The 55669-nt window shown below is 68.3% G+C and carries 58 protein-coding genes, 2 tRNA genes and 3 pseudogenes (2 of these 63 cut by a window edge); 45 read left to right on the top strand and 18 right to left on the bottom strand.

Translation table 11 applies throughout. The features are described 5' to 3' along the window. The 4 genes in view from ABZX02_RS36310 to ABZX02_RS36295 are tightly spaced (at most 17 nt apart) and all read left to right on the top strand, a layout consistent with a single transcriptional unit that may run on beyond the window. Positions 1 to 403: the end of a DEAD/DEAH box helicase gene (locus tag ABZX02_RS36310; RefSeq protein WP_355305298.1), read on the top strand. Its footprint begins 4253 nt before the window's first position; 403 of the gene's 4656 nt are visible here — the last part of the coding sequence; its start codon lies off the left edge, out of view; its stop codon occupies positions 401 to 403. Between the two features lie 17 nt (positions 404 to 420). Beyond that, entirely contained in the window at positions 421 to 2244 is a 1824-nt protein-coding gene (locus tag ABZX02_RS36305) for a UvrD-helicase domain-containing protein (protein ID WP_355305296.1), read from the top strand. Further along, a complete protein-coding gene (locus ABZX02_RS36300) occupies positions 2241 to 5411 on the top strand; it encodes a helicase-related protein (protein ID WP_355305294.1) in 3171 nt (1056 codons plus the stop codon). Before ABZX02_RS36305 ends, ABZX02_RS36300 begins: the two co-directional genes overlap by 4 nt. After that, positions 5408 to 7270: a DUF1998 domain-containing protein gene (locus ABZX02_RS36295; RefSeq protein WP_355305292.1), complete on the top strand. Its 1863-nt coding sequence runs from the start codon at positions 5408 to 5410 to the stop codon at positions 7268 to 7270. Before ABZX02_RS36300 ends, ABZX02_RS36295 begins: the two co-directional genes overlap by 4 nt. Before the next feature lie 80 nt (positions 7271 to 7350). Here the strand turns inward: ABZX02_RS36295 and ABZX02_RS36290 are convergent, their stop codons facing one another. Together ABZX02_RS36290 and ABZX02_RS36285 are read right to left on the bottom strand one after the other, a co-directional pair. Beyond that, complete coding sequence (locus tag ABZX02_RS36290; protein WP_355305290.1) at positions 7351 to 7716, bottom strand: hypothetical protein; 366 nt, start codon at positions 7714 to 7716, stop codon at positions 7351 to 7353. Beyond that, positions 7713 to 10196, bottom strand: a complete 2484-nt coding sequence (locus tag ABZX02_RS36285; RefSeq protein WP_355305288.1) for a hypothetical protein — start codon at positions 10194 to 10196, stop codon at positions 7713 to 7715. The genes ABZX02_RS36290 and ABZX02_RS36285 overlap by 4 nt, the downstream gene beginning before the upstream one ends. Positions 10197 to 10411: 215 nt before the next feature. On the opposite strand from ABZX02_RS36285, the gene ABZX02_RS36280 reads away from it, so the two are divergent. From ABZX02_RS36280 to ABZX02_RS36250, 7 genes are all read left to right on the top strand, one after another. Further along, on the top strand, positions 10412 to 12661 hold the full coding sequence (locus ABZX02_RS36280) for a 3'-5' exonuclease (RefSeq protein WP_355305287.1): 2250 nt from the start codon (positions 10412 to 10414) through the stop codon (positions 12659 to 12661). Positions 12662 to 12989: 328 nt separating this feature from the next. After that, positions 12990 to 14012: a heat-inducible transcriptional repressor HrcA gene (gene hrcA, locus ABZX02_RS36275; protein WP_355305285.1), complete on the top strand. Its 1023-nt coding sequence runs from the start codon at positions 12990 to 12992 to the stop codon at positions 14010 to 14012. A gap of 43 nt (positions 14013 to 14055) precedes the next feature. After that, positions 14056 to 15204, top strand: coding sequence for a molecular chaperone DnaJ (gene dnaJ, locus ABZX02_RS36270; protein ID WP_355305386.1), 1149 nt, complete (start codon positions 14056 to 14058; stop codon positions 15202 to 15204). Beyond that, the gene (locus ABZX02_RS36265) at positions 15201 to 15932 is read left to right on the top strand and encodes a 16S rRNA (uracil(1498)-N(3))-methyltransferase (protein ID WP_355305283.1); all 732 of its coding nucleotides are present in this window, start codon (positions 15201 to 15203) and stop codon (positions 15930 to 15932) included. The genes dnaJ and ABZX02_RS36265 overlap by 4 nt, the downstream gene beginning before the upstream one ends. 275 nt (positions 15933 to 16207) lie before the next feature. Continuing rightward, a complete protein-coding gene (locus tag ABZX02_RS36260; RefSeq protein WP_355305281.1) occupies positions 16208 to 16864 on the top strand; it encodes an alpha/beta hydrolase in 657 nt (218 codons plus the stop codon). Between the two features lie 9 nt (positions 16865 to 16873). Next, complete coding sequence (locus tag ABZX02_RS36255; RefSeq protein ID WP_355305279.1) at positions 16874 to 17464, top strand: TetR family transcriptional regulator C-terminal domain-containing protein; 591 nt, start codon at positions 16874 to 16876, stop codon at positions 17462 to 17464. An 8-nt stretch (positions 17465 to 17472) separates the two neighbouring features. Beyond that, positions 17473 to 17790 carry a histidine triad nucleotide-binding protein gene (locus tag ABZX02_RS36250; protein WP_355305278.1) on the top strand — a complete coding sequence of 106 codons (318 nt, stop codon included), beginning with the start codon at positions 17473 to 17475 and terminating at the stop codon, positions 17788 to 17790. On the opposite strand, the gene ABZX02_RS36245 is transcribed toward ABZX02_RS36250, so the two are convergent. Next, positions 17787 to 18536, bottom strand: coding sequence for a hypothetical protein (locus tag ABZX02_RS36245; protein WP_355305276.1), 750 nt, complete (start codon positions 18534 to 18536; stop codon positions 17787 to 17789). The genes ABZX02_RS36250 and ABZX02_RS36245 overlap by 4 nt on opposite strands. Before the next feature lie 145 nt (positions 18537 to 18681). Here ABZX02_RS36245 and ABZX02_RS36240 point away from each other — a divergent pair. The 14 genes and pseudogenes from ABZX02_RS36240 to ABZX02_RS36175 all read left to right on the top strand — a co-directional run. Continuing rightward, positions 18682 to 19374, top strand: a pseudogene (locus ABZX02_RS36240) (PhoH family protein); the annotation flags it as partial. Next, positions 19363 to 20190 (top strand): annotated as a pseudogene (locus tag ABZX02_RS36235) (LAGLIDADG family homing endonuclease); the annotation flags it as partial. The pseudogenes ABZX02_RS36240 and ABZX02_RS36235, both read left to right, overlap by 12 nt. A gap of 18 nt (positions 20191 to 20208) precedes the next feature. Further along, the gene (locus ABZX02_RS36230) at positions 20209 to 20811 is read left to right on the top strand and encodes a PhoH family protein (protein WP_355305384.1); all 603 of its coding nucleotides are present in this window, start codon (positions 20209 to 20211) and stop codon (positions 20809 to 20811) included. Between the two features lie 5 nt (positions 20812 to 20816). Continuing rightward, entirely contained in the window at positions 20817 to 21362 is a 546-nt protein-coding gene (gene ybeY / locus ABZX02_RS36225) for an rRNA maturation RNase YbeY (protein ID WP_355305274.1), read from the top strand. Positions 21363 to 21385: 23 nt separating this feature from the next. Continuing rightward, positions 21386 to 22675 carry a hemolysin family protein gene (locus ABZX02_RS36220; protein ID WP_355305272.1) on the top strand — a complete coding sequence of 430 codons (1290 nt, stop codon included), beginning with the start codon at positions 21386 to 21388 and terminating at the stop codon, positions 22673 to 22675. Then, positions 22668 to 23003, top strand: a complete 336-nt coding sequence (locus ABZX02_RS36215; RefSeq protein ID WP_355305270.1) for a cytidine deaminase — start codon at positions 22668 to 22670, stop codon at positions 23001 to 23003. The genes ABZX02_RS36220 and ABZX02_RS36215 overlap by 8 nt, the downstream gene beginning before the upstream one ends. 42 nt (positions 23004 to 23045) lie before the next feature. After that, on the top strand, positions 23046 to 23942 hold the full coding sequence (locus ABZX02_RS36210) for a carbohydrate-binding protein (protein WP_355305268.1): 897 nt from the start codon (positions 23046 to 23048) through the stop codon (positions 23940 to 23942). A gap of 77 nt (positions 23943 to 24019) precedes the next feature. Beyond that, the gene (gene era, locus ABZX02_RS36205) at positions 24020 to 24916 is read left to right on the top strand and encodes a GTPase Era (protein ID WP_089922324.1); all 897 of its coding nucleotides are present in this window, start codon (positions 24020 to 24022) and stop codon (positions 24914 to 24916) included. A gap of 14 nt (positions 24917 to 24930) precedes the next feature. Then, entirely contained in the window at positions 24931 to 25683 is a 753-nt protein-coding gene (recO, locus tag ABZX02_RS36200) for a DNA repair protein RecO (protein ID WP_355305266.1), read from the top strand. A gap of 48 nt (positions 25684 to 25731) precedes the next feature. Continuing rightward, entirely contained in the window at positions 25732 to 26556 is an 825-nt protein-coding gene (locus ABZX02_RS36195; protein ID WP_355305264.1) for an isoprenyl transferase, read from the top strand. After that, on the top strand, positions 26553 to 26951 hold the full coding sequence (locus ABZX02_RS36190; protein WP_355305262.1) for a YbjN domain-containing protein: 399 nt from the start codon (positions 26553 to 26555) through the stop codon (positions 26949 to 26951). Before ABZX02_RS36195 ends, ABZX02_RS36190 begins: the two co-directional genes overlap by 4 nt. 23 nt (positions 26952 to 26974) lie before the next feature. Next, a complete protein-coding gene (locus ABZX02_RS36185) occupies positions 26975 to 27403 on the top strand; it encodes a hypothetical protein (RefSeq protein WP_355305260.1) in 429 nt (142 codons plus the stop codon). Next, positions 27400 to 28410, top strand: coding sequence for a permease (locus ABZX02_RS36180; protein ID WP_355305258.1), 1011 nt, complete (start codon positions 27400 to 27402; stop codon positions 28408 to 28410). The genes ABZX02_RS36185 and ABZX02_RS36180 overlap by 4 nt, the downstream gene beginning before the upstream one ends. Further along, complete coding sequence (locus tag ABZX02_RS36175) at positions 28407 to 29111, top strand: TIGR03943 family protein (RefSeq protein WP_355305256.1); 705 nt, start codon at positions 28407 to 28409, stop codon at positions 29109 to 29111. Before ABZX02_RS36180 ends, ABZX02_RS36175 begins: the two co-directional genes overlap by 4 nt. Before the next feature lie 25 nt (positions 29112 to 29136). Here ABZX02_RS36175 and ABZX02_RS36170 read toward each other — a convergent pair whose 3' ends face one another. The 3 genes from ABZX02_RS36170 to ABZX02_RS36160 are packed head-to-tail and all read right to left on the bottom strand — an operon-like array spanning position 29137 to position 30172. Next, on the bottom strand, positions 29137 to 29535 hold the full coding sequence (locus ABZX02_RS36170) for a Fur family transcriptional regulator (protein ID WP_191304953.1): 399 nt from the start codon (positions 29533 to 29535) through the stop codon (positions 29137 to 29139). After that, positions 29532 to 29882 (bottom strand): metalloregulator ArsR/SmtB family transcription factor, encoded by a 351-nt coding sequence (locus tag ABZX02_RS36165; RefSeq protein WP_089950753.1) that lies wholly within the window; start codon positions 29880 to 29882, stop codon positions 29532 to 29534. The genes ABZX02_RS36170 and ABZX02_RS36165 overlap by 4 nt, the downstream gene beginning before the upstream one ends. Positions 29883 to 29893: 11 nt before the next feature. After that, positions 29894 to 30172, bottom strand: a complete 279-nt coding sequence (locus ABZX02_RS36160) for a hypothetical protein (RefSeq protein ID WP_355305253.1) — start codon at positions 30170 to 30172, stop codon at positions 29894 to 29896. A gap of 77 nt (positions 30173 to 30249) precedes the next feature. Here ABZX02_RS36160 and ABZX02_RS36155 point away from each other — a divergent pair, with 77 nt between their 5' ends. Continuing rightward, a complete protein-coding gene (locus ABZX02_RS36155) occupies positions 30250 to 31470 on the top strand; it encodes an RNA-guided endonuclease TnpB family protein (RefSeq protein ID WP_355305251.1) in 1221 nt (406 codons plus the stop codon). A 75-nt stretch (positions 31471 to 31545) separates the two neighbouring features. Then, complete coding sequence (locus tag ABZX02_RS36150) at positions 31546 to 31923, top strand: antibiotic biosynthesis monooxygenase family protein (RefSeq protein ID WP_355305250.1); 378 nt, start codon at positions 31546 to 31548, stop codon at positions 31921 to 31923. On the opposite strand, the gene ABZX02_RS36145 is transcribed toward ABZX02_RS36150, so the two are convergent. Then, a complete protein-coding gene (locus ABZX02_RS36145) occupies positions 31904 to 32581 on the bottom strand; it encodes a tetratricopeptide repeat protein (RefSeq protein ID WP_355305248.1) in 678 nt (225 codons plus the stop codon). The two genes, ABZX02_RS36150 and ABZX02_RS36145, sit on opposite strands and share 20 nt — an antisense overlap. Positions 32582 to 32674: 93 nt before the next feature. Between ABZX02_RS36145 and ABZX02_RS36140 the strand changes: the two genes are divergently transcribed. Further along, a complete protein-coding gene (locus tag ABZX02_RS36140) occupies positions 32675 to 34060 on the top strand; it encodes a glycine--tRNA ligase (RefSeq protein ID WP_355305382.1) in 1386 nt (461 codons plus the stop codon). A gap of 90 nt (positions 34061 to 34150) precedes the next feature. Further along, positions 34151 to 34612, top strand: coding sequence for a hypothetical protein (locus ABZX02_RS36135; RefSeq protein ID WP_355305246.1), 462 nt, complete (start codon positions 34151 to 34153; stop codon positions 34610 to 34612). 9 nt (positions 34613 to 34621) lie between these two features. Here the strand turns inward: ABZX02_RS36135 and ABZX02_RS36130 are convergent, their stop codons facing one another. Together ABZX02_RS36130 and ABZX02_RS36125 are read right to left on the bottom strand one after the other, a co-directional pair. After that, positions 34622 to 35491, bottom strand: coding sequence for a serine hydrolase (locus ABZX02_RS36130; protein WP_355305244.1), 870 nt, complete (start codon positions 35489 to 35491; stop codon positions 34622 to 34624). Between the two features lie 16 nt (positions 35492 to 35507). Further along, a complete protein-coding gene (locus ABZX02_RS36125) occupies positions 35508 to 36239 on the bottom strand; it encodes a peptidase E (protein WP_355305243.1) in 732 nt (243 codons plus the stop codon). 141 nt (positions 36240 to 36380) lie between these two features. Between ABZX02_RS36125 and ABZX02_RS36120 the strand changes: the two genes are divergently transcribed. The 4 genes from ABZX02_RS36120 to ABZX02_RS36105 all read left to right on the top strand — a co-directional run bounded on the left by ABZX02_RS36120 (position 36381) and on the right by ABZX02_RS36105 (position 39967). Then, positions 36381 to 36965: a YdcF family protein gene (locus ABZX02_RS36120; RefSeq protein ID WP_355305380.1), complete on the top strand. Its 585-nt coding sequence runs from the start codon at positions 36381 to 36383 to the stop codon at positions 36963 to 36965. Further along, positions 36965 to 38203, top strand: a complete 1239-nt coding sequence (locus ABZX02_RS36115) for a deoxyguanosinetriphosphate triphosphohydrolase (RefSeq protein WP_355305241.1) — start codon at positions 36965 to 36967, stop codon at positions 38201 to 38203. Before ABZX02_RS36120 ends, ABZX02_RS36115 begins: the two co-directional genes overlap by 1 nt. Positions 38204 to 38238: 35 nt before the next feature. Next, the gene (locus ABZX02_RS36110) at positions 38239 to 39246 is read left to right on the top strand and encodes a serpin family protein (RefSeq protein ID WP_355305239.1); all 1008 of its coding nucleotides are present in this window, start codon (positions 38239 to 38241) and stop codon (positions 39244 to 39246) included. Positions 39247 to 39448: 202 nt separating this feature from the next. Continuing rightward, complete coding sequence (locus tag ABZX02_RS36105) at positions 39449 to 39967, top strand: Scr1 family TA system antitoxin-like transcriptional regulator (RefSeq protein ID WP_355305237.1); 519 nt, start codon at positions 39449 to 39451, stop codon at positions 39965 to 39967. On the opposite strand, the gene ABZX02_RS36100 is transcribed toward ABZX02_RS36105, so the two are convergent. Beyond that, a complete protein-coding gene (locus ABZX02_RS36100) occupies positions 39964 to 40140 on the bottom strand; it encodes a hypothetical protein (RefSeq protein WP_157512840.1) in 177 nt (58 codons plus the stop codon). The genes ABZX02_RS36105 and ABZX02_RS36100 overlap by 4 nt on opposite strands. A gap of 85 nt (positions 40141 to 40225) precedes the next feature. On the opposite strand from ABZX02_RS36100, the gene ABZX02_RS36095 reads away from it, so the two are divergent. From ABZX02_RS36095 to ABZX02_RS36085, 3 genes are read left to right on the top strand one after another with little or no spacing between them, the layout of a single operon-like run. After that, positions 40226 to 40783, top strand: coding sequence for a carboxymuconolactone decarboxylase family protein (locus ABZX02_RS36095; RefSeq protein WP_355305235.1), 558 nt, complete (start codon positions 40226 to 40228; stop codon positions 40781 to 40783). A 48-nt stretch (positions 40784 to 40831) separates the two neighbouring features. After that, positions 40832 to 41950 carry a class I SAM-dependent methyltransferase gene (locus tag ABZX02_RS36090; protein ID WP_355305233.1) on the top strand — a complete coding sequence of 373 codons (1119 nt, stop codon included), beginning with the start codon at positions 40832 to 40834 and terminating at the stop codon, positions 41948 to 41950. Between the two features lies 1 nt (position 41951). After that, the gene (locus ABZX02_RS36085; RefSeq protein WP_355305231.1) at positions 41952 to 42764 is read left to right on the top strand and encodes a class I SAM-dependent methyltransferase; all 813 of its coding nucleotides are present in this window, start codon (positions 41952 to 41954) and stop codon (positions 42762 to 42764) included. A gap of 1 nt (position 42765) precedes the next feature. Here ABZX02_RS36085 and ABZX02_RS36080 read toward each other — a convergent pair whose 3' ends face one another. Together ABZX02_RS36080 and ABZX02_RS36075 are read right to left on the bottom strand one after the other, a co-directional pair. Further along, the gene (locus tag ABZX02_RS36080) at positions 42766 to 43392 is read right to left on the bottom strand and encodes a dioxygenase (RefSeq protein ID WP_355305229.1); all 627 of its coding nucleotides are present in this window, start codon (positions 43390 to 43392) and stop codon (positions 42766 to 42768) included. A gap of 112 nt (positions 43393 to 43504) precedes the next feature. Beyond that, a complete protein-coding gene (locus ABZX02_RS36075; RefSeq protein WP_355305227.1) occupies positions 43505 to 44365 on the bottom strand; it encodes a sigma-70 family RNA polymerase sigma factor in 861 nt (286 codons plus the stop codon). Positions 44366 to 44400: 35 nt separating this feature from the next. Between ABZX02_RS36075 and dnaG the strand changes: the two genes are divergently transcribed. From dnaG to ABZX02_RS36060, 3 genes are all read left to right on the top strand, one after another. Next, positions 44401 to 46290, top strand: coding sequence for a DNA primase (dnaG, locus tag ABZX02_RS36070; protein WP_355305225.1), 1890 nt, complete (start codon positions 44401 to 44403; stop codon positions 46288 to 46290). After that, the gene (locus ABZX02_RS36065) at positions 46290 to 46790 is read left to right on the top strand and encodes a hypothetical protein (protein WP_355305224.1); all 501 of its coding nucleotides are present in this window, start codon (positions 46290 to 46292) and stop codon (positions 46788 to 46790) included. Before dnaG ends, ABZX02_RS36065 begins: the two co-directional genes overlap by 1 nt. A gap of 242 nt (positions 46791 to 47032) precedes the next feature. Beyond that, positions 47033 to 47773, top strand: a complete 741-nt coding sequence (locus ABZX02_RS36060) for a trans-aconitate 2-methyltransferase (protein WP_355305222.1) — start codon at positions 47033 to 47035, stop codon at positions 47771 to 47773. A 6-nt stretch (positions 47774 to 47779) separates the two neighbouring features. Here the strand turns inward: ABZX02_RS36060 and ABZX02_RS36055 are convergent, their stop codons facing one another. Then, positions 47780 to 48061, bottom strand: a complete 282-nt coding sequence (locus tag ABZX02_RS36055) for a hypothetical protein (protein WP_355305221.1) — start codon at positions 48059 to 48061, stop codon at positions 47780 to 47782. Positions 48062 to 48204: 143 nt separating this feature from the next. Here ABZX02_RS36055 and ABZX02_RS36050 point away from each other — a divergent pair. Next, positions 48205 to 48277 (top strand) — tRNA-Asn (locus ABZX02_RS36050). A 121-nt stretch (positions 48278 to 48398) separates the two neighbouring features. Continuing rightward, positions 48399 to 49256 (top strand): oxygenase MpaB family protein, encoded by an 858-nt coding sequence (locus ABZX02_RS36045; RefSeq protein WP_355305219.1) that lies wholly within the window; start codon positions 48399 to 48401, stop codon positions 49254 to 49256. On the opposite strand, the gene ABZX02_RS36040 is transcribed toward ABZX02_RS36045, so the two are convergent. Continuing rightward, positions 49211 to 49672 (bottom strand): GNAT family N-acetyltransferase, encoded by a 462-nt coding sequence (locus ABZX02_RS36040; protein WP_355305217.1) that lies wholly within the window; start codon positions 49670 to 49672, stop codon positions 49211 to 49213. The two genes, ABZX02_RS36045 and ABZX02_RS36040, sit on opposite strands and share 46 nt — an antisense overlap. Positions 49673 to 49780: 108 nt before the next feature. On the opposite strand from ABZX02_RS36040, the gene ABZX02_RS36035 reads away from it, so the two are divergent. After that, a tRNA-Ile gene (locus ABZX02_RS36035) sits at positions 49781 to 49855 on the top strand. Between the two features lie 993 nt (positions 49856 to 50848). Here the strand turns inward: ABZX02_RS36035 and ABZX02_RS36030 are convergent. Together ABZX02_RS36030 and ABZX02_RS36025 are read right to left on the bottom strand one after the other, a co-directional pair. Continuing rightward, a complete protein-coding gene (locus ABZX02_RS36030) occupies positions 50849 to 51463 on the bottom strand; it encodes a hypothetical protein (protein WP_355305215.1) in 615 nt (204 codons plus the stop codon). A 636-nt stretch (positions 51464 to 52099) separates the two neighbouring features. Beyond that, on the bottom strand, positions 52100 to 52654 hold the full coding sequence (locus ABZX02_RS36025) for a helix-turn-helix domain-containing protein (protein ID WP_355305213.1): 555 nt from the start codon (positions 52652 to 52654) through the stop codon (positions 52100 to 52102). Between the two features lie 110 nt (positions 52655 to 52764). On the opposite strand from ABZX02_RS36025, the gene ABZX02_RS36020 reads away from it, so the two are divergent. Continuing rightward, positions 52765 to 53448 carry an SDR family NAD(P)-dependent oxidoreductase gene (locus ABZX02_RS36020; RefSeq protein ID WP_355305211.1) on the top strand — a complete coding sequence of 228 codons (684 nt, stop codon included), beginning with the start codon at positions 52765 to 52767 and terminating at the stop codon, positions 53446 to 53448. Here the strand turns inward: ABZX02_RS36020 and ABZX02_RS36015 are convergent. Then, the gene (locus ABZX02_RS36015; protein WP_355305378.1) at positions 53445 to 53921 is read right to left on the bottom strand and encodes an AraC family transcriptional regulator; all 477 of its coding nucleotides are present in this window, start codon (positions 53919 to 53921) and stop codon (positions 53445 to 53447) included. The two genes, ABZX02_RS36020 and ABZX02_RS36015, sit on opposite strands and share 4 nt — an antisense overlap. Before the next feature lie 30 nt (positions 53922 to 53951). Then, positions 53952 to 54176: pseudogene (locus ABZX02_RS36010) on the bottom strand (AraC family ligand binding domain-containing protein); the annotation flags it as partial. Positions 54177 to 54229: 53 nt separating this feature from the next. Here ABZX02_RS36010 and ABZX02_RS36005 point away from each other — a divergent pair. Continuing rightward, positions 54230 to 55324 carry an MFS transporter gene (locus ABZX02_RS36005; RefSeq protein WP_355305210.1) on the top strand — a complete coding sequence of 365 codons (1095 nt, stop codon included), beginning with the start codon at positions 54230 to 54232 and terminating at the stop codon, positions 55322 to 55324. Between the two features lie 70 nt (positions 55325 to 55394). Then, positions 55395 to 55669, top strand: the 5' portion of a protein-coding gene (locus tag ABZX02_RS36000; protein ID WP_355305208.1) for an exodeoxyribonuclease III. Its footprint extends 595 nt past the window's final position; the window shows 275 of its 870 coding nt (coding positions 1-275); the start codon lies at positions 55395 to 55397; its stop codon lies beyond the right edge, outside the window.

The raw sequence follows: 55669 nt of genomic DNA, 5'->3' as shown, positions 1-55669 counted from the left end.
CAAGAGCTGGCCCGTGCTGCTGTTCGCCACCTCCGTGAACCACGCGAAGCTCATGGCCGCCATGCTCAACAGCCGCGGGATCAGCGCTCGCGCCATCGACTCCGCCACTCCTCCCGCGGAACGCAGGAAGATCATCCACGACTACCGCCAGAAGAAGATTCAGGTGATCACCAACTATGGCGTGCTCGCCCAGGGCTTTGACGCACCTGCGACCAGGGTTGTAGTGGTCGCACGACCGACCTACAGTCCGAACGTCTACACGCAGATGATTGGTCGGGGTCTTCGCGGCCCGAAGAACGGTGGCGAGGAAACCTGTCTGATCCTCGACGTCAAGGACAACATCACCAACTACGAAAAGGCGATCACCTTTACCGGCTTCGATCACCTGTGGGACGCGCAGTGAGTGTTCATGTGGACTCGTTGACGCAAGAACAGCAGGCGGTCGTCGACCAGCCTCTGGACGCGTGCGTCCTCGTCACCGCAGGGCCCGGGGCTGGCAAGACGCACACGCTGGTCAAGCGATTGGACGCATTGGTCTCCAGAGGTTTGGCGTCGGGTGAGATCCTCGTGCTCAGCTTCTCGCGCGCTGCCGTCCGTGAACTTCGTAGTCGTCTCGCCCGATACGGCGAAGCCGCACGGCACGTGCGCGCGCAGACCTTCGATTCCTGGGCACTCGAGTTGTTGACGGAGGTCGACGCGGACCGAGACTGGCGGTCTTTCTCGTTCGAATCGCGAATCGAGAAAGCGTCGGAGGCGATCGAGTCCGGTCGAGCGGACGTCCTTCTCGACGATCTTCTGCACGTGGTGGTGGACGAGGTTCAAGACCTGGTGGGCGCACGTCGACGGATGGTCGAGGCGTTGCTCGAGAGGTTCGCCGTGGGCTTCACCGTCGTCGGCGATCCAGCCCAGTCGATCTACGGGTTTCAGATCGAGGACCCCGAGGAACGGGACTTCGAGACCAACAGGTTCTTCTTCAGGCTGCGGGAAATCTTCGGCGACCGACTGGTCGAATTGTCTCTGGAGAAGAACTTTCGAGTGCGCAATGAGGCCGCGGCGCCCGCCTCGGACTTCTCGGGCGAGCTGCGGCGTGCGCAGGCCGCACCCGGAGTGTTCGGCCGCCTGCGTGGGAGACTCCGGGGGATGGACGAGTTCGGGCGGCTCGACGACGAGTTCGCGAAGGCTGCCCTCGACCACGACGACGTGACCACCGCGATCCTGTGCCGCAGCAATGGTCAGGCCATGCTCGCGTCCGAGGACCTGCACAGGGCAGGGGTTCGGCATCGACTGCAGCGTTCGGCGCAGGACAAGGTTGTGCCGTCCTGGGTTGGCGACATGTACCGCGCCAACGAGAGCACGTTCGTCACCAGACAGATGTTCCAGGAGATCATGGAACGCCGGCCGTCAGACCCCGGTGATGACGTAGACCTGTTGTGGGGTTGGTTGATCAGATCGACGTCGAAAGGCCGGAACACCTCTGTTGTCGATCTGCGCGTTCTCCGCGCGATCGTGGAATCCGGACGGCTGCCTGATGAACTGGTGGACAAGCAGGAGTCGTCGGTCGTCGTGTCGTCCTACCACCGTGCGAAAGGGCTCGAATTCGACCGGGTCATGGTCGCGGATCCCGGCGGTGACAATCGTGACGCAGATTCGGCGGAGGAGGCTCGAGCGCTCTACGTGGCGATGACGCGCGCACGCGACGAGGTCACCTGGATCGAGACGCCTGGCGACTATCGGGTGCGTGTGAACAAGGCCATCGACCGCTGGGCACGGTACGCGTGGAACGGGCGGACCACGCTGGGAATCGAGCTCCGCGGCGGTGACGTCTCCACGGACCTTCCTCCGGGAGGTGAGGACTTCGATTCCCATTGCCTGCCGCTGCAACGGCACCTGGCGACGGAGATCGACTGCGGAGACGAGGTCGTGCTCGAAAGGCTGTACGACGTTTCGCTGGTGAGCGGACAGAGCCCGCCCTACCTGGTGATGCATCGGGACCGACCGATCGCGACGGTGTCCCGCAGATTCCGTCGGGTTCTCTCCACCTTGCAGAGATCCACAGGTCGCCGCGGGGATCCTTGGTGGCCCTTGCGCATCACCGGAGTGAGGATCGACGCGGTGGAGACGACCGTGGGAAGCGAGGCGGCGGGCGTGGAGGCCGGCCTTGGACCTCATGGGGTCTGGTTGGTGCCACGCCTCTCCGGTCTCGGCAAGTTCTACTACGGCAAGCACAACGAAGGGCCGGCATGACCGCGATGTACGCCGACCATTACGAGTTTCGCGCGGAACTGCTGAGCAGGCTTCGAAGTGATCTGCTCGGTCCTGCCGGTCCCGATGACGAACTGCTCGTGGACGCACCGATCACGACGTACGTGATGGGCATCCTGTTCCCACCGAGCGAGGAGAAGCAGAACTTGGTGGCGGATGACGACAGCACGCCCGTCGACGTGAAGGACAAAACGGAAGACGCGCTCGACACCGGCGTGGCGATGGCGAACGTCCAGATGCCCACCTCGATGGGCATGACGTTCGCTGTCGTTGACGATCCGTCGAGCCTTGTCAGCATCTCGGTGGACGCGGCAGTCTACGAACCGGTCGATCTGGACGGCAACAGGATCGAGCCGAAGCGCGCCGATCGTCGGAGCACCGAGGATGATGGTGTGCGGTGGCGCCGTCGCCGACTGCCTACGAGCCGAATCGAGTTCGCCGCCGACGGCGAGGCACCCGAGCGGATCACCCTTGCCGAAGGCCTCGAACTGAGGCTTCGTGTGCGCCCGCCGATGGACGGCAAGGTGTCGATCACCGCCACGCTCGTGAACGTGACGAAGTTCGACCCGTCGAAGCTGCGTGATCCCCACTGCTTCTTCCAGCCGGTGATCAAGGTCAACGGTGCACTGATAGAGCGCCCAGGCCCCGGAGGTGGTGACGAAAGGGAGGTCGTGAGCAACCGCCTCCTGTACCGATATGCCCCGACGTTCGCAGTCGGGCACGGGTGTTCCGTCGAGTGGGATTGGACGCCGCCCTCACCAAGCGACCTGTTCGAGAACGTGGGGCGTGCCGAGGTACCCGAGGTGCGTACGACCTTTGTACCGTGGCACGAGGTGCTGCTGACCGATTCCAACCCCGACATCCCCAGCGATTCGCTGGGAATGATGCACCTGGCAACCGCCGAGGACGCCGAGGTGATTCGCGCCCTGACCGCGCTGGAGAAGGGCTACCGCGCCTGGATCGATGTGCAGCGCAAGGACAGCGAGAGGCTGGTCGAACGGGATTTCCGCGGACGAGCGGAGGAACACCTCGACCGGTGTGACGAGGCCGCGGAGCGGATCTCGAACGGCGTGAACCTGCTGCGCAAGCGGAAGGACGCGTTGCGCGCCTTCAAGCTGGCCAACGAGGCGATGGCACAGCAGCGCGGCCGATCATCGTGGATCAAGAAGGGGCGCAAGGGAAAGGTGGTGTTGGACGGAGAATGGCGGCCGTTCCAGATCGCGTTCCTGCTCCAGTGCCTCGACGGGATCTACGATCCGGAACATCAGGACCGGAAGACCGTGGACCTCTTGTGGTTCCCGACCGGTGGCGGCAAGACCGAGGCATATCTCGGACTCATCGCCTTCACCGTGTTCCTGCGCAGGATTCGCAACGGCCACAACGGTGGCGGAGTGACCGCGATCATGCGCTACACGCTTCGCCTTTTGACGTTGCAGCAGTTCGAACGTGCGGCGGCACTTATCTGTGCGATGGAGGTTCTGCGGCGCAAGCCGAATCGTGAGATTCCCGGCGAAGAGATCTCCCTCGGCATGTGGGTCGGCCAGGCAGCGACTCCCAACGACCTCGCCTCGGCGGAGGCCCAGTTGGGCAAGTTGCGCAAGGGTGACAAGGTCCAGGCCGAGAACCCGGTCCAGCTGCGCGGCTGTCCGTGGTGCGGTGTGGCCATGGATGCTTGGAACTACACGGTCGACCAAGAACAACGGACGATGACCGTCGCGTGCCGCTCGGATGAGTGTCCCTTCCACAGCGGACTGCCTGTCCACGTCATCGACGAGACCTTGTACGAGGCGCGGCCGACTCTGATCATTGCGACGTCGGACAAGTTCGCCCGCATGCCGTGGCGTGCGGACGTCGCCCGATTGTTCAACTGCGACACCGAGTTTCCTCCGGTCGAGCTGATTGTGCAGGACGAGCTGCATCTCATCTCTGGACCGCTGGGAAGTCTGGCCGGCCTGTACGAGACCGTTGTCGACGAAGTTGCCCAACGGCCGAAGGTCATCGCTTCGACGGCGACCATCCGTCGTGCGGCCGAGCAGGGACGTGCTCTCTTCGACCGAGAGGTGGCGCAGTTCCCGCCGCCCGGGCTGGACGCTCGTGACTCGTGGTTCGCCGTCCAGGCATCGCGTGACAAGAAGGCCAGCCGCCTGTACGTCGGAGTGATCACACCGAACACCAGCCAGGCATCGCTGTTGGTGAGGACGTACGCGGCGTTGTTGCACCACGCTGCGAATATCGACGGCAGCGATGCGGTGCGGGACGCCTACTGGACTCTTGTCGGGTACTTCAACAGCTTGCGCCTGCTGGCAGCGGCCGATCTGCAGGTCCGAGACGACGTGCGCGAGCGGTTGAAGCTGTTGGCGAAAGACGTTGAAAACGATGCACGAGAAGCAGAGCTGGTCTGCGAGCTCACCAGTCGGATCGAGTCCAGCGACATCCCGAAGTATCTGGAGGACCTCCTGCTGTCGCTGCCGGACAAGGCCACGTTGGACGTGGTCCTGGCGACCAACATGATCTCGGTCGGCGTCGACGTCGACCGGCTCGGACTCATGGCGATCATGGGGCAGCCGCAGACCACCGCGGAGTACATCCAGTCGAGCAGTCGTGTCGGCCGGTCTTACCCAGGACTGGTCGTCACGATGTTCAACGCGGCGAGGTCCCGTGACCGCTCGCACTACGAGAACTTCCAGTCGTATCACTCCGCTTTGTACCGACAGGTCGAGTCCTCGAGCGTGACACCGTTCTCGTCCAGGGCCCGGGATCGCGCCCTGCACGCCGTGCTGGTCGCGCTCGTCCGTCTGATGATCCCGGACCTGCGAGAGAACGAAGCCGCAGCTCGCGTGGACGAGTTCCTGCCACAGATCGAGGAGTTGAAGTCCCTCGTCCTGTCCCGAGTGAGTCGAGTCGCACCCGAGGAGCGGCAGGGAACGAGCGATCAGCTCGACGACATCTTGGAGTGGTGGTGCAGGCTCGCGGAGCAGAATCCTGAGCTGGTTTATGAGGCTAGGCGGCCGGACGGCTATCGCCGCAAGCGAGAGCCGGATGCCGCCCTGTTGCGCAATTTCACCGATGACGACCTCACCGACGCCTTCGACACGCTGTGGAGTCTGCGCGATGTCGACGCCACGTCCAATCTGTATCTGGAGCGATGACGATGCCGTTGCGCAAGCCTGGACAGAACCGCTCCGCGAACGCCTCGGGGCGAATGGCTCCGTTGAGCAGCAAGCCGATCGGAGGTGTGAGGAGCGGTCAGATCGTCACGACCTTCGGGGTCGGGTCGTTGGTGGCAGTCGGCGACCAGTCGTTCGTGGTCAGCGGTATCGACTCCTGGCGCGTCGACGGGGATGCCCCGCTGCTCGAACCCAGGCTTCAACGAAGGCTCGGCGTACGGGAGTTCTACGTGCCTCCGGCAAACGACCTCACAGCAGGTGACGGGGTGCGCGTCCGGAGGTTCCCGGAGATGTACTCGTGTCCGGACTGCACGGATCTGAAGACGTACAAGCACTTTGGCGCAAAGCCATCGGACAATCGATGTTCCGTGTGCCAGAAGGCACTCGTGCCCTCCAGGTTCGTGATGGCCTGTGAGAAAGGCCACCTCGACGACTTCCCATACTGGCAATGGGTTCACAAGAAGAACAGTCCGTCGCAGGACAGGCACACGCTGAAGATGCACAACGACGGCCGCACCGCGTCGCTCGGATCGGTCGTGATCGAGTGCAGCTGCGGGCTCAGCGCGTCTATGGAGGGCGCTTTCGGCAAGCGAGCGCTGGCGTCTCTGAAACTGAAGTGCACCGGCCGTCGCCCGTGGTTGGGTGCGGGGACCGAAGAACCGAACTGCGACGCCATTCCGCGAACTCTGCAACGCGGTGCGTCCGCAGCCTGGTTCGCCGTCAACCGTTCGGCTTTGTCGATCCCGCCGTGGTCGGAGAACCTGACCAAGCACGTCGTGAGGCACCGTCGAACGTTGCAGGGCGCATTCGGCAAGGCAAATGCACTGGAGGTCGTTGATGACAGCGGGATCTTGGAGGGAACACCATTCTCCGCCCGCGACGCACTCGATGCCTACCGTCAATGGCAGGAAATGTCTGAGGGAGTCGACGCGGACACCGAGTCGGCAGTGGCGTTGGAGGCGCTCAACGGGTTCCGCCTGGAGGAGTACGAGCCCCTGTGCTTTGGTACGGGTGATGCTGACCAAGGCGAGGACTTCGAATGTGTTCGCCCCGCAGATCATGAAACGGTGTCGCCGCCTGCCGGGGTAGAGCGAAGCATGCTCGTCAAGCGGCTGCGCGAGGTCCGGGCACTTTACTCCTTCACCAGGGTCGAGGCTCCCGATGTGTTGCCCGATCGAAGGCGGTACGCGGCTCTGGCGAAGCAGCGGCTCGACTGGCTGCCGGCGATCGAGGTGAGTGGCGAAGGTGTTTTCCTCACCCTCGATCAGGGATTGTTGGCGAACTGGGAAGCGCAGGTCGAGCCTTCCGAGCGCGCGGAGACGATCCGCGATCGACACACGAAGCTTCTGCGGAAACTGGCCGCCCGTCGGGGAGACATCCAGTCGCCTGACGAACTGCGGTCACCGATTTCGGCGCGATACGTTCTGCTGCACACCTTCGCGCACGTGCTGATCAACGAGTGGAGCCTGGATTCCGGCTATTCGGCGGCCTCGCTCCGTGAACGGCTGTACGTCTCCGATGGCAAGACCGGAGTCTTGATCTACACGGCAACAAGCGATTCGGCGGGAAGTCTCGGCGGCGTGGTCGCGCAGGGGGAGCACCGGAAGTTGGCCGACTCCGTCGCGTCCGCGCTCGGCAGGATCGAGTGGTGTTCCCAGGACCCGCCGTGCATGGAGTCCGAGGCGACGGGAGTGGACAGCCTCAATCTCGCGGCCTGCTACGCGTGCGTGATGGTGCCGGAGAGCAGCTGCGAGACCAACAACACCTTCCTGGACAGAGCTTTGCTCATCGGGACGCAGGACAACCCCACGACCGGGTTCTTCAGATTCTGCCAAATGTGAGCGGCTTGTGCCGATCGTGTCAAGCCTTCCCCGGTAGCCGTTTCCCGCCAACGGCTCCGGGGCCAGGACTGAGACCCGTTCTATGGCGTGCCGACAAGACTCTCCAGGGCGGTGACACTTTTCGTCCAAGCGGACAGTTCGCTGTATGACGGAACGATCGCCGCGCGCCTGCTGTGGAGGTAGGCGCTGGTCAGTCCGTAGATTCGCTGGACCTGTCGGACGAGGGCCGCTGCCTCGTCGCGGTCCTCGGCCCGCACGTGGGTGACCAGCGCCCACAACCGAACATCGACCCGGCCGAAAGTCGACACGAACGTTGTCGAGGGCAGCGATTGTGCAAGTAGTTCGATTCTGATGCGCAGCAGCAGAAGTGCTGAGCGGGCTCGAAGGACCGGAGGAGAGCCGGAGCTCGCCATCTCATCCTCCCCGATCGCTGGTGTCCAGGTCATGAGTCTGCCGTGTGCAACAAGTTCGAACAGAAGCGTTCGGTTTGCGCGATGCGATCTGTGAGGTGTGCGTGTGCCGTGTCGAGGCTCGACCAGTCTCCGTGACTCGCGGCGTTCAGCTCCGTGAGGTATTCGCGATCGGAGAGCAGGGTGGCGATCAGAGCGCGAGCCGGATGGTCCTCGGGTACCAGACGCCTGGTGGTCTCCAGAGCCTTCCTGGTCAGCTTGGCCTTCTCCAGCTTCTCGACGGCAGCGGCGAGATCCGGCGACCCGCGGTTGATTTCGAGCGCGAACTCTCGGAGCACCGCATCCACCGCTTGTCTACAGAACGCGAGAATCAACATCGCTGCCGTTGTGGGTGACAGCGTCCCATGCGCTCCGGTGTTCCTGTCAGTGTTGTCCTGCAACAGCTTCCAGGCATCGGAGATCAAAGCCTCCCAAGGATGTGTCGCATCGATCTGGGTGATGTTGCCGTGCTCATCTCTGCCGAACTTGACGACGCAGATCCTGCTGACGTGTCTGCGCAACACCTCGACGAGCTGTTCGTCGTGCGTGAGCAGGACGAACTGTTTGCCTGCGGCCGCCTGGAGGGCGACCAGCTCCGCGAAAACGTCAGTGCGGAACTCGTCCAGCGCATGCACCGGGTCGTCCAGGACCTGGAACCGAAAGGGCCCCGAGGTGTCGGTGCCCAACAGTAGTGCGAGCACCAAGGCGTTGTACTGACCTGCGGACAACACGCCGAGTCCGCCCTCGCGGCCGTCCAACATCAGGCGAAGGGTGGCCGACTCGTTGAAGCCCCGATGGTTCGACTTGTCGATCTCCACGGCCAAGCCGCCGAAGTCGATGTCAGCCAGCAATGTGCGCAAGCGTCCGTCCATCTCGGCCTCGACGGTCGTCCTCCGAGCTTCGTGCGTTCGATCGAAGGCCTCCGCGAGGCGATCCAGGGCGCGACGGAACTCTTCGACGCGCACAGCGGACCGCCCGTATCTCGCCTGGGCGGCGACGAGAGCGCTGCAACGACGCCGTCGAACTGCGTGCCAGAGGTTTACCGTGTTGGTCTCGGACGCCAACACCGACACCACCGCGGCCAGGTCGCGTTCGAAGTCGGGGTCGTTCGCTATGACTTCGAGGGCTGCCCACGCTGAGTCCTGGTCGGAGCTCGGACGCCCTCCCGCGAGAGGCTCCACCAACGTGCGAAGTCGTGCCGCGGGTAGGGAGATCTCGGCGACGAGTTCACCGGAGCGCAACAGGGGCAGAACGCGATTGACGAGCACCTGGGAGAGATCAGTGAGGTCGGCCAAGGCCAGGTTGAACTCCTCACGAACCACCCGCAGCTCCTGAAGGGTGCGATCGGCACGGCTGCGCCAGTCGTCGCCGGATTTTCCGCACACCGGGCAACGGTCCGCGTGCCTGTCGCCGGCGCGGTCGACCAGTTCGGTCAGGGCCGCCAATCCGTCGCCCGCCCACAGCATCCGGTCTCCGCGGTCGCGGGCCGCTCTGTAGCGCTCGATGCTGTCCCGCGCGAAGCTTCTCGCCACGGTGACGTCGTGCTCTAGCAGGTAGTCGGCGTTCGAGGTCGGCAGATCGGTGCGGACATTCGCGAACGTGGTGGTGAACCAGTTCGAAACGTCGACGAACGGCGTGTCCGGGACGGCCAACGGTGTGAGCCTTCGAACTTCCGGATGCTTTTCCGCCATGTCCTCGTCGAGTTCGGTCAACGCCGTCACCACGTCATGTCGGGCTTGTTCCCAGCACCTCAGTGCATCGATCGAGTCCTCATGTCCTTCGGTCAGCAGGGTCCGCAGCTTCCACCACCCGTCACCGAGACTCAACGTGTTGTGCACGAACTCCGTCAGACCGCCGACTCGGAGGTTGTGCGCCATGTAGTCGTAGCTCACGATCGGATGGTGTGCGGCGACTGTTTCAGCCCATCGCTCACCTGGCAGTTCAGTGATGCCATGGGGGTCGCCGACCTGTTGCCAGACCACTTCGGACTGTTCGACGCCTTCGGTCGATCGCCAGGTCGCGGTCAGTCGGTCGTCATGATCGTTGTCCAGCACGACCGACACCACGGATCGACGTGAGTCGGCATGCACGGCTGACGGCATTCGATTGTCGTTCGGTGAAAAGGCCGATGCGCGTGCGGTGCTGCCACGCAGGGCGACATCGAGTGCGTCGGAGATGGTTGACTTTCCGACGCCGTTGGATGCGTGCACCACAACGACGTCAACGGACCGAGGCACTTCCAACACCAGCGGGGTGGGCTGCGCGCCTGCCAGGCCCGAGTTGTTCGCGGCGCCGCGGAACCCGCTGACGGACACGGAACGCAGCCGCCACGGACCCGCTGCGAGTGCATCGGTCAGCTCGTCCCTTGAGGTGTCCAGGGCAAGTCTGCTCTGCTCGAGTGCGTCGTGAATCAAGGCGTCGGGTTCGTCCTGGGGACCGTTCGGCAGCAGAATCGCGCGAAGGTCGGCGACGGTCATCGACTGGCGGGCTGCGTTACGCCGGACGGGCGGTGACTCGAACAACGTGCTCCCTTTGCATGCCCGCAGTGGCTACCTTTTGCGGTAAAGCAGTACAGCACTCATACGCGGTGCAGCCAGCGAACGGCGGAATCCCTCGCCGGATGGAATCAAGGGTCGGGTGTTCGCCTGAGGTCCCACGCACTCGGTGATGCCGAGTGTCCAAAGTCCGGCGAGTGAGCGATGATCATCAGGACGTGTTCGGCTGCCTTCGAGGGCGCCGAAAGTTCGCAGTCGGAGTCGATGTCTTCGAAGACGTCGACTGGGTACAGGGGGATGAGCGCCCGATGGCGACCGTGGTACTTGCCAAGGAGTTCCAGAAGAATCTGGACTTGGACGGCTCGCTCAAGCCGCGAGCGTGGGACCTGTTGCGGAAGCTGAGCTCTGACGAGGATCTCACCGGACTTCGGCTCAAGATGCCGAAGGGAGCGAAGGACTCGCGAGTTCGCGTTGCACGGGTGACGGACAACTACCGTGCCGTGCTGTTCGCGGCGGGTTCCGAACACGATCAGTACTTCGTGCTGGTCGCGATCCACGAACACGATAAGGCGTACGAGTACGCCGAGCAGATCACAATGCGGCTCAATCCGACGAACGGTGTCTTCGAGGTCCTGCGTGACGCGTCGGCGGATGTGGCGGTGTCACACGTGTCGAAGCCGCAGGAGGACGACGACCGTCCGCGTCTCGTCCCGTACACCGTCGACGAACTCGTCGGCATCGGAATCCTGCGCGAGCTCGCTGAACAGGTCACCGACCTTCGGGAAGAAGATCAGCTCCAAGACCTCTGTCTGAACATCCCCGAGTGGCAGGGTGACGCCCTTCTCGATCTGGCCACCGGCTCCGCGTTGGACGACGTGCGGAGGCGATACGCCCAGCCGGACTCGATCGTTCCGACCGACGCGGACGATCCCGCGCAACTTCGTGATTCGTTGAGCCGTGCCGGGTCGCAGATGCAGTTCGTCGTGGTCGAGGGTGACGAGCATCTGCGCCGCATGTTGGATGGGGACTTCGCTGCCTGGCGAACTTTCCTGCACCCTGATCAAAGGGACCTGATCGAAAAGGACCGCAAGGGCGCCTTCAGGGTCGCCGGAGGCGCGGGAACGGGAAAAACGGTGGTGGCGATGCACCGTGCTGTCGCCTTGGCCGAACGCAGCCCCGCAGCGAGGGTCCTGGTCACGACCTATACGCGGAACCTGGCGGTGCAGTTGCGGTCGGACCTGGGCAGGTTGACCAATGCCGCAGTCTTGAGCCGGATCGAGGTCGTCGGAATCGATCGTCTGGCCCGCGACATCGTGGCGCGGGTGCAGGGAGCCGGGCCACGCGTGCTGGGTGAGCGAGATCAACTGCGCATGTGGGAACGCGCGCTCGGCAACGTGCCAGAACTGTCACCGGATGACAGGGCGGTCTTGACCCCCTACTTCATGTCGGTTGAGCACCAGCAGGTGATTCTCGGCATGAACTCGGCCGACCTCGATCGGTACCTCGTCGAGACACGTCGGCGACTGGTCAAGATCAGCAGGGTTCAGCGTGCCCGAGTGTGGCGCGTGGTCGAGGAGTTCACCCGCCTGCTGGCGGTCGAGAACGCCACAACGCACGCCATCGTCGCCGCCAAGGCGGCCGACATCGCGCACTCGTCGGAGTTGCCTGTCTCGAATCGATATGACCACGTCGTCGTGGACGAGGCGCAGGATCTGGCACCTGCCCACTGGCGCCTGTTGCGCGGGGTAGTCCCTGTCGGTCCGAACGACCTCTTCATCTGCGAGGACGCGCATCAGCGGATCTACGGTCGACAGGTGGTGCTCGGCAGGTTCGGGATCGAGACCCGAGGACGGTCGCAGAAACTGACCTTGAACTACCGCACCACCCGCCAACTGCTCGGCTATGCGACCAAGGTGTTGAGCGGTGTGGAGTTCGTGGATCTTGCCGACAAGGACGAGTCGACCACCGGGTATCGCTCGTTGCTCGCGGGGCCTGAGCCGGACACGTATCCGGCGCGATCCTGGCAGGACGAGAAGACGTTCGTCGTCGAGACCGTGCGGGAATGGTTGAGCGGAGCGAATCCGACCACGCCGGGTTCGATCGCCGTGCTCGCGTCTCAGAACAGCATCCGGGACGAGTTGGCCCACACTCTGCAGGACGATGGGATTCCGGCGGCGATCACCAGTGCGGACGGTCCTGTCGAAGGCGCCGGTGTCCAGGTCGCGACGATGCACCGGGCGAAGGGAACAGAGTTCGCGAGAGTGATCGTGGTGGGAGTCGATGACGATCGGTTCCCGTCGAAGTACCGGTTGGAGCACGCCGGCGACGACGAACGCGCAGTGATCGAAGTGAGCGACCGCTGCCTGCTCTACGTCGCCTGCACCAGAGCACGGGATCAGCTGGTGGTCACCTGGACGGGAGAGCCCTCGCGCTTCTTGCCGGTCTAGCGTGTCGGCTCGGCCCTGCTCCAGGACGATTCAGTACAGGACGCCGATCGTCCCAAGGTGGTCGGGTGGAGCGACCAGCTGTTCGCGTTCAAGTCGTTCACTGCCGCGTGAGCTGAGGGACGCGCACCATCGCGCCGTGAACAGCTACAACCCGGCATTCACGAACCTGAGCAGAGCGACCTCGAACGGATCGACCGGAGGGATCAGCCGGGCGGCGAGTAGGGCGTTGGCGATTCGCGCAGCTTGCCTCGGCTCAGGTTTCAGAGCGCCCACCGGGCACGAATCCGGCTGGGTAAACTCGGGGTAGCGGACACGGAGGTGAACAGCGGTGAACGCCGATGAGCGTCGGTTCGAGGTGCTGCGCGCCATCGTCGCCGACTACGTGTCCAACCAGGAGCCCGTCGGGTCGAAGGCCCTGGTCGAACGGCACAACCTGGGTGTGTCGAGCGCGACCGTGCGCAACGACATGGCCGCGCTGGAGGACGAGGGCTACATCGCCCAGCCGCACACCAGCGCCGGCCGCGTGCCGACGGACAAGGGCTACCGGCTGTTCGTCGACCGGCTGAGCGAGATCAAGCCGCTCTCGCAGGCCGAGAAGCGGGCCATCCGCAGCTTCCTCGACGGCGCGGTCGACCTCGACGACGTGATGCGCCGCAGCGTGCGGTTGCTCGCGCAGCTGACGCGGCAGGTGGCCGTGATCCAGGTGCCGACGCTGTCGCGCGCGGCCGTGCGGCACCTGGAGGTGCTGCCGATCACGCCGTCGCGGCTGATGCTGGTGCTGATCACCGACACGGGGCGCGTCGACCAGCGGATCGTCGAGCTCGGTGACGTGATCAGCGAGGAGCACACGGCCCAGCTGCGCGGTGTGCTGAACCAGGCGATGGCGGGGCACCGGCTCGCCGACGCCAGTGCCAAGGTCGCCGAACTGCCCGACGAGGTACCGTCGAACCTCCGCGACCCGATGCTGAGGGTCGCCACGGTGCTCATCGAGACGTTGGTGGAGCACCCGGAAGAACGGCTGGTGCTCGGCGGCACCGCGAACCTCACGCGCAGCATCACGGACTTCCCGGGGTCGCTGCGGCAGGTACTCGAGGCACTGGAGGAGCAGGTCGTCGTGCTCAAGCTGCTCGCCGCCTCGCGCGACCCCGGTCGCGTGCTGGTCCGCATCGGCGAGGAGAACGAGGCCGCTGAGATGCGCAGCACTTCCGTGGTGTCCATCGGGTACGGCAGCCGTGACAATCCGCTCGGGGGTCTGGGCGTCGTCGGACCGACGCGCATGGACTACCCCGGAACGATGGCGGCCGTGCGCGCGGTCGCCAACTACGTCGGTGAGATCCTGACCGGTCGTTGATCAGAAACTTCTTGCACTTGAGATGAACATGGAAGCGAACAAGGTGGCCAGGGATTACTACGGCATCCTCGGTGTCTCGCAGAACGCGACGCAGGATGAGATCAAGCGCGCCTACCGCAAGCTCGCCAGGCAGCTGCACCCGGACGTCAATCCCAACGAGGAGGCCCGCTTCAAGGAGGTGACGGCCGCCTACGAGGTGTTGTCGAACCCCGAGAAGCGCCGCGTCGTCGACCTGGGTGGCGACCCGCTCGACTCGGGCGGCGGTGGCCGCGGGGGCGGTGACCCGTTCGCGGGCTTCGGCGGCCTCGGCGACATCATGGACGCCTTCTTCGGCGCCTCGTCCGGTGGCCGGGGACCGCGCAGCCGCGTGCAGCCCGGTTCCGACGCGCTGATCCGCCTCGACATGACGCTGGAGGAGTGCGCCGCCGGCGCCACCCGCGAGCTCACCGTCGACACGGCGATCCTGTGCGACCGCTGCCACGGCGCGGGCACCCAGAACAACTCGAAGCCCGTGCAGTGCGACACCTGCCACGGCCGCGGCGAGGTCCAGTCCGTGCAGCGGTCGTTCCTCGGCCAGGTCGTGACGTCGCGCCCGTGCCCGGTGTGCCGCGGCTACGGCGAGGTCATCCCCGACCCGTGCCAGCAGTGCGCCGGTGACGGCCGCACGCGTTCTCGTCGCACGATCTCCGTGAACATCCCCGCCGGTGTCGCCGAGGGCATGCGCGTGCGTCTCGCGGGCCAGGGCGAGGTCGGCCCCGGCGGTGGCCCGGCCGGCGACCTCTACGTCGAGGTCGAGGAGCACCCGCACGAGATCTTCGAACGCGACGGCGCGGACCTGCACTGCATCGTGCAGATCCCGATGACGACGGCCGCGCTCGGCGCCACGTTGCCGCTCAAGACGCTGGACGGCGAGGAGGAGCTGCAGATCGACCCCGGCACGCAGCCCGGCACCCAGCTCGTCATGACGGGCCGCGGCATGCCGAAGCTCCGCTCCACCGGCCGGGTCGACGGCCGCGGCGACCTGCACGTGCACCTCGAGGTCGTCGTGCCGACGAAGCTCGACGCCGCCCAGTCGTCCCTGCTGCGCGACCTGGCCGAGATGCGCGGCGAGACCGAGCCCTCCCTGGCGCACAACGGCAAGGGTGGCGGCGGCCTGTTCTCCCGCCTGCGCGGCTCGCGCGCCCACCGGTGACGCTGCCGGTCTTCCTCGTCCCCGCGCTGCCGGCGGGCGAGGAGTTCGTGCTGGACGGACCGGAAGGCCGCCACGCCGCCACGGTGAAGCGGCTGCGCGTGGACGAGGAGCTCGTGCTGTCGGACGGGTCCGGCGCCCAGGTGCGCTGCGTCGTCGTGGCGGTGGAGAAGGACGCCCTGGCGGTGCGCGTCGTCGAACGCTGGGTCGAGCCCGCGCCGTCGCCGCGCGTCGTGCTCGCCCAGGCGTTGGTGAAGGGCGATCGCGGCGAGCTCGCCGTCGAGCTGGCCACCGAGGCCGGTGTGGACGGTGTGGTGCCGTGGCGCGCCAGCCGGTGCATCACCAAGTGGGAGGACGGGCCGCGCGGCGCGAAAGCGTTGGGGCGCTGGCGGTCCACGGTCCGCGAGGCGGCGAAGCAGGCCCGCCGCTCACGGGTGCCCGAGGTCGACGAACCCGTGAGCACGACTCAGCTTTCTCATCGCGTGTCGTCGTCCGCGTTGACGCTCGTGTTGCACGAGAGCGCCACCGAACGGCTCGCGGACGTCGAACTGCCCGATTCCGGGGACGTGCTGCTCGTCGTGGGTCCCGAAGGCGGAATCACGCCCGAGGAACTCGACACCTTGCGATCTTCGGGTGCGCGGGTGGTCCGATTGGGCCCAACTGTTCTGCGTGCATCCACCGCCGCCGCCGTTGCTCTCGGTGCCATCGGGGTGCGCACGAAGAGGTGGTGACCCCGATCACTACCAAGATGAACATCGGATGGATTGGCTTGACGGAAGTTGTAGCGAATCGCAGGCCGATGGGGTTACTCTTGTTTGCAGAGGGGCTGATTGGTCTATCCGGAAACGGAGTAGACGGTTAGGCCTTCTGACCAAAAGACTCGCCGGACACCTCCCCCCTCGGTCCGGCGTCGGCGCCTCGCGGCGAAGCGACCCCCAGGCTTCGGACCGCGAGGCGCCCCTTTTGTTTTCGGGGCTTCTTTCGCCGCTTCACGTAAGTTCTGCGTGTGCAGAGAATTGCTTACGGTGACCACCCCAGTCAGTTCGGCGAGCTTTATCTCCCTGGTGGCGACACTCAGGGTGCCGTTGTCGTCATTCACGGTGGTTTTTGGCATCAGCGCTACGGCCTGGAACTCGGGCGCCCTCTCGCGGACGTGCTCGTGGCCGACGGATTCGCCGTCTGGAACATCGAGTACCGCCGGGTGGGCGGGGACGGTGGATGGCCGGAAACGGGGCAGGACGTGCTCGCCGCGATCGACGCCGTCGACCTCGGTCCCGTCGTGACCCTCGGGCACAGCGCCGGAGGGCACCTCGCTGTGTGGGCGGCCAAGCACAGCGCGCGAGTGGTCGGAGCTGTGGCCCAGGCGGCTGTGCTCGACTTCACGAAGCACATCACGCCGCGGGCGCTGGAGCTGTGCACCGAGGAGCAGTTCGCCGAGGCCTCGCCGGCCGCGTTGATCCCGATCGGCAAGCCGGTCGTGTGCGTGCACGGCGACCGGGACGAGGACGTCCCGGTCGAGCAGTCCACCGGCTTCTGCGCCGCCGAACCGCAGGCCGAGCTCGTCGTCGTGGAGGGAGCCGGGCACATGGACATGATCACGCCCGGCACCGAGTCCTGGGAGCGGTGCCACACGGCCGTCCGCCGGCTTGCCCGCGACTGCTAGAAAGAGCCGGTGCCGAAGGTTGTCGACCACGAGCAACGCCGCCGCGAGCTAGCCGAGGCCGTCTGGCGCATCGTGCGGCGCGACGGGATAGACCACGCGTCGGTGCGCGCCGTCGCTGCGGAGTCTGGCTGGTCGAGCGGGTCGCTGCGGCACTACTTCCCGACGCAGGACGCGTTGCTGGGCTTCGCGATGGAGCTCGCGTACCGGCGGTTCCTCGCGCGGCTGGAGAAGATCGACCCGACCACCGGCAACCGCGAGCTGCTGCGGTCGTTCGTGCACGAGATGCTGGCACTCGACGACGACCGCAGGGTCGAGGCCGCGGTGCTGCTCGCGTTCCTGCCGCGCGCGATGGTCGAGCCGTCGCTGCACGAGCTGGAACGCTTCGGCACGCGCCAGCTGTGCGACGAGATGGCCCGCGTGCTCACCGCCGCGCAGGAGGCGGGGGAGCTGCGGGACGGCGTGGTGCCCGCGAAGGCCGCGTTGCGCCTGATCGTGCTGATCGACGGCCTCAACATCCACCACGGGCTCGGCCCCGACGAGCTCACCGCCGCCGACATGGTCGAGGCCGTCGACGAGCACCTGGACCGGATCTTCGCTTAGCTGGGGACATGTCCTGCCTGTTCTGCCGGATCGTCGCCGGTGAGGTTCCCGCGACGGTCGTGCACGAGACCGAGACGACGCTCGCGTTCCGCGACATCCAGCCCAAGGCGCCCGTGCACGTGCTGCTGATCCCGCGCGAGCACGTGCCGAACGCCGTCGACCTCACCGGTGCCCAGCTCGGCGACCTCTTCGCCGCGGCCAGGGAGGTCGCGGACGCGGAGGGCGTGGCCGAGTCCGGGTACCGGTTGCTGTTCAACACCGGCCCGGACAGCGGTCAGGAGGTCTTCCACGCCCACCTGCACCTGCTCGGAGGCAGGCGCCTCTAGCCCAGCGCGTGCGAGGCGGGGGCGAAGTACCGCGTGCGGTCACCGGGCACTCCGTCCGCGCCGTGCACCATGAGCTTGCACCCGCCGCTGCGCTTCTCGAAGCCCTGCGCCAGCAGGAACGCGGCGACCTCGGCGTTGTCCGTGTCCACCCGCACCTCGCCCCGGCCGGCGGCCATGTCCGCGAAGAGCGCGCACGCCTCGGCAGGCGACGGGGCGATCAGCGGTCCGATCGTCACGCCGGTCGGGTTCGGCCGGGTGGCGATCACGCCGGCGTCCGACACCAGCACCGAGTACGGCGACGCCGGGTCGAGCACCCGTTCCCAGAACACGGGTCGCGTGAACCCGCTCACCTGGCGGTCGAGCTCGGCGAGCGCCACCGCGTCGGCGGGCACGGCCTCCCTCGTGACGCCGGCCCCCGCGCCGCGGAACACGCCCACGTACGCGTCGGTCGACCCGAGCAGGTGAAAGCCGAGCCGCGCGTAGATCGGCTCGCCCATGTCCGTCGCGAACAGCACGGACGGACTCACGTCCAGGACGTGCGTCATCAGCCGCGTGCCGATGCCCCGCCGCCCCGCCCACGTCCCGACCAGCACCCCGCTGATCGCCTGCATCTCGGGATAAGGCGTCGTCAGCGCCGTGCCGAGCAACCCGGACGAGTCGAACGCGCCGTAGCCCGGCCCCAGCGCGAGCATCATCTCCCACTGCGCCGCGGTCCACGTCCAACCCCGGTCCGTGACCAGCTTCATGCACTCGGGTACGTCTTCGACGTCAAGCCTGCGGATCTCCACAGCTCCCGAGCACACACCGTGAGCAATCCGGTAGCCACCCATTTTCGGCCGGACTAGCATCGACGGCACCAGATCCGAGCGACAGGAAGCAGGCCGGGGCCACGTGGCCGAAGAAACACAGCAGAGCAACAAGGAAGGTCAGTCCCGGTTCGCCGTGCCGGAAGGTGCGGTGCTCACGCTGCTCGGGTCGCGCGACGAGAACCTCCGGCTCGCGGAGGAACTGCTCGACGCCGACGTGCACGTGCGCGGGAACGAGATCACCTTGTCCGGCGACCCCGCCGACGTGGCCTTCGCCGAACGCGTCTTCTCCGAGCTCATCACCCTCGCCGGCCGGGGCCAGCCCATCGACCAGAACGCTGTCCGCCGCATCGTCGCGATGCTGAGCGAGACCGACGTCGAGTCGCCCGCCGAGGTGCTGAGCCTCGACATCGTGAGCCGCCGCGGCCGCACGATCAGGCCGAAGACGCTGAACCAGAAGCACTACGTCGACGCGATCGACAAGAACACGATCGTGTTCGGCATCGGCCCCGCCGGCACCGGCAAGACGTACCTCGCCATGGCCAAGGCCGTGCAGGCGCTGCAGGCCAAGCAGGTCAACCGCATCATCCTGACCCGCCCGGCCGTCGAGGCGGGGGAGCGGCTCGGGTACCTGCCGGGCACGCTGTACGAGAAGATCGACCCGTACCTGCGGCCGCTGTACGACGCGTTGCACGACATGGTCGACCCGGAGTCGATCCCGCGGCTGACGCAGGCGGGGACGATCGAGGTGGCGCCCCTCGCATACATGCGTGGCCGCGCCCAGCCGATCTTCACCCCGGTCCTCACCCCGGACGGCTACCGCCCGATCGGATCGCTGCAGGTCGGCGACCTCGTCATCGGTTCCAACGGCGAGCCGACCCCGGTGCTGGGCGTCTACCCGCAGGGCGAGAAGGACGTCTACCGGGTCACCGCGCAGGACGGAGCGTCGACGCTCGCGTGCGGCGAACACCTCTGGACGGTGCGCACGGCGTCCGACCGGCGCCGGAACAAGCCGTGGCGGGTGCTCGAGACCCAGGAGATGATCGGCAACCTCCGTGCCGCCCACGCGCGGCGCTACGAGCTGCCGATGCTCAGCACGCCGGTGTGCCTGCCGGAACGCGAAGTGCCGATGAACGCGTACGCGCTCGGGCTGCTGCTGGGCGACGGGTGCATCACGGGGTCCACGACGCCGTCGTTCTCGACCAACGACCCGGAGCTCGCCTTCGCGTTGCAGGTGACCCTCGAGCCGATCGCGGTGCGGAAGAAGAACGCCGTCGACTACACCCTGAACAGGGTGAAGACCGCCGGCACCGCCGTGACGACCGAGAACCCGGTGACGGCGGTCCTGCGTGAGCTGGAGCTGTTCGGCACGCGTTCGCACACGAAGTTCGTGCCCGAGGTCTACCTGCACAACAGCGCCGACGTGCGTCTCGCGGTCCTGCAGGGCCTGCTCGACTCCGACGGTGGGCCGGTGACCCAGCTCGGTCGCACCTGCCGCGTCCAGTACACGACGACGTCCGAACGCCTGCGGGACGGCGTGGTCGAGCTGGTTCGCTCGCTCGGTGGCGTCGCCTACTGGCGCCGCAGGCCCGCCGAAGGCCGCAAGCCGGGGATGGCCAAGGGACGTGAGGTCGGGTACCGGCACGACGCGTTCGTGCTGGACATCAGGCTGCCCGAAGGCGTCGAGCCGTTCCGCCTCAAGCGCAAGCGGGAGAAGTACCACGCCTCCGGTGGAGGCGGGCGTCCGATGCGGTTCATCGACAGCATCGAGCCCGCGGGCCGCACGGAGACGGTCTGCATCCAGGTGGCGGCGCAGGACTCGCTGTACGTCACCGAGGACCACCTGCTGACGCACAACACGCTGAACGACGCGTTCATCATCCTCGACGAGGCGCAGAACACCACGCCCGAGCAGATGAAGATGTTCCTCACCCGCCTCGGCTTCGGCTCCAAGGTCGTCGTCACCGGCGACATCACCCAGGTCGACCTCCCCGGCGGCCAGCGCAGCGGCCTGCGCGTGGTGAGGGACATCCTCGACGGCGTCGAGGACGTGCACTTCTCGGTCCTGACCAGCCAGGACGTGGTTCGCCACCGCCTGGTCGGCGACATCGTCGACGCGTACGACAAGTGGCAGGTCCAGCAGGACGCGCTCGACCAGAACGGGCAGCACCACGGACCCGGTGCACGGCGGGGTAACCAGCGGCGGGGACGATAGGCACCGTGAGCATCGAGATCGCCAACGAGTCGGGTGTCGGAGTCGACGAGGGTTCCATCGTCTCCGCCGCCCGCTTCGCGCTGGACCGCATGGGCGTGAGCCCGCTGGCCGAGCTGTCCGTCCTGCTCGTCGAGCTGGACGTGATGGCCGACCTGCACGAGCGCTGGATGGACCTGCCGGGCCCGACGGACGTCATGGCCTTCCCCATGGACGAGCTGGACTCGGCGCGCCGTCCCGACGCCGCGGGCCTCGGTCCCGCGCTGCTCGGGGACATCGTGCTGTGCCCCGCGTTCGCCAAGGACCAGGCCAAGAAGGCGGGCCACAGCCTGCTGGACGAGCTGCACCTGCTGACCGTGCACGGTGTGCTGCACCTGCTCGGCTACGACCACGCCGAGCCGGCCGAGGAACGTGAGATGTTCACGTTGCAGAACCGCATCCTCGCCGACTTCCGCACCGCGCGCGACGAGGCCGAGCGGGCCGCTCACCAGCGCAGCGCCGACGACAAGGTGCTCGGCGCGGTCGGCCTGGACGAGAAGAACGACGAAGCCTGACCGCCCTCTAGAGAAAACGGACCATGAGCGCGAACCCTGCCAGTGTGATCGTGCTGGCCGTTCTGCTCGTGCTTGCCGCCGGCCTGTTCGCGTGTGTAGATGCCGCTCTCGGCACCGTGTCACGCGCACGGGTGGAGTCCCTGCAACGGCAGGGACGCTGGGGCACCGGGCAGTTGTTGCAGGTCCTCAACGACCGGCCGCGGCACGTCAACCTGTTGTTGCTGCTGCGCCTCGCGTGCGAGATGTCGGCGGCGGTGCTGGTCACGACGGTGTTCCTGGACTACGTGGAGCAGGACTGGCTTGCCGTCCTGTACTCGTGCGTGAGCATGCTCGTCGTGTCGTACGTCCTCGTGGGCGTCGGACCGCGCACCCTCGGCCGTCAGCACCCGTACGGCGTGAGCCTGCTCGCCGCCGGCACGGTGCGGCAGCTCGGCCGGGTGCTCGGGCCGTTGTCCAAGCTGCTGATCCTCGTCGGTAACGCCATCACGCCCGGCAAGGGCTTCCGCGAGGGTCCGTTCAGCTCCGAGGTCGAGCTGCGCGAGCTCGTCGACATGGCGCAGGAACGCGGCGTCGTGGACGAGGGCGAGCGCGAGATGATCCACTCGGTCTTCGAGCTGGGTGACACGATCACGCGCGAGATCATGGTGCCGCGCACCGAGATCGTGTGGATCGAGCAGTCGAAGTCGCTGCGGCAGGCTCTCGCGCTGTCGTTGCGCACCGGCTACACGCGTGTCCCGGTGATCGGCGAGAGCGTCGACGACGTGCTCGGCGTGGTGAACCTCAAGGACATGATGAGGGCCACGCTGGCCGAGGACGAGGACCCGAAGAGCGTCTCCGAGCTGATGCGGCCGATGAGCTTCATCCCGGACTCGAAGCCCATCGCGGACCTGCTGCGCGAGATGCAGGTGTCGCGCCGGCACATGGCGATCGTCGTGGACGAGTACGGCGGCACGGCGGGCCTGCTGACCATCGAGGACATCCTCGAGGAGATCGTCGGCGAGATCACCGACGAGTCCGACACCGACGACCGGCCGCCGGTCGAGCACCTGGAGGACGGCGCGGTGCGGGTCAGCGCGCGCCTGCCGGTGGACGACCTGGACGCGTTGTTCGGCACCGAGCTCGACGACCACGAGGTCGAGACGGTCGGCGGCCTGCTCGCGCAACGGCTCGGGCGCGTGCCGCTGCCCGGCACCGAGGCCGAGATCGCGGGCCTGCGCATGCGGGCCGAGGGCGGCAAGGACGAACGTGGCCGCATCCGCGTGACCACTGTGCTCGTGCGTCCCGTGCAGAAGGAGAGCGACGAAGATGAGTGACCTGGACCCCGAGGACGCCAAGCTCGTGACGCTCGCACGGTCCGTGCGCGCGCGTAACGGCGCGGCGGAGGGTGCGGCCGTGCGTGACCTCGACGGCCGCACGTACAACGCGTCCACGGTCGCGTTGCCGTCGTTGAAGCTCACGGCGCTGCAGGCGGCCGTCGCCGCGGCGGTGTCGAGTGGCGCGGAGGGCCTCGAGGCTGCCGTCGTCGTCACGGACGCCGAGGCGCTGGACGAGGGGTCGGTGGCCGCGGTCCGCGACCTGGCGGCAACTGCTCCCGTGATCCGTGCGACTTCCACCGGAGACGTCGCCGACGTGCTGCGATGACCCCGAGCGGGTCAGGCGCCCGCGATCCTGGGGGAAGTGCAGATGAGACGTTTGACAGCCTTGTTCAGCGTGCTCGCGGTCGCCGCGGGCACGCTGTTCTTGTCCGCGCCCGCGGCCCACGCGGCGTGGAGCGGGTGGACCGGCCACGGCGGGAAGGTGTACGGCACGCCCACGGTCACGACGTGGGGCAACGGCCGGCTCGACGTGTTCGCCACCGGCCTCGACCACACGCTGATGCACCGCGTGTACGACAACGGCCGCTGGCTCGACTGGGAGTCCCTCGGCGGGTACCTCGGCACGGCCCCGTCGGCCGTGGCGTGGGGTCCCGGCCGCATCGACGTGGTGGCGGGCACCGCGGGCGGTGCGTTGCAGCGGCTCGTCTACGACGGCCAGTGGCGCGCGTGGGAGACGATCGACACGGGGAGCTACGTCTACGCGCCTGCCGTCTCGTCGCGCGGGCCGGGCAGGCTCGACGTGTTCACGGTCGGCCGCGGAGGCGGCGCCGACGACGACCTGTACGTGAAGAGCCTGGACAACGGCACCTGGTCGGGCTGGACGTCGCTGGGCGGCAACCTCACCTCGGCGCCCGCGGCGGTGTCGTGGGACGCGAGCCGGATCGACGTCTTCGCCAAGGGTGCCGACAACTCGCTGCACCACACGTGGGCCGACAACGGCGCGTGGGGCCACTGGGAGTCGCTCGGCGGCGGCATCTCGTCGGCGCCGGGGGTCGCGTCGTGGGCGCCCGGCCGACTGGACGTCTTCGCGCGCGGCACAGACAACTCGGCCTATCACAAGGCGTTCGACCAGGTCTGGCACCCGTGGGAGTGGCACGGCGGTGTGCTGGGCGGCGGCGTCGGTGCCGTGTCGTGGGGCCCGAACCGCATCGACGCGTTCGTCGTCGGCAACGACTCCGCCGTGCACCAGCTGGCCTGGTCCTGAGGCCTCGCGGACGTGACGGAATAGCAGGTTCCGGGACCGGCGACAACCCTGTTGCCGGTCCCAGGGACAATGGACGAATGGATGGTTACCGCTCCGGGTTCGCGTGCTTCGTCGGCCGCCCGAACGCAGGGAAGTCGACGCTGACGAACGCACTGGTGGGCACGAAGGTCGCCATCACGTCCAGCAAGCCGCAGACCACCCGCCACACCATCCGCGGCATCGTGCACCGCGAGGACGGCCAGCTCGTGCTGGTCGACACGCCCGGTCTGCACCGCCCGCGCACGTTGCTCGGCCAGCGGCTGAACGACCTGGTGCGCGAGACGTGGTCGGAGGTCGACGTCGTCGGCTTCTGCGTGCCCGCGGACCAGAAGGTCGGCCCCGGTGACAAGTTCATCGCCGCCGAGCTGGAGAAGGTCGCGAAGCGCACGCCGGTCATCGGCATCGTCACGAAGACGGACCTGGTGTCGCAGCAGCAGGTGATGGAGCAACTGCTCGCGCTGCAGAAGGTCATGGAGTTCGCCGAGATCATCCCGGTCTCCGCGGTCGACGGCTTCCAGGTCGACAAGCTGAGCGACCTGCTGCTGCAGAAGCTGCCCGAGGGCCCGCAGCTCTTCCCGGACGGCGACCTGACCGACGAGCCCGAGCAGACGCTGGTCGCGGAACTGATCCGCGAGGCCGCCCTCGAGGGCGTGCGCGACGAGCTGCCGCACTCCATCGCCGTCGTGGTGGAGGAGATGGCGCCGCGCGAGGGCCGGGACGACCTGATCGACATCCACGCGTTCGTGTTCGTGGAGCGGCCGTCGCAGAAGGCGATCATCCTCGGGCACCGGGGCGAGCGGCTCAAGCAGGTCGGCATGGCGGCGCGCAAGCAGATCGAACGGCTGCTCGGCAGCCGCGTGTACCTGGACCTGCACATCAAGATCGCCAAGGACTGGCAGCGCGACCCGAAGCAGCTCCGCCGCCTGGGGTTCTAGATGGCGAGACTCTGATGGCGAACCTGTACCGCGACACCGGCATCGTGCTCCGGGTGCAGAAGCTCGGTGAAGCGGACCGGATCATCACCTTCCTGACGCAACGGCACGGCAAGCTCCGCGCCGTGGCCAAGGGCGTGCGCAAGACGTCGTCGAAGTTCGGCGCCCGGCTCGAGCCGTTCTGCCACGTCGACGTGCAGTTCTACCCCGGCCGGACGCTCGACATCATCACGCAGGTGCAGACGCTGGACGCGTTCGGCGTGGGCATCGTGAACGACTACCAGCGCTACACGGCGGCGTGCGCGATCGCCGAGACCGCGGACCGCCTCACGGCCGAAGAGGGCGAACCGGCCCTGCGGCTGTACATGCTCGTGGTGGGGGCCCTCAGGGCGTTGGCGGGTGCCGAGCGTGACCCGTCACTGCTGCTCGACGCGTTCCTCATGCGTGCGATGGCCTTCGCCGGGTGGGCGCCCGCGGTGAACGAGTGCGCGAAGTGCGGCGACCCCGGTCCGCACCGGGCGTTCAGCATCCAGGCGGGCGGTTCGTGCTGCCCGAACTGCCGTCCGGCGGGGTCCTCCTCGCCCTCGCAGGACACGCTCACGCTGCTGTCCGCGCTGCTGCACGGGCAGTGGACGGTGGTCGACGAGATCCCGCACATCGCCCGCCGGGACGCGAGTGGCCTGGTCGCGGCGCACCTGCAGTGGCACCTCGAACGGCAGCTGCGGTCGTTGCCGTTGGTCGAGCGGAAGGCACAGCCGGCGGACGGCTAGTGTGGCGCCTACCGACAACGGTTTTCGGTCGAAAGGATGCCTGGTTCAATGCTGCGTCGCCGCCGCTCCGAGCGCGAGAAGCGCGTCCCGCGCCCGCCGGAGCCGCACGAGTCCGGTGCGACGCCCCCGGACATCCCCGCCGATCTGGTCCCGAAGCACATCGCCATCGTCATGGACGGCAACGGCCGCTGGGCGAACCAGCGCGGCCTGTCGCGCGTGGAGGGGCACAAGCGCGGTGAGCAGGTCGTGCTCGACGTCGCGAAGGGCTCGATCGAGCTGGGCGTGAAGTGGCTCTCGCTCTACGCCTTCTCCACCGAGAACTGGAAGCGCAGCCCCGAAGAGGTGCGCTTCCTGATGAACTTCAACCGCGACGTGATCGCGCGCCGCACCGACGAGCTCGACGAGATGGGCGTCCGCATCCACTGGGCCGGCCGCTCGCCGAAGCTCTGGGGCAGCGTGATCAAGCAGCTGCAGGAGGCCGAGGTCCGCACGAAGGACAACGACGTCCTGAACCTCGTCATGTGCGTGAACTACGGCGGGCGCGCGGAGATCGGGGACGCCGCCCGCGAGGTCGCGCGGCTGGTCGCCGCCGGGAAGATCAACCCGGACAAGGTCGACGAGCGCACGCTCGCGAAGCACATGTACAAGCCCGAGATGCCCGACGTCGACCTGTTCATCAGGCCGTCCGGAGAGCAGCGCATCTCGAACTTCCTGCTCTGGCAGTCCGCCTACGCCGAGATGGTCTACCAGGACATCCTGTGGCCCGACTTCGACCGCCGCGACCTGTGGCGCGCGTGCGAGAAGTTCGCGGGCCGCGACCGGCGCTTCGGTGGCGCCGTCGACAAGCCCGACGAGGAGGTGGTGTCGTCGTGAACGCGAGTGGTGAGGCCCTGGAGGCCGCCCGCAAGGCGTTGGAGCTGTTCCACGACGTGTCGGTGGACGACGACGGCGCGCTGAGCTTCCGGCACGGCGACGTGCCGTGCGCGGTGCAGGGCATGGAGCTGGCCGAGGGGCTGACGGTGCTCTCGCTGACGGTCGTCGTCGCGTGGGACCTGCCCGCGGACGCGGCCGCGTGGGTCGCCGAACGCGCTGGTCAGGGCCTCTTCGGCACGCTCGGTGTGATCCACTCCGAGCGTGGCACCGACGTGATGCTGCGCTACGCCTTCCCGGCGGACGGCCTCAAGCCCGAGCCGCTCAGCACGCTGCTGATGCTGGTCGTGTCGACCGCGTCGCAGGTGCGTGGCGAGCTCCTCTCCCGGTTTTCTTGAGAAAGGACCCTTCCATGGGTGGCGTGATCATTTACGAGCCGGAAGAGGACTCGGACGTCAACGAGTTCCCGTGGACCGTCACGTTCGAGCCCTCGGGCGGTGACGACTGGGACTCGTTCATCTGCGGCCCGTACGAGCGCGACCACGCCGTCGCGCTGGCCGAGGCCGTCGCGCTGGAGGACGAGGAGGGCGGCGTTCTCGCGATCGTGAAGCCGATGCTGCCCGCGCTGTCCTCCGAGGACGTCGCCGCCACTATCGAGGAGCTCCGCGAGGCCGCCCTCGAGGAGGACGAGGCCGACGAGGACGAGACCGTCAACGGCACCCCGGTCGACTTCGACGACGACGAGCTCGTCGAGGAGGAGCCCGAGTTCGCCGAGGCCCCGTCGCCCGAGGAGATCCGCGAGGGCATGGCGCGCCAGTACCGCAGGCTCCTGGACCTGGACGCGGAATGACGATCACCGGCGAGATCCGCTCGTCGAAGCGACGCTCCGGCGGGCCTCGGCTGAAGATCACGTCGTTGGAGGTGCTGTGCGGGATCCTGGTTCTCGCACTGCTCTTCCAGTCGAGGCTCGTCGACCTGCTCGACGTGCCCAAGCTGCGCACCGCGTCGACCGTGTTCGTGGCGATCTGCGTGCAGGCCATGCCGTTCCTGGTGCTGGGCGTGCTGATCTCGGGCGCCATCGCGGCTTTCGTGCCGGCGTCGGCGCTGCGCAGGCTGCTGCCGTCCAAGACCGCGCTGGCCGTGCCGGTCGCGGGTGTCGCGGGCGTGGCCCTGCCCGGCTGTGAGTGCGCGTCGGTGCCCGTCGCGAAGAGGCTCATGCAGCAGGGCGTCGCCCCGGCCGTGGCGCTGACGTTCCTGCTCGCCGCCCCCGCCGTGAACCCGATCGTGCTGGTCTCGACCGCCGTGGCGTTCAACGACACCCCGATGATGGTCGTAGCGCGGTTCGCCGGATCGCTGCTGACCGCGATGGTCATGGGCTGGCTGTGGGTCCGTTTCGGCAAGATGGAGTGGATCGCCGAACGCGCCCTGGCGCGCATGGCCGACCACACCGGCCGCTCCAAGTGGGCCGTGTTCGCCGAGAGCGCGCGGCACGACCTCGTGGACGCCGGCGGGTTCCTGGTGCTCGGCGGCCTGTTCGCGGCCGCGTTCAAGACGTTCGTGCCGGTCGCGTGGATGCAGACGCTCGGCGGTCAGATCGTGCTGGGCGTGATCGTGATGGCCCTGCTGGCCGTCATCCTCGCGCTGTGCTCGGAGGCCGACGCGTTCGTGGCCGTCGCGTTCTCCGCGCTGCCGCTGCTGCCGCGCCTGGTGTTCCTCGTCGTCGGCCCGGCCGTCGACGTGAAGCTGATCGCGTTGCAGGCCGGTGCGTTCGGCAAGTCGTTCGCCTTCCGCTTCGCACCCGCTACCTTCGTGGTGGCGATCCTGTGCGCCGTCGTGTCGGGAGTGGTGCTGCTGTGAGGCGCGAGACCCAGAACATCCTTCTGGTCCTGCTCGGCGGGGCGCTGCTGAAGATCAGCTTCTCCGGCCTCTACCTCCGCTACGTCCAGAAGTCGCTGCTGCCGCTGCTGATCGCGGCCGGCGTGATCATGATCGGCCTCGCGCTGTTCGCGATCGTCCAGGACATCCGGCGCGGCAAGGCCGAGTCCGAGCACGACCACGACCACTCGCACTCGTCCCGCTCGACGTGGCTGATGCTGCTGCCGGTGCTCGCGGTGTTCCTGATCTCGCCCCCGGCACTCGGCGGCGACGTCGTGAACTCGGCCGCCGACACCAACCAGACGCAGCGCTCCCGCAACCTGCTCGGCGAACTGCCGTCCGGCGACGTGATCCCGTTGTCCATGACGGAGTTCGTCACGCGCACGGCGTGGGACGAGTCGGGGACGCTGGACGGCCGCCGCGTGAAGCTGACCGGGTTCCTGCTGCGCGCCGAGGGCCAGACGTACGCCGCGCGGCTCGCGATCTCCTGCTGTGCCGCCGACGCGCGGCCGCTGAAGGTGCGGCTCGGCGGGGACGTGCCGTCGCTGCCGGACGAGCAGTGGGTCGAGATCACCGGGCAGGTGGTACCGAAGTCGGCGAACGAGCAGAACTCGTGGGTGCCGAGCTTCACCGTGGAGTCGTTCACCTCGGTGCCGGAGCCGGTCGAGCCCTACGAGAGCTGAGGGCGGGCGCCCGGCGACGGGCGCCCTACTTCAGGCCCTTCGCCGTGCACTCAGCGCACGTCCCGAAGATCTCCACGGTGTGACTGACCTGCGAGAACCCGTTCTCCGCCGCCACCCGGTCCGCCCACTTCTCCACGGCGGGCCCCTCCACCTCGACCGTGCGACCGCAATGGCGGCACACGAGGTGATGGTGGTGGTGCGCCGAGCAACGGCGGTAGATCGCCTCGCCCGAGTCGGTGCGCAGGACGTCGACCTGGCCCGCGTCCGCGAGCGACTGCAGGGTGCGGTAGACCGTGGTCAGGCCGATGCCCTCGCCGCGGCGGCGCAGTTCCTCGTGCAGTTCCTGGGCGCTGCGGAAGTCGTCGAGCTGGTCGAGCAGGTTCGACACCGCGGTGCGCTGCTTGGTGGACCTCAGTCCGGTCACAACTTCTCCTCGACGTGCGTCACAGCGTCCACCACGATGTGCGCCAGATGTTCGTCCACCAGCCGGTACACGACCTCGCGGCCGTGTCTTTCGCCGTGCACCACGCCCGCCGACTTCAGCACGCGCAGGTGCTGGCTGATCAACGGCTGCGCGACGCCCAGCGCCTCGACCAGCTCGTGCACACAGCGGTCGTGTTCGCGCAGCTGCAGCACGATCGCGATGCGGACCGGGGCGGCCAGCGCGCGCAGCAGGTCGCCTGCCTCGGCGAGGGTGTGCGCGGAACGCGGAGGCGCGGGTGCGGGGGCCGCGCGTTCGGGGGAGTGCTCGCCGTGCAACTGGACGGTCATGGCGGCGCACCTCACCTGGTAGGGATTTTCACAACCAATTCTACGGTGATGACGAGCAGTACCAGCAGGACCACCACGCGCAATGTGCGGTGACCTGGGGAAAGAACCTTCCAGGTGGTGGCCAGCAGCACTGTGGCGCCCACCAGCAGCACGCCGAGCAGGACGGCGCCGACGGTACCGCCCACCAGCACGCCGGTGACGAACAGACCGAGCACGAGCACGAACGCCACGGCGGGGCGCACGCGCGCGAGCGGGCCGTCGCCGGGCAGGAGAGGGCGCTTGGAGGTCACAGTGCCATCCGGAACGGTTCAGGTGTGCGGTACGCGTGCCAACTGGCTGCAAGTCCAGTCATCGTTACTCCATTGGTATGCTGATCAACGTGCGGACGGCGTATCGGTGCCGGGTCTATCCGGATCCCGAGCAGGCGGCGGTGTTGAACCGCACGTTCGGGTGCGTGCGCCTGGTGTGGAACAAGACATTGAGCGAACGGCGACACGTCTATCACACCGAGGGCAAGAGGACTTCCTACCGGGAGACCGACGCGGCAATGACGCAGTGGAAGCGCACCGACGATCTGGCATTCCTGCCTGAGGTGTCGTCGGTGCCGTTGCAACAGACGCTGCGGCACCAGCACGCCGCGTTCCAGAACTTTTTCGCCGGACGAGCGAGGTACCCGCGGTTCAAGTCCCGAACGGGTCGCCAGTCGGCGCACTACACGCGCTCGGCGTTCCGGATGCGCGAAGGCGCACTGATCCTGGCCAAGACCAGCACGCCGCTGCGAGTCGTGTGGTCGTTCGACGACGTGGACCTGGCTGCGATGGCTCCGACGATGGTCGTGGTCTCCCGCGAGCCGGACGGCCGCTGGTACGTGACCTTCGCCGTGGACACGGATGCACCCGCCCCGGCCGAGTCCACCGGGCACGCGATCGGTGTCGACCTCGGCTTGACGAGCTTCTTGGTGACCAGCGATGGTGACCGCATCGCTGGTCCCGGGCATCTGGCCCGCAAGGCGCTGAACCTGGCCCGCTACCACCGTCGCATGGTTCGGTGCCAGCGAGGCAGCAACAACCGCCGAAAAGCCAAGACCAAGGTCGCCCGTGCGCATCGCAAGGTCCGCAATGCCCGGCAGGACTTCCTGCACCGCACCACGACCGCGCTGGTCCGCTCGGCGGACGTGGTCGTGATCGAGGATCTCAACGTCGCGGGCATGATCCGCAACCGCCGCCTCGCCCGCGCCATCTCGGATGCGGGCTGGGGCGAGTTCCGGCAGCAGCTGGAGTACAAGTGCGCCCGCGCGGGCCGCACGCTGAGCGTCATCGATCGCTGGTGCCCCAGCAGCAAGACCTGTTCGAACTGCGGGCACCTGCTCGCCGATCTCACGCTGTCCACTCGGCACTGGACGTGTCCGAGTTGCCGCACCCGGCACGACCGGGACCTCAACGCGGCGAAGAACATCCTTGCGGCTGGTCGAGCCGTAGCCCGAGCTGAGCCGGGTGATGCCTGCGGAGCTGATATCAGACGGCAAGGGCCCTCCCGTCCGCAATCGGCGGTGAAACAGGAAACCCGTGCCGTGAGGCACAGCGCGTAAAGCGCTACCCGCCACAGGCGGGTGGGGACTCCCCGCCCTTCAACGGGGAGGAAGTCAACATGCCATCCTTGCACCGTGCTGCTGGTCTGCCGATTCCGCGTGTCCGACCCCGAGACGTTCACCGCGCGCGTCGCGGAGGCGGTGAAGCTCCTGACGGCCCAGCCCGGCTGCCACCGGGCCACGCTCGCGCGGTCGACCGACGAGGACGACCGCTGGGTGCTCACGGTCGAGTTCGAGTCCGTGGTGGCCTACCGGCGCGCGATGTCGCCGTTCCCCGTGCGCGAACACGTCATCCCGCTGCTGTCCGAGGCGCTGACCGACGAGCCCGCGATGTACGAACCGGCGCTTACCAGCGAGAACGGCGCGGTCGAGGAGCACACCAGCGTGCTCGCGGAGGACGCGTTCACGGTGCGGCTCGGCGAGGCCGCCGGGCCTACGACCCCGCGGCGATAGCCTCCATCTCCTTGACCCACTCCTCGTGCGAGTCGTGGGGCAGGAGCTCCAACGCCCGGCGGGCGGCCTCCGCGGCCTCGGACGTGCGGCCCAGCGCGTGCAGCGTCTTGGCCTTGCCGCTCTCCGCGTACGCCTCGGGCGTCTTCTCGAACGCGTCCAGCGCCTCGTCGAAGCGGCCGTTCTCGAAGTAGAACCAGCCGAGGTTGTTGTGCAGCGGGCCGAGCCAGCGCACCAGCTCCGGGTGCGCGACGACGATCTCCAGGCCCTGCTTCGTCCACTTCTCCGGGTCGTCGACCAGCGAGGCCATGTGCGCGGCGTCGACCGCGAGCGACAGGTCGCCGCGCGTCTTCGCGAGGATGAACGCCGCCACGAACAACGGCTGCGCGGCCTCCGCGTCCCCGGCCGAGCGGTGCAGCCGGCCGCGTTCGAGCAGTGCGCGCACCCGGCCCGTCGAGTCGGGCGCGACGAGCACCTCGGCCTCGTCGACCAGGGTGTGACCAGCGGCGAAGTTCTCCCGCAGGCCCTCGACGCGGGCGAGTTGCGTCAGCACCTCGGCACGCTCGTCGTCGGTCTCCACGTCGTCGATCAGCGCGCGGAACCTCGCCTCGGTGCCGTCGAGGTCGGCGAAGTCCCACAGCTCTCGCAGCCGGTCTTCCATTCGTGCAGGGTAAGGCTCCGGTCGCCCGTTCGGGGCGCAACGTGACGGGCTAGGCTTGGGCCCCCGATTCGCATTCCCCCGATGGAGTACCCCTTGCCCGCCGATCGCATCGAGACCGTTGTCAGCCTCTGCAAGCGCAGGGGGTTCGTCTACCCGTGCGGGGAGATCTACGGCGGTACCCGCTCGGCGTGGGACTACGGACCTCTCGGCGTCGAGCTCAAGGACAACATCAAGCGGCAGTGGTGGAACTTCATGGTCCGCGGCCGCGAGGACGTCGTGGGTCTCGACTCGTCCGTGATCCTGCCGCGTGACGTGTGGGTCGCCTCCGGTCACGTCGAGGCGTTCGTCGACCCGCTCGTCGAGTGCGAGTCGTGCCACAAGCGGTTCCGCGCGGACACGCTGTCCGAGGAGTACGCCGAGCGCACCGGCAAGGAGGTCGCCGAGGGCGACGTCTCCGACGTGCCGTGCCCGAACTGCGGCACCCGCGGCCAGTACACCGAGCCGAAGATGTTCAACGGCCTGCTCAAGACGCACCTCGGTCCGATCGAGACCGAGGAGGGCCTGCACTACCTGCGCCCCGAGACCGCGCAGGGCATCTTCACGAACTTCCTGAACGTGCAGACGACGTCGCGCAAGAAGCCGCCGTTCGGCATCGGCCAGATCGGCAAGTCGTTCCGCAACGAGATCACGCCGGGCAACTTCATCTTCCGCACCCGCGAGTTCGAGCAGATGGAGATGGAGTTCTTCGTCGAGCCCGGGACGGACGAAGAGTGGCACCAGTACTGGATCGACGAGCGCACCCGCTGGTACACGGACCTCGGCATCTCCAAGGAGAACCTGCGTCACTACGAGCACCCCAAGGAGAAGCTGTCGCACTACTCGAAGCGGACGGTCGACGTCGAGTACCGCTTCCAGTTCGGCGGCCAGGAGTGGGGTGAGCTCGAGGGCATCGCGAACCGCACCGACTTCGACCTCACGACGCACTCGAACCACTCGGGTGTCGACCTGTCGTACTTCGACCAGGCCACGAACTCGCGCTTCAAGCCGTTCGTCATCGAGCCCGCGGCCGGTGTCGGCCGCCCGATGATGGCGTTCCTGCTGGAGGCCTACACCGAGGACGAGGCCCCGAACGCCAAGGGCGGTGTGGACAAGCGCGTCGTGCTGAAGCTCGACCGCCGTCTCGCGCCGGTCAAGGTCGCGGTGCTGCCGCTGTCGCGCAACGCCGACCTCTCGCCCAAGGCCCGCGACCTCGCGACGGCCCTGCGCCGCAACTGGAACGTCGACTTCGACGACGCCGGTGCCATCGGCCGCCGCTACCGCCGCCAGGACGAGATCGGCACGCCGTTCTGCGTGACGGTCGACTTCGACACGCTGACCGACCTCGCCGTGACGGTGCGGGAGCGCGACACGATGTCGCAGGAGCGCGTGGCGATGGACCAGCTGGAGTCGTACCTCGCGGCGCGTCTGGTCGGCTGCTAGAACGCTGCTCTTCCCGGGCCCGGCGGACGTCCACCGGGCCCGTTCGCGTTGTCGAGGCAACAGAACGCACTGCTGGTGCGTGAAGGTCACATGCACGCATGGCGCCTTGGCTCGATGAGCCCGCAGCAGATCAGGCAGCTCGGCGTCGTGCTCGCGGCGGCCGGGCCGGGGCTGGGGCTCGCGGCGTTCGTCGCGGGGATGACGGTGCCGCTGTACGACTTCGCGCGCGTCCTGCTCGCGGGGGCGGGCGTCGTGGCGGCGGTCGGCTGCGCGGCCGTGGGGGTGGTCGTGATCCAGGTGCCGGACCTGCCGCGCCTCGCGAAGGCGCTCCGGTTCGGGTTCCTCGTCCCGTTCGTCGCGGGCTTCGTGGCGCTGCAGACGCTGTACACGGACTTCCCCGAGGTGGACGGTCTGCTCACGAGCCTGAGCTCGGTCGTGTTCACGATCGCCGTGGTGGCCTCGATGGGAGCCTCGATGACCATCGCCGCGTTGACGGACCGCAGTGTCGGGCGCGGCCCGTCGCCTGGCGGACGGGAGACCTTCCTGCCGTGATCCGGGGGATCAGCTCTGGACGCCCAGCTTCGTGAGAACGGCGGTGGCGACGGCGTTGATCGACTGGCGGGCCACCGTCCACGACCCGGTCGGGTTCGTGGTGAGCACGGCGACGGCGTAGCGGCCGTCGAGCACTCCCGCGCTGTGCAGGTAGACGTCGCTCGGCAGGTAGTACATCCACCCCTGCTTGGCGTAGGCGCCGGTGACGCCGAGCAGGCCGAACGCCTGGTCGAAGCCATCGGCGGCGGTGGGCGTGGCCTTCGACAGCGCGCCGACGACCGCGTCGCGCTGCGGTGAGCCGAGGACGTAGTCGTAGAGCCGCACCATGTCGTTCGCGGTGACGACGACCTCTCCCCACTGCGAGGGGTCGTCCGGGGCGTGCGTGCCGGTCAGGCCCGCTTCGGCGGCTACGACGCCGATGGCGTCCATGCCGTCGAACCTCGTCCACAGCACGTCCATCGCGTTGTCGTCGCTGAAGGACAGCGCGCGGTCGAGCAGGGCGACGTCGTCGGCCGACGGCTGCTGCTGCCAGGCGTAGACGGCCAGGATCAGCTTCGACAGCGATGCCGAGTAGAACGGCTTGTCGCCCTGCGCCGACACGAGCTGGCCCGACTCCAGGTCGAGGACGGCGAGGCCGACGTCGGACGCCCCTCCCGCGGCGGCCAGGGCCGCCGCGTCGAGGCCCGGTACGGCCGAGGACTTCTCCGGGCTCGCGTGCGCCGTGTCGGAGTCGCCGGGGTCGAGCGACCCCTCACCCGAGTCGAGCACGTCGGGGCCGCGCGAGATCTCGGCCGCGGGCTTGCCGTGCGCCAGGCACGGCGACGCTTCGGGGACGGCGAACACCGCCGTCACGAGGAGGAGGATCAGGGCCCAGCGCACCCCTCCAAGGTCCGTCTCACAGGAGCCTGGTGTCGAGCTTTTCCTCCTGTGCGGTTGCTGAAGAATCCTCCCTGACCACCACGTATGCGCCCGCGCCCTGACGTTCCGTCACCGCTTCGACCAGTTCCGTGCCGCGGTAGAGCAGTCCGGCGCCGTCGTCGGTGCAGTACGTCTTCGGCAGCACGCCGGTCGCGACGGCCTCGTGGATCTTCGGACGGCGCTGCTCCTCGGAGTCGTAGTGCACGCCGTTGCCGTACGGCAGGAAGCCCAGGCCGTTCGTGACGATGCGGAGGTCCGGGCCGAACGAGTCCGTGGCGCCGCCCGCGTGCCAGCAGATCGAGCCCGCCGACACGCCGCCGAGCACGACGCCCGCCTCCCACGCCGTGCGGAACACCGCGCCCAGACCGTGCACCTCCCACACCGCGAGCAGGTTCGCGACGGAGCCGCCGCCCACCCACACGACGTCGTGCGACAGGACGTAGTCCTCCAGGTCGTCCGTCGGCGGCATCGTGAAGAGGTTCAGCGGCGACACCTCGACGCCCGCGACCCGGCCCGCCTCCGCCATGTTCGCGTTCATGGCCCGCTGGTCGCCGCCCGCGGTGCCGACGTAGCACAGCCGCGGCGTGCGGCCGTCCACGCCGGACAGGTCGAGGGCGAAGTGGATCAGCTTGTGGAACTCGACGTAGGTCCGGCTCCCGGAGCGCAGACCTCCCGACGTGGCGAGGATGGTGGGCTGCTCAGCAGGCATGACGGTGATCCTCGCAGGGGCGTCAACGCGGAACGCGCGCGGTCTGGAACCATGCGTGGTGTGCGGACCACGCCCCTCAAGCCACTCGCCAGGATTCGCCGGATCGTGTTGCGCCTCGTCTTCGGGGCGTTGGTCGTCGGCATGCTCGTGGGCGGCGGCACGGCGTTCCGCGTGTGGCAGGTCGCCCGCGTGGACGACTGGACGAAGGCCGACATGGCGATCGTCCTCGGTGCCGCCCAGTACAACGGCGTCCCGTCCGACGTGCTCGCGGCCCGGCTCGAACACGCCCTCGGCCTCTACGAGGAGGGCGTCGTCAGCTACATCGCGACGACCGGCGGCCGGCAGCCCGGCGACAACTTCACCGAGGGCCAGGTCGGCAAGCTGTGGCTGGTCAAGCGCGGTGTCCCCGAGGACAGGGTGCTGCAGGTCGGGGAAGGCGCGGACACGCTCGGGTCGTTGCGCGCCGTCGCGTCCGTGGCCAGGGAGCGCGACCTCGAGACGGCCGTGATCGTCAGCGACCCGTGGCACTCGCTGCGCGCCCGAACGATGGCCGAGGACGCCGGTCTGCGCGCGTGGACGTCCCCGACCCGCGTCGGCCCGAACGTGCAGACGCGCGAGACGCAGTGGTTCTACATCAAGCGCGAGACCGGAGCGTTGCTCTACTACCGCCTGATGAAGGCGCACGCCGGCGTGTTCGACGAGCTCAAGCTCCCTAAAATCGGGTGATGGGATACACCGGCCACGACGCGGAGCGCCTGCTCGCGGAAGACCCGAAGAGCGCCGCGCTGCCGGGTGCCCGCACCGACACGCGCACGCCGTTCTCCCGCGACCGCGCCCGCGTGCTGCACTCCGCGGCGTTGCGCCGGCTGGCCGGCAAGACCCAGGTCGTCGGCCCCGGTGAGGGCTCCGAGGTCACCGGTGTGCCGCGCACGCGCCTCACGCACTCGCTGGAGGTCGCGCAGATCGGCCGCGGCATCGGCGAGGAACTGGGCTGCGACCCGGACATCGTCGACACGGCCGGCCTCGCGCACGACATCGGGCATCCGCCGTTCGGGCACAACGGTGAGAGGGCGCTGAACGAGCTCGCCGGTCCGTGCGGTGGTTTCGAGGGCAACGCGCAGACGTTCCGCATCCTCGCGCGCCTCGAACCGAAGACCGCGCACGGCCTGAACCTCACACGCGCTGTGCTCGACGCGGCGACGAAGTACCCGTGGGCGCGCACGCCGGGCATGGTGAAGTTCGGCGTGTACGACGACGACCTCGAAGTGTTCGAGTGGATGCGTGCGGGCGCACCGGACCGTGCGCGGTGCATCGAGGCGCAGGTGATGGACTGGGCCGACGACGTGGCGTACTCCGTGCACGACGTCGAGGACGGCGTGCTGGCCCACCGCATCAGCCTCGGCGCGCTGGCCCGTCCCGACGAACGGGGCGCCATCGCCTCGCTCGCCGCGAAGACGTTCTCCGACGAGTCCGTCGCCGCGCTGGAGGCCACCGCCGAGGAGCTCCTGAAGCTGCCGGTGATCGCTTACTGGACCGACCGCGAGTACGACGGCTCGCTCGGCGCCCAGGTGGCGTTGAAGAACCTCACCAGCGAACTGGTCGGCCGGTTCGCCTCCGCCGCCGTCACCGCCACCAGGGCCGTGCACGGCGACGGCGCGCTGACGAGGTACGACGCCGCGCTGGAGATCCCGAAGCAGGTCGCCGCCGAGGTGGCGCTGCTCAAGGCGATGGCCGTCCGGTACGTGATGAGCGACCCTGCCCGCCTGGCCATGCAGGCGACGCAACGCGACCTGATCACCGACCTGGTGGGCCGCCTGATGGAACGCCCGACGCTGCTCGACCCGGCGTTCCGCCCGGTGTTCGCGGCCGCTTCCTCTTACGCCGCACGGCTTCGCGTCGTCGTCGACCAGGTCGCGCTGCTCACCGACGCGCAGGCCGTGGCCTGGCACCGCGCATCGGCGTAGCTTCGAGGGGACGGCGGACGAACCGAGGGAGAACCGTGACTGATCAGGCCGACTTCGCCCTGGACCTGCACCGCGTCGCCGTACCCGACCCGTCGTCCACCGCCTGCTGGTCACCGTTCTCGGTCGCGAGCGCGCTCGCGCTGGCCAGGGAGGCCGCCCGCGGCGAGACCAGGGCCGAACTCGACGGGCTGCTGAAGGACTTCTCCGCCGCCGACGCCCTCGACGTCCCCGAACTGGCCGTCGCCAACACCCTGTGGGCCGACGACGACCTGACCCTGAACCCGGACTTCTCGCTGACGGACTCCGTCCGCCGCACGGCGTTCGAGGACCCCGCGACCGTCCGCAAGCTCGTCAACACCGACGTCGCCGAGACCACCCGCGGCCTCATCCCCGAACTCCTGACGGACCCGCCGCCCGCCGACGCCGCCGCGATCATCGTGAACGCGCTGTACCTCAAGGTCGGGTGGCTCACCGCGTTCTCCGCCGGCGAGACCGCGGACAGGCCGTTCCACGCGCCCGGCGGCGACGTGGACGTGCCGACGATGACGGTCACCGAGAAGTTCCGCTACGCCCACCGCGACGGCTGGCAGACGATCGTGCTGCCCGCGGACTCCGGCGTCGAGGCCGTGGTCCTGCTGCCGGACGACTCGCTGGAGCAGCCGCTGCCCCCGTCCGCGCTCACCGCGAAGACCTCGACGCGGCTCGAACTCTCACTGCCCAAAGTGGACGTGCGGGCGAGGTTCCAGCTCAAGGACACGTTGCGGCGGCTGGGTGTCGAGCGCATGTTCGCCCGTGACGCAGACTTCTCCGGCCTCTCGCCGGACGAGCGGATGTTCGTCGACGACGTCGTGCACGAGGCCGTGCTGCGGCTGGACGAGGAGGGCCTCGAAGGCGCGGCGGCCACCGCCGTCACGTTCCGCACGGTGTCGTTCGAGATCCCGGAGGACCCGGTCGTGGTGACGGTCGACCGGCCGTTCCTGCTGGCCGTGCGGCACGCGGGGTCCGGCGCGGTCTACTTCCTCGCTCAGGTCGCCCGTCCGTGACCGATCCGACGAGGTTCGCGCGGACGCGCCCAGCGCGGCTACTCCAGGACTGAGGGCCGGCCGACCGGCCTGCCCACAGTGGACGTTCGAGAGGCGCCGAACCCGTCGCGCGTCAGCAGATCGCCCATCCGTGAACCAATCGCCCCTGATGGGCGAGTGTTTCGCGCGGCGAGATCATGATCATGCGCTTACCGTTCTGCGCATGACCCAGCACGGTGCCGGCGAGCAGCTCGTCGTGCTCGCCGCGGCGGGCGCCACGAGGATCACCTGCTTCAGCGGCGTCACCATTCCCGTCCTGCTCAGGACCGAGTGCTACACGAAGGCGCTCACGAAGGCGCTGGGCCTCGCGCCGACGCCGGAGCTGCAACGCGACGGCGTGCTGCCTCAGTGCGTGTTCTTCATCCACGAGTACGCGCTGCGCACCGTCGTCGGCGGCAACCGGTTGATGGAGGACCAGGTCCTGCACCTGCTGTTCCACGCGCCGTCGATCCGGATCGTGCCGGCCGACGCGGGCGGGGCGGCGGCGGTCGGGCTCGACTACGCGCTCATCCAGTACGAGCACGAACCGCCGTTGGTGTACCTCGCGAACTGGACGCTCGCCAGCGACACGGAAACCGTCGAACGGGCCGTGGCCATCTTTCAGCGCATGCACGCGATCGCGCTCGACAACGAGAAGTCGCGCGACGTGCTCATGGAGTACGTGGCGGTGTACGACCGCTAAGGCGTGTTGCGGCGCAGGAAGAGGCGCATGCCGTCCTCGCCGGGCAGCGCGCACAGCAGCAGTTTGACGTTCTGGTGTCGCACCGGGACCGCACACGAGTCGCCTGCCAGCAGCGTTCCCGCCAGAAGGCCGGCCGACTCGTGGTCGATGTCCAGCACGAAGTCGTTGCTCATGGATGGACCCTATGAGTAGAGCGCTCGCACTCCCAGTCACCCAAAGGTGTTGTCACGTTCCGGCGGGCTGTCTCGTCCAGTGGGCATGACGAGGATCAAGGGAATCGCCAAGAAGGACGCCGGCCCGCTGCTCAAGGCCGTCTACTGGTTCGCGCGGCGCGAGTTCGGGGCCGTGCCGGAGCCCGTCACGGTGATGGCGCACCACCCGAAGCTGCTGATGGCGAGCGGACGGCACGAGCTCGCGGTCAAGAAGGCCGTCCACGGGCCGTTGTTCGAGCTCTGCGTCTACCGCACGGCGGTGAAGCTCGGCTGCTCGTGGTGCGTCGACTTCGGCGCGATGCTGATGAAGCACGGCGGCCTCGACATCGAGCGCCTCAAGCACATCGACGAGTACGCCACCTCGCCGCTGTTCACCGACCTCGAACGCAAGGCGCTCGCGTACGCCGACGCGATCACCGACACGCCTGTCGCCGTCACCGACGAGCAGGTCGCCGAACTGGAGGCGCTGCTGGGGCGCAAGGAGCTCGTCGCGCTGACCTACCAGGTCGCTCTGGAGAACCAGCGGGCCCGGTTCAACAGCGCGTTCGACATCAAGGACCAGGGTTTCACCAGCGGTGACGCGTGCCGGGTGCCGTTCGCCTGACCGGCTAGAGTGCCGCTGTCCTGCACGACGCACTTGGGGGAGCACGGCATGCCGGTCGACCGGTTCAAGTCCACGTGGGAGAACCTCGGCAAGGACGACCCGCTGTGGGCCGTGCTCACCGATCCCGAGCGACGCCACGGCGGCTGGGACCTCGACGAGTTCCTCGCCACCGGGGTCGGGCCGATCGCGTCGGTCGCGAACCTCGTCGACGAGGCCGGTCTGTCGTTCGGGGAGAGGCTGATCGACCTCGGGTGCGGTGCCGGGCGGCTGTCCCACGCGCTCGCCGCGCACGTGCACGAGGTCGTCGGGGTCGACGTCGCGCAGTCGATGGTCGACGAGGCGAACCGGATCAACCGGTTCCCCGACCGGCTGAGCTTCGTGCACTACGACGGGTTCCGGCTGCCGTTCGAGGACGAGTCGTTCGACTCCGCCCTCACCCTCATCTCCCTGCAGCACTCGCCGCCCCCGCTGCAGATCGCGGCCCTGCTCGAACTGCAGCGCGTGGTCCGGCCGGGCGGGGTGCTCGTGTTCCAGCTGCCCTGCCGCCCGAGCAAGCGCGAGGAGCTGACGACGGACGGCATGCGCGCCGCCATCGAGCTCCTCGACGCGCCCACGCCGATCGGCGCCGGTCAGGCCGTGCCGGTGCGGGCGCGCGTCACCAACACGAGCGGGCACACCTGGCCGTCCGGGCAGCTGATCCGGCTCGGCAACCACTGGCTGCGCGGCGACGACCCGGTCACCTGGGACGACGGCCGCACCGACCTGCCGCACGACGTCGCGCCGGGCACGTCCGTCGAGCTGGAGCTCCAGGTCGTCGCGCCCGAGGAGACCGGCGAGTACCAGCTCGAGCTGGACTTCGTGCAGGAAGGCGTCACCTGGTGGGCCCAGGTCGGCAGCACGCCGGTCCGCACGGCCGTGACCGTGGTCGCGGAGCCCGTCGCCGTCGCGCCGGCGTCCGGCGGGGAGCAGGAGATCGTCATCGCGGCCCTGCAGGCGCCCCACGAGCGCAAGGACGGCGGCATCGAGATGTTCGGCGTCGACACGAACCTCGTGCGGTTGCTCTTCGCGCACTGCGGTTCCGAGGTCGTGAACGTCGTCGCGGACGACATGGCGGGCGAGGACTGGGAGTCCTTCACCTACGTGGTCCGGCGCGGCGAGACGATCTGACGTGGAGAAGGTCACCCTGACGGGCGCGCAGGAGACCATGCTCGCGACGCTGCACGGGCGGGCGCTCGACAGCCAGCGCCCGCAGTCCGTGCTGCACGACGTCGAGGCGAAGCGCGCCATGGACCGCATCGACTACGACTTCGGCAAGACCGGCATGAACACGACGAGTGCCGTCGGTGTCGCGATCCGCGGCCGGGTGCTGGACGACTGGGCGCGCGAGTTCTTGCAGCGCAACCCCGTCTGCACCGTGCTGCACCTCGCGTGTGGGCTGGACACGCGCGCGCAACGGCTCGAACGGCCGGACAGCGTGCGGTGGGTCGACGTGGACATGCCGGACGTCGTCGCGTTGCGGCGCAAGCTGTTGCCGACGCCCGAGGGCGACTATCGGCTCGTGGCGTCGTCGGTGACGGAAGACGCGTGGCTCGCCGACGTGCCCGCCGACCGTCCTGTGGTGGCGGTGTTCGAGGGCCTGTCGATGTACCTGACCCAGGCCGAGGGCCACGCGTTGATCAGCAGGATCACGAGCCGCTTCTCCAGCGGTGAGCTGCTGTTCGACGTCTACGGCTCGTGGGGCATCAAACTGCAGAAGCTCGTGCCCGCCGTGAAGAACGCGGGCGCGACGTTGCACTGGGGTGTCGACGATCCGCGCGAGATCGAGGCGCTGCACCCCGGACTGACCACAGTGGACTCGTGGCGCAGCGTGGACCTGCCGCACCTGGACGCGTTGCCCAGGTCCGGCAGGATCCAGATGAAGGTCGTCAGCGCGATCCCGAAGCTGCGTGACGTCGGGAAGCTGCTGCGGATGCGGTGGTAGGTCAGACGTCCAGGACGAAGTCGAACTTGGCCGTGTAGCGGTTGCCCACGAGCGGGCCGAGCTCGACCTCGCACTCGCGGTCGAGGTAGGCGTCGCGCCGGTTGAGGTACGCCACGTTCATCCCGTACGCCCGCAGGTTGTCCGGGAAGAAGAGCTGCGTCGTGAGGATCCGGCCGCCGCGCGGCTGCGCCTTGACGTGGATGTGCGGGGTGCGGCCCGGGTAGTCCTTGGGCACGATCGTCTCCAGCACGTACGCGCCGGAGGCGTTCGTGAACTGGTGGCCGCGCATCTTGAACGTCGTGTTGTCGTAGACGCCCCGGTCGTCGGACTGCCAGAAGTCCAGCAGCGCGTTGGGGATCGGCTTGCACTTCATGGTGTAGACGAACCCGGTGATGCTGAGCACGACGCCGGTGACGCCGGGCGTGCGCAGGTTCGTGCGCTGCGGGGAGTTCCGCTTGAAGTAGGGACCCTCGATGTTCGACGGGGTGTCGTCGTCATCGACGCAGGTCGGGGTCAGGGGCAGGGGTGCGCTGCGCGCCGTGGTGGTGCCGGCGGCGGTCAGTGCGACCACGGCGGCCGCACCGGTCGCCAGGAAGGCCCGGCGGGAGGGGATGTCGTGTTCGGGCATGTTCGGACTCCGGTGGTTGCAACCCGCGGCAGGGGGCTTGGGCTGGACCGACGAGGCCGAACGTTAGCCCCGGAACGATTCCCGGCTCCAGTTACGGTCCAGACCAAAAGCCCTAGAACGCCACGTGGGTCAGCTTGTCCGGGTTCGCGATGTCGTAGATGGCCGCGACCTTGCCCTCGTGCACCGTGAACGCCGTGACGCGTGCGGTCACCTCGCCGTACGCGGGCATGAGAACGCCGATGTCGCCGTTGACGAACATCGGCCGGTGCTCCTCCGGGTAGCCGTACTTGCGCATCAGGCCGAGGAAGAAGCGAGCGACCTTGTCCGCGCCGGAGACCGTGTGGACCGCCGTGCGCACCTTGCCGCCGCCGTCGCCGATCATGACCGCGTCCGGGTGCAGCAGCTCGAGCACGCGGTCGATGTCCCCGCTCGCCATGGCGTGCAGGAACTTCTCCAGCACCTCCTGCTGCTCCGCCAGCTTGGCGCGGGGCGGCGGCTCGGCGTCCGCGACGGCCTTGCGGGCACGGGAGGCGTGCTTGCGCGCGGCCGCCTCCGAGACCTGCAGCACGTCGGCGATCTCGGTGAACGGCAAGGAGAACGCGTCGTGCAGCACGAACGCGACGCGCTGGTCCGGGGTGAGCCGGTCGAGCACCACCAGCGCCGCCATCCGCACGCCGTCGGCCTGCACCACGCTCGCCAGCGGGTCGTCCTCGCCGGTCGTGAGCAGCGGCTCGGGCAGCCACGAGCCCACGTACGTCTCGCGGCGCACGGCGGCGGAGCGCAGCCGGTCGAGGCAGATGCGGCTGACGACCGTCGTGAGCCAGCCGCGCGCGTCCTCGATGCCCTCGGCCTTCGCGAACCGGGGCCACGCCTCCTGCACCGCGTCCTCGGCGTCGGCGAAGCTGCCGGTCAGCCGGTAGGCGACGCCGATCAGGTGCGCGCGGTGGAGTCCGAAGACGTCGGCGGTGGTCACGATGGGCAGTTTGCCAGGGGATTAGACTCGGACGCGTGGCAGGACGCATCAGGGAGAGCGACATCGCGTTGGTGCGTGAGCGCAGCCGCATCGACGAGGTCGTGGGGGACCAGGTTTCGCTCAAGCGGGCCGGCGGCGGTGCGTTGAAGGGCCTGTGCCCGTTCCACGACGAGAAGACGCCCTCGTTCAACGTGCGCCCGTCGCACGGCACGTTCCACTGCTTCGGCTGCGGCGAGGGCGGCGACGTGATCGCCTTCGTGATGAAGGTCGAGCACCTGTCGTTCGTGGAGGCCGTCGAACGGCTCGCGGACCGGGCGGGCATCCAGCTCACCTACGAGGGCGGCGGTGCGACGATCCAGCGCGACCGCGGCACCCGCAGCAGGCTCATCGAGGCGCACAAGGCCGCCCAGGAGTGGTACGCCGAGCAGCTCAAGACGCCCGAGGCGCAGCCCGCGCGGGAGTTCCTCGCCGAGCGCGGGTTCGACGAGGCCGCCGCCCGCCAGTTCGGCTGCGGGTTCGCGCCGGGCGGCTGGGACAAGCTCACGAAGCACCTGCTGGGCCGCGGCTTCGAGCTGCAGGAGCTGATCAAGTCGCAGCTCACCAAGGAGGGCCGGCAGGGGCCGATCGACCGGTTCCACCGGCGGTTGCTGTGGCCGATCAGGGACATCGGCGGCGAGGTCGTCGGGTTCGGCGCGCGCCGGATCTTCGACGACGACCCGATCCAGGCGAAGTACCTCAACACCAGCGAGTCGATGATCTACAAGAAGTCGCAGGTGCTGTTCGGCCTCGACCTGGCCAAGCGCGAGATCGCGAAGCGCAAGCAGGCCGTGATCGTCGAGGGCTACACCGACGTGATGGCGATGCACCTCGCGGGCGTGCCGACGGCCGTCGCGTCGTGCGGCACGGCGTTCGGCACGGACCACATGAACGTGCTGCGCAGGCTGCTGATCGACGACGACGTGAACGGCGAGGTCATCTTCACCTTCGACGGCGACGAGGCGGGCCAGAAGGCCGCCCTGAAGGCGTTCGACGGGGAGCAGCACTTCTCCGCGCAGACCTACATCGCGGTCGCGCCGGACGGCATGGACCCGTGCGAGCTGCGCCAGAACAAGGGCGACGTGGCGGTGCGCGACCTGGTGGCGCGGCGCATCCCGCTGATCGAGTTCGCGATCAAGGCCCAGCTCCGGTCGTACGACCTCGACTCCGTGGACGGGCGCGTCGAGGCGCTGAAGAAGATGGTGCCGTTCGTCGCGCAGATCAAGGACCGCGCCAAGCGCGACGGCTACGCGACCCGCCTCGCCTGGTGGGTGGGCTGGGACGACGAGGCGATGGTCGTGCGCCGCGTCCGCCAGACCGCCGGCGGCAAGGCGCCCGTGCCCGCTCAGCAGCGCGTCGACCCGAACCAGATGGCGCTCGGCGTGGAGGTCGACGGACCACCCCGGCCGAACCCGCGCGACCCCCGGCTCGTGCCGGAACGCGAGGTGCTCAAGATCGCACTGCGGCTGCCGGAGTACGCCGGCCCGCTGTACGACTCGCTGCCGGACGAGTCCTTCACCGACCCGGCCTACGTGGCGCTGCACCGCGCGATCCGCGAGGCCGGTGGCGCGTCCTGCGGCCTCGAGGGCACGGCGTACCTCGACGCGATCTCGCAAGCGTGCTCGCACGCGTCGGTGCGGTCGGTGCTGACCGAGCTCGCCGTGGAACCGTTGGCGGTCAAGCAGAACGACGAGTTCCGCTACGTGTCGATGGTGATCGCGCGGCTGCAGGAGGTCCAGGTCGGCAAGCAGGTCGAGGACGTGAAGTCGCGCCTGCGGCGGCTGTCCCCGATCAAGGACGCCGACGAGTACCGGGCGCTGTGGGGTGACCTGGTGGCGCTGGAGGAGTACCGCAAGGCGCTCCTGCAGCAGAGCGCTGGAGTGCTGTAGTGGGGTTGTTCCGACGGTTGTTCGGCGACGGGGCTCCGGACGGGTTCACGGGCTCGTTGGAGCGCGATGAGACGGTGATCGCGCACGCACCGGTGACGGGTGGTGGCCACCTCGTGGCGACGTCGCTCGGGCTGTGGGTGCCGGGGGAGCCGCCGCGGCGGATCGGCTGGCACCTGGTCAGCAAGGTGAAGTGGGAGGGCGCGCTGCGGGTGGTGGAGGCCGTCGAGGCCTCCGTCGAGGGTCCCGTCGTGCTGCTGGAGGACCGGCCGGCGCTGCGGTTCGTGCTCGACCGGCCGGACCGGGTGATGCGGGCGATCAGCCAGCGCGTCGAGGGGTCGATCCGGCACCGCGAACGCGTCGACTCGCCGGGTGTGTGGATTCTGCAGCGCAAGATCCCCGGGCAGGACGGGGTGGTGTGGCAGGCGCGGGGGGACGCGGACGTGGACCTCGGTGCGGTGCGTGCGGCGGTGGCGCCGTTCGCGGCGAAGCTCGCCGGCTAGGAGGCCGACGCGGAACCGCGTGGGCGCCGTTCGGCGGGAACCTCGCGGATTGCGCGGGCGCCGGGAACCTGGCGGGAACAGCGCGGGTGCCGGTTGCCGGGAAGCTCGCGGGATAGCGCGGTTCCGTGCGCCGAGAACTCTGCGCAGACCGCGCCGCGCCGTTGACCGAGATCTTCGGGGACCCTGCGGCGCCGTTCGCCGAGGACCTTGCGGGCTAGCAGTACGCGTGTACTGTTAGTCGTATGTGGGATCCGGCGCAGTACTTGGCCTTCGCCGATCACCGGGCGAGGCCGTTCTACGAACTCGTGGGGCGCGTACGGGCTGAGGAGCCCCGTCGTGTCGTGGACGTGGGCTGTGGCCCCGGCAACCTGACCACCTCGCTGTCCACGCGCTGGCCGTCCGCCGTCATCGAGGCGTTCGACTCGTCGCCGGAGATGGTCGAGGCGGCGCGGGAGGCCGGTGTCGACGCCCGCGTGGACGACGTCACGACCTGGGAACCGTTGCCGGACACCGATGTGGTGGTGTCGAACGCGGTCCTGCAGTGGGTGTCCGAACATCCCTCGATCGTGTCTAAATGGCTCGGGGTCCTGCCGGGCGGTGCGTGGCTCGCGTTCCAGGTCCCCGGCAACTTCGCCGGCCCTTCGCACCGACTGGTGCGCGAGGTGGCCGGGTCCGCGTTGGCGCACGTCTTCCGTGCCGAGAAGCCTGTCCTGGACCCCGTGGAGTACGCGGACCTGCTCGGCGACTGCTCCACTGTGGACGTCTGGGAGACGACGTACGTGCAGCGCCTCTCCGGTCCCGATCCGGTCCTCGAATGGGTGACCGGCACGGCTTTGCGGCCGGTGCGGGCGGCTTTGTCCTCAACGGACTGGGAGGCCTACGTGGCGGAACTGGCGCCGCGGCTGCGCGAGGCGTACCCGCAGCGAGCCGACGGCACCACTTGGTTCCCCTTCAGGCGGATCTTCGCGGTCGCCCAGGTGTGAGGCCTGTCACTTCTGGTGCGTGGCGGGCGGCACGAAGACCTTGCCGTTGCTCTCGTCGTGGTGCTTCCAGGGAGCCTTCTCGGCTGCCTTCCCGGCGGCGTCGGCGGCCAGGTCCTTGGCCTGAACTGCGGCTTCGAACGCCTTGTCCTTCGCCTGGGCTGCCGTCTTGCGCACCGTCGGGTTCGCGGTGAACCGGTGCCAGAGGCGCACGATCTGGTCGTAGCGCTCCCGTCCGGCCTTCGCGCCGAGCACGTAACCGATCGCCGCGCCGACCAAGATGCCCTTCATGTGCCGTCTCCTCTCGCATCGTGCCTGGTCAGGCCCTGTTCAGCCACAAAGTGGGGGGTGCTTGCAAAACCCCTTTTGAGGCTCATGTAGAGTTACCCACTGTCAGGAGGAACCAAGCCTGACAGGCAAGAACAACAGAACATTCCCCCATAGCTCAATTGGCAGAGCATGCGACTGTTAATCGCAGGGTTACTGGTTCGAGTCCAGTTGGGGGAGCTAGAACGGCCGCCAGGGTACCTCTGGCGGCCGTTCTCGTTCGTGCGGGGACTCAGGCCCAGGCCCCCGGTCCGCCAACTGGGGTCTTCCGCTTTGAGCGGCCTTGCTCCAGCGTGTGTGCATGTCCCGCTACGCGAACCTCCGCCGCATCTCGTCGCTGGATCCCGTCGCGGACCACGAGGAGATCATGCGCATCTCCGCCGGCCTGGAGTTCCCGTGGGACTACCAGAAGTCGCTGGAGATGGCCCTCTTCCGCACGTACTGCGTCCCGACGATCTCCGGCCTGCTGGAACGCACCGGCGAGTTCGAACGGCGCCCGCAGAAGCGCTACGACGACACGGCCGTCCTGATGGCCGAACTGGTCGAACACGGCTATGACTCCCCACGGGGCCGTGAGGCGCTCCGAGTCGTGAACCGCCAACACGGCCGTTACGACATCTCGAACGACGACATGCTCTACGTCCTGTCGACCTTCATCTATGACCCGATCGAGTGGCTTTCGCAGTACGGCTGGCGCCCGCTGACCCGCACCGAGCAGCTGGCGTCGTTCCACTTCTACCGCGCGGTCGGCGCCCGCATGGGCATCAAGGAGATCCCCGCGGACTACGACGAGTTCCTCGCGTTCAAGACGGCCTACGAGCAGGACCACTTCGTGTTCGCGCCGTCGAACCGCCGCATCGGCCAGTACACGCTGGACCTGTTCTGCTCGTGGTACCCGTCCGTGACGCGGCCGGTGGTCGCACGGGCCGTGGTCGCGATGCTGGACGCGGCGATGGTGCGCGCGTTCGGCTTCACGCCGCCACCGCCGTGGGTCGGCGCGCTAGGCCGCCGTGCGTTGCGCATGCGGGCGTTCGTGGTTCGGCACATGCCGGTGCGCAAGGCGCTCAAGCTCACCAACACCCGCAACCGCACCTACCCGGGCTACCCGCGCGGCTACCGCCCGTCGGACCTCGGCGCGATCTCCAGCACCGCTCGCTGACCGTTGAGGGCGAACCCCACGGCCTTGAGGAACTCGTTGCCGGGCTTGAAGTCGTCGAGCCGCACGTGCACCCGCGTGACGTCCGGGAAGCGCCCGGCCAGCGCCCGCACCATCTCGCGCCCGATGCCCCACCGCCGCAGGTCCTTGGGCACCAGGAAGAACCGGATGCTCGCCTCACCGGGCGCGGGGTGGTCCAGCACGAGGTCGACGAACCCGATCATGCCCTGCGCCTGCGCGACCAGCAGCCGCTTCTGCTCGAACGCGGCACCCTCCGGCAACGCGTAGAAGAGGCTCTGCACGTCACCGGGCCCGGACGGGTGGCCGGTCGAGGCCTGGAACCAGTCGTCGCAGTCGGCGAACAACGCCAGCACCTCGGGCTCGTCCGCCGGGGTGAAGTCGCGGAGGGTCAGACGCACGTGTCCAGCCTATGTGTCGCTCGCCACGGGGGTGCGCAAGGCCTGTCCGGCGTGATCGGTATCCTCCACCACGCAGCGTCGACGGGCTGGGGGTCCGTGGCTGCGACGGGGGCAGTAGCTCAGTTGGTCAGAGCAGCGGACTCATAATCCGTCAGGTCGTGGGTTCGAGCCCCACCTGCCCCACAAACTCCCTGCTCAGTGGGGGTGAGCCTGAAGTGCTTCAAGATCACCCCCACACTTTTGCCTCACTTTACGAGTTGGACCACTTAGCTCCGTCCAGCGCATCAGCCGCTCGGCGACTGCTGACCCGACGCCCCATGTAGACGTCCTGGGCAGTCGAGACCTTCGAGTGCCCGAGCTGCTCGGCGATCTGGCGAGCCGACAGCCCGGCATCGTCCAAGATCGTCGCGACTGACCGCCTGAAGGTCCGGAAGGTCACCCACGGGTAGCCCAGCACGGCCGCGGAACGCTCGCCAGTCGGAGAGGGTGTTGTGCTTGTCGCGAAGCGTCCCGAGGGAGTTCGGGAACACCGGCCCTTCCAGCTCGGCCTCAGTCACGTTGAAGAACGGGTCTGGGTACGACGCCGAACATCATTCGCTGCTCGGGGAGCTGCAGCAGCAAGAACAGCGTAAGAGGAACGTGCCTAACGGTTACTGGATCGCAGAGGCGGACCCACAAGCAGCGAAGGAAGCTGTTAGCCGTCAGTTCTGCGGGAGCGATGTCGAGTGGTGCGTTCTCGCAACGGACGGAGCGCAGAGGGTCATCGATCACGTAGGCGTGCGCTGGGAATCCGTTGCCCTCATGCCAGATCACGAGCTTGCGGCGCTACTGCAGCGGCTCCACGACTGGGAACAGTTCGAGGACCCTACGGCCAAGTTCTTGCCTCGCGCCAAGCAGCACGATGACAAGGTTCTGGTGACCTGGACTCGGTAACAGGCTCATGACCGGCGTGTTCAGAGTTTCTTTTCTTCATCAAGGCGGCCCCCTGCGGGGGCCGCTGGCCGTTGGTGCCCATCCGAGAACGGCAGACCTACGCGCCTCTTTCTCCGCCGCGCCCAAGGCCGCCTCCGGCGTCCGAGCGCGGCGGGCGAGGCATGCGCGCAGGTCGACCGTTCTCGGACAGGAACGGCCAGCGTCCCCCGCAGGAAACCGCTGCAAGTAGACAAATTAGGACAACTATCGCCTAAGTACCTTGCCGATCAGATCCGACAGAGCCTGCCAGAGGTAACCAGCCGCGAAGCCTGGGCCGTAGGTCATCCGCTCAGCGATCGCGGCCACCCTGTCAGTCGCAGTCTGTGTGACTACGTCCGTGTCCACAAGCGAACTGATGAACTCTGGATCTGGCCTTCCAGATACAAGCACCTCAACCACCCAGGCATCCCTTCGCTTAAGCAGCAGAGGGGTCAGCTCGATAACCGCGTTGGTAGCACCAAGGGCAGGCCCAACGGTATGCATGCCATGAGTCGCACTGATCATCCCGTACAGAGTGCTGTTCAACTGCACCTGCACAGACTTTCCAGCGTCAAAATGACTGCTCGCAATGTCAGACGGGCCGACGTTCTCCACGTGGATCGTGAGTAGGTACGGCTCATCGACAGGTAGACCATGAAAGGTGATCTTCAGCGCGTCGGCCCCGCCACCCTGGATGTCAGGAACGAGCGGCGTAGCCTCAAAAAGGACCAGGAGCCTCCGCCGGCGAGTCCCGTACTTTCTCGTCACCCAGGCCGCGATCGGGACCGCGACGACCGCCACCACCAGAGCAGCGAGAGCGAGTTTGGCTTCAAGGCTCACACGGACAGTCTGACGTACCCGTTGCGACGGCCCTCACTTGATCCGCTGTCAGCGCAGGTCTCATGCAGCCGCCGGTCCGCGAAGGTCTACGGCGCGTAGTGTGTCCGGCCGCCCCTCATGCCTCAAGTCCTGATCGCGCTCACGAAACATCGTCAGCCCGCGGATTGTCGCAGCGATCAGGGCTTGACCCATGAGCCTCTGCGGCCTGAGGCAGGGAGCTACGGTCAGGCCAAGTGGCCTGCCCTCGAAGGCGCGCGCCGCAGACCTCCACTCAGCAGACACCAGGCTCTACGACGAGTGGTCAGAGCGATCGTCGGTACGAGCGCCAGGCGGTACTTTGAAGCGGTGGTCAGGGCGCTCGGCTGCCGCACCTGTGGACAGCTCGATGCCTTGGGGGCATCGACCAGCCCACAGGCTTGCCCTCGATGTCATGTGGTCGCGGAGGCACGATCATCTCCACACTTTTCCCTCACATAATGACGGAAAACGTCCACTGCCAGCGGTTTGGAACGGCAACCGCGAGACTGGATCACCGCAGGTAAATCTAGGTATGAGCAGGGGATGGCAGATGTAGGCAGAGGCCACGTCTTACCCGTCAGGTCGTGGGTTCGAGCCCCACCTGCCCCACCAGCTCTCTCAGGTGCGCAGGCCCTCGACGTAGATCGACAGGAAGCGCCGCCACTCGTCCGGCGAGTCGCGGATGACCTGCGCCATCGCCCTCGTCAGCGTCGCCAGGTCCGCGATCGTGTAGTCGGCGCGCAGCACGCCCGCCGCGAGGGCGCGGTCCATCAGCACGCCCGCGTGGCCGGCGCCGCGGTGGCAGGCCGAGACCACCTCGGGGGCGTTCGGCAGGTCGCGGGCCAGGACGTCGTTCAGGCCGCGGTCCTCTGCCTGCAGTGCGTAGAGGTCCTCGAGGTAGCCGGCGAAGGCCCGCCACGGGTCCGGTTCGGCCAGGGCCTTCTCGCCGATGACGTCCAGGGCGGCCAGGCGCTGCGGGAAGATCTGCGCCACGAAGTCGTCGCGGGTCGGGAAGTGCTTGTACAGCGTGCCGATGCTGACCTCGGCTCTGCGGGCGATGTGTTCGAGCGGCACGTCGAGGCCGCGTTCCGCGAACAGTTCCGCGGCCGCTACCAGCAGCTTGTCCCTGTTGCGCGCCGCGTCGGCGCGCAGGGGCCTCGACGCCGTGACCATGCGGCAGATCCTACTCGGCGGTTAAGTCGAGGGTGCCCTCATGTTTTGTGGTAGCGTCGGCGGGCGTAAGTCGAGGGGTGCCTCGAATTAGCGTTCGGAAGGAAGAAGTCATGTCTCCCAAGGCGTTGGTGCTCGGGGTCGGTCCCGGGCTCGGCATGTCGATCGCGCGCCGGTTCGCGGGTGAGGGGTACGAGATCGCGCTCGTCTCGCGGAGTGCGCGGCGGCACGAGGCGTACCTGGCGGAGCTGCCCGGTGCGCGGGCGTTCGCGTGCGACGTGCGGGACAGCGCGCAGCTCGCGTCCACTGTGGACGAGGTCGGGCCGGTCGACGTCGTGTACTACGGGCCGGGTGCCACGGACCTGAGCGAGGCGCCGGAGGACATCACGGCGACGACGCCGGAGCTCGCCCGCGCCGCCATGGAGTGGCTCTACCCGGCGGTCGACGTCGTGCAGCGGGTGTTGCCGGCCGTGGTGGAACGGGGTGGCGGCCTGCTGTTCGCCGGGGGACTGAGCGCCGTGCGGCCGATGCCGATGCTCGGGTCGCTCGCGCTTTCCGGTGCCGCGCTGCGGAACTACGCGCTGACGCTCAACGCGGCGCTCGCCGACAAGGGCGTGTACGCGGGCACGCTCACCATCGGCGGGCTCGTCGAGCGCGGCGACATCCACCAGGCCGTGCGGGCCGACCCCGGGAGGTTCGGTGAGGTGCGGACGCTCGACCCCGACGCCATCGCGGACACGGCGTGGCAGATGTTCGTGAAGCGCGATCGGGCCGAGGAGGTGTTCTCGGTGTTCTAGAGGTACGAACCCGGCGTGTGGCCCAGGGAGCGGCGGAAGACGTCGATGAACGCGCTCGCGGTGGCGAAGCCGCACTGCAGGGCCGCGGTGGTGACCGAGTGGCCCTCGGCCAGCAGGCGCAGGGCGTGGTAGAGCCGCACCTGCGTGCGCCACTGGGGGAAGGTCATGCCCATCTCGTCGCGGAACAGCCTGGTCAACGTCCTGCCGCTGGCGCCGGCGGCACGGCCGAGAGCGTCGAGACCGCGAGTGTCCGAGGGGTCGGTCTCGAGCACCGCGCAGACCGCCGCGAGTCTGGGGTCGCGGGCGGCGGGGACGCGCACCGGTCGTTCGGACGCGGTGGCCAACTGGTCGAGCAACACCGCACGCATTCGTTTGCCCGCAGGGGTTTCTCGGTCGGTGAGCTCCGTGTAGGTGATGAGCAGCTCACGCAGCAGAGGGGAGACGGCGAGGGCCGTCGGCTCGTGGAGTTTCAACGGGTTTTGCGTGAGCCCGAGGAAATGCAGCCGTGTGACGCCATACGCGCGATGGGAGTGCACGGTGCCGGAGGGGATCCACAACGCACGGTGCGTGGGAGCTATCCAGCGTGACGACTCCGTGTGAACGGCCACGACGCCACGGCTGGCGTAGACGATCTGGTGCTCGTCGTGCCAGTGCGCGGTGACACCACTGGTGGCCGCCAGGTCGCGGCTCGTGGTCGGTGCCGCCGGCAGATGGCGAGTATTCGACATACATCGGCAGATTATCGGAATCGCGAACGTCGTGGCGGGGCCAGGATCGAGACGTGGACAACTCTCGCCGGCGGATGTCGGTCCTGGTCGCGGGGCACGCGGTGGACGACCTGTACCAGGGCGCGGTGCCGGCCGTCGTGCCGTTCCTCGTCCTCGAACGCGGCTACGGCTACGTCGCGGCGGCCGGCATCACGGTCGCCGCGACGCTGCTGTCGTCGGTCGTGCAGCCGCTGTTCGGGGTGCTGACCGACCGGCGGCCGATGCCGTGGCTCGTGCCGGTCGGCATGACGGTCGCGGGCGTGGGCGTCGGGTTGTCGGGCCTGAGCGACTCGTACGTGCTGACCTGGCTCGCGATCGCGCTGTCCGGACTCGGCGTCGCCGCCTACCACCCCGAGGCCGCCCGCCTGGTCCGCCGCGTGGCGCGGGACAGCCACGTCGGCATGAGCTGGTTCTCGGTGGGCGGCAACGTCGGGTTCGCGCTGGGACCGGTGCTCGTCACACCGGTGCTGGCGTTCGGCGGGCTCGCGTGGAGCCCGCTCCTGACCGTTCCCGCGCTGGTGGGCGGCGTGTGCACGGCGGTGGCGCTGCGCGGTGTGCACGGAGCCTCGTCGTCGGTCGCGGTGGCGGCGGGCCGTGACGACTGGGGGCAGTTCGGCAGGCTGACGGTGGTGATCGTCGCGCGGTCGATGGTGACGTTCGGGCTCGGCACGTTCCTCGCGCTCTGGGTGACCGGCCGGGTCGGGGGCGGACCGGCGGCCGGCGCGGCGGCCCTGGTGGTGCTGTTCGGAGTGGGCGCCGCCAGCACGTTGCTCGGCGGCGTGCTGGCCGGGCGGTACGGCAGAGTTCGCGTGCTGCAGGTGTCCTACGCGGTCGCGGTACCGGCGGTCGCCGGAGTCGCGTTGGTGCCCGGTCCGGCCATGTACGTGATGGTGGCTCTCACGGCCGTGTCGCTGTACGTGCCGTTCTCGCTGCACGTCACCCTCGGCCAGGACTACCTGCCCAACCGCCTCGGCACGGCCAGCGGTGTCACGCTCGGCCTGGCGGTCAGCATCGGTGGCCTGGGCTCCCCGGTCGTCGGTGCCGTGGCAGGCGCGACGAGTCTCCAGTGGGGGCTGTTGTCTCTCGTAGTGCTGCCCATCGTCGCGTGAGTCGCGGCACGCGGTTTGCGCTCACCTGTGCGCGTGTAGCTCGATGCGGGCTCTAGCCCGTGTGACTACCGTGGGCCGTGTGCGAGTGGCGACCTGGAACGTGAACTCCGTCAAGCAACGCGTACCGCGCCTGCTGCCGTGGCTCGACCAGCGGCAACCGGACGTCGTGTGCCTGCAGGAGACCAAACTGGCCGACGACGCCTTCACCACGCTGCTGGGCGACTCCCTCAAGGAACGCGGCTACGAGTTCGCCGTGTTCGGTGAAACGCAGTGGAACGGCGTGGCCATCCTCAGCCGCGTGGGTCTCGAGGACGTCGCGGTCGGCGTGGCCGGCGCACCGGGTTT

Source organism: Lentzea sp. NPDC003310 (assembly GCF_040610935.1).
Lineage (GTDB): Bacteria > Actinomycetota > Actinomycetes > Mycobacteriales > Pseudonocardiaceae > Lentzea.
This window is presented reverse-complemented; position numbering and strand designations above follow the sequence as displayed.

What these genes read in the sequence shown, in the direction of transcription:
- ABZX02_RS36285 (WP_355305288.1), bottom strand. Translation starts at nt 10,196, where the DNA reads ATGACCGTCGCCGACCTTCGCGCGATTCTGCTGCCGAACGGTCCCCAG.
- ABZX02_RS36165 (WP_089950753.1), bottom strand. Translation starts at nt 29,882, where the DNA reads ATGACCGTCCAGTTGCACGGCGAGCACTCCCCCGAACGCGCGGCCCCC.
- ABZX02_RS36210 (WP_355305268.1), top strand. Translation starts at nt 23,046, where the DNA reads ATGAGACGTTTGACAGCCTTGTTCAGCGTGCTCGCGGTCGCCGCGGGC.
- ABZX02_RS36080 (WP_355305229.1), bottom strand. Translation starts at nt 43,392, where the DNA reads ATGCCCGAACACGACATCCCCTCCCGCCGGGCCTTCCTGGCGACCGGT.
- ABZX02_RS36125 (WP_355305243.1), bottom strand. Translation starts at nt 36,239, where the DNA reads ATGCCTGCTGAGCAGCCCACCATCCTCGCCACGTCGGGAGGTCTGCGC.
- ABZX02_RS36230 (WP_355305384.1), top strand. Translation starts at nt 20,209, where the DNA reads ATGGCCAAGGGACGTGAGGTCGGGTACCGGCACGACGCGTTCGTGCTG.
- ABZX02_RS36300 (WP_355305294.1), top strand. Translation starts at nt 2,241, where the DNA reads ATGACCGCGATGTACGCCGACCATTACGAGTTTCGCGCGGAACTGCTG.
- ABZX02_RS36250 (WP_355305278.1), top strand. Translation starts at nt 17,473, where the DNA reads ATGTCCTGCCTGTTCTGCCGGATCGTCGCCGGTGAGGTTCCCGCGACG.
- ABZX02_RS36120 (WP_355305380.1), top strand. Translation starts at nt 36,381, where the DNA reads ATGCTCGTGGGCGGCGGCACGGCGTTCCGCGTGTGGCAGGTCGCCCGC.
- ABZX02_RS36095 (WP_355305235.1), top strand. Translation starts at nt 40,226, where the DNA reads ATGACGAGGATCAAGGGAATCGCCAAGAAGGACGCCGGCCCGCTGCTC.
- ABZX02_RS36195 (WP_355305264.1), top strand. Translation starts at nt 25,732, where the DNA reads ATGCTGCGTCGCCGCCGCTCCGAGCGCGAGAAGCGCGTCCCGCGCCCG.
- ABZX02_RS36245 (WP_355305276.1), bottom strand. Translation starts at nt 18,536, where the DNA reads ATGAAGCTGGTCACGGACCGGGGTTGGACGTGGACCGCGGCGCAGTGG.
- ABZX02_RS36090 (WP_355305233.1), top strand. Translation starts at nt 40,832, where the DNA reads ATGCCGGTCGACCGGTTCAAGTCCACGTGGGAGAACCTCGGCAAGGAC.
- ABZX02_RS36045 (WP_355305219.1), top strand. Translation starts at nt 48,399, where the DNA reads ATGTCCCGCTACGCGAACCTCCGCCGCATCTCGTCGCTGGATCCCGTC.
- recO (WP_355305266.1), top strand. Translation starts at nt 24,931, where the DNA reads ATGGCGAACCTGTACCGCGACACCGGCATCGTGCTCCGGGTGCAGAAG.
- ABZX02_RS36290 (WP_355305290.1), bottom strand. Translation starts at nt 7,716, where the DNA reads ATGACCTGGACACCAGCGATCGGGGAGGATGAGATGGCGAGCTCCGGC.
- era (WP_089922324.1), top strand. Translation starts at nt 24,020, where the DNA reads ATGGATGGTTACCGCTCCGGGTTCGCGTGCTTCGTCGGCCGCCCGAAC.
- ABZX02_RS36105 (WP_355305237.1), top strand. Translation starts at nt 39,449, where the DNA reads ATGACCCAGCACGGTGCCGGCGAGCAGCTCGTCGTGCTCGCCGCGGCG.
- ABZX02_RS36135 (WP_355305246.1), top strand. Translation starts at nt 34,151, where the DNA reads ATGCACGCATGGCGCCTTGGCTCGATGAGCCCGCAGCAGATCAGGCAG.
- ABZX02_RS36020 (WP_355305211.1), top strand. Translation starts at nt 52,765, where the DNA reads ATGTCTCCCAAGGCGTTGGTGCTCGGGGTCGGTCCCGGGCTCGGCATG.
- ABZX02_RS36145 (WP_355305248.1), bottom strand. Translation starts at nt 32,581, where the DNA reads ATGGAAGACCGGCTGCGAGAGCTGTGGGACTTCGCCGACCTCGACGGC.
- ABZX02_RS36215 (WP_355305270.1), top strand. Translation starts at nt 22,668, where the DNA reads ATGAGTGACCTGGACCCCGAGGACGCCAAGCTCGTGACGCTCGCACGG.
- ABZX02_RS36180 (WP_355305258.1), top strand. Translation starts at nt 27,400, where the DNA reads ATGACGATCACCGGCGAGATCCGCTCGTCGAAGCGACGCTCCGGCGGG.
- ABZX02_RS36100 (WP_157512840.1), bottom strand. Translation starts at nt 40,140, where the DNA reads ATGAGCAACGACTTCGTGCTGGACATCGACCACGAGTCGGCCGGCCTT.
- ABZX02_RS36220 (WP_355305272.1), top strand. Translation starts at nt 21,386, where the DNA reads ATGAGCGCGAACCCTGCCAGTGTGATCGTGCTGGCCGTTCTGCTCGTG.
- ABZX02_RS36155 (WP_355305251.1), top strand. Translation starts at nt 30,250, where the DNA reads ATGCTGATCAACGTGCGGACGGCGTATCGGTGCCGGGTCTATCCGGAT.
- ABZX02_RS36295 (WP_355305292.1), top strand. Translation starts at nt 5,408, where the DNA reads ATGACGATGCCGTTGCGCAAGCCTGGACAGAACCGCTCCGCGAACGCC.
- ABZX02_RS36115 (WP_355305241.1), top strand. Translation starts at nt 36,965, where the DNA reads ATGGGATACACCGGCCACGACGCGGAGCGCCTGCTCGCGGAAGACCCG.
- ABZX02_RS36060 (WP_355305222.1), top strand. Translation starts at nt 47,033, where the DNA reads ATGTGGGATCCGGCGCAGTACTTGGCCTTCGCCGATCACCGGGCGAGG.
- ABZX02_RS36025 (WP_355305213.1), bottom strand. Translation starts at nt 52,654, where the DNA reads ATGGTCACGGCGTCGAGGCCCCTGCGCGCCGACGCGGCGCGCAACAGG.
- ABZX02_RS36055 (WP_355305221.1), bottom strand. Translation starts at nt 48,061, where the DNA reads ATGAAGGGCATCTTGGTCGGCGCGGCGATCGGTTACGTGCTCGGCGCG.